The organism is Ferdinandcohnia sp. SAFN-114, assembly GCF_059415045.1.
The window spans coordinates 1-56,118 of the sequence record NZ_JBPFDQ010000015.1; the positions used below are offsets into that span (position 1 = coordinate 1).

At 37.6% G+C, this 56,118-nt stretch carries 64 protein-coding genes and 1 pseudogene (1 of these 65 only partly in view); 41 read left to right on the top strand and 24 right to left on the bottom strand.

Annotation, left to right across the window (positions count from 1 at the left end; translation table 11 throughout):
* The first annotated feature begins 411 nt into the window (after nt 1-411).
* Nucleotides 412-699, top strand: a complete 288-nt coding sequence (locus tag ACR65M_RS06760) for a YusW family protein (RefSeq protein ID WP_440272917.1) — start codon at nt 412-414, stop codon at nt 697-699.
* 58 nt (nt 700-757) lie between these two features.
* On the opposite strand, the gene trhA is transcribed toward ACR65M_RS06760, so the two are convergent.
* A complete protein-coding gene (gene trhA / locus ACR65M_RS06765; RefSeq protein WP_121448257.1) occupies nt 758-1,411 on the bottom strand; it encodes a PAQR family membrane homeostasis protein TrhA in 654 nt (217 codons plus the stop codon).
* 262 nt (nt 1,412-1,673) lie between these two features.
* Here trhA and ilvA point away from each other — a divergent pair, with 262 nt between their 5' ends.
* The 3 genes from ilvA to ACR65M_RS06780 all read left to right on the top strand — a co-directional run bounded on the left by ilvA (nt 1,674) and on the right by ACR65M_RS06780 (nt 4,263).
* The gene (gene ilvA, locus ACR65M_RS06770) at nt 1,674-2,945 is read left to right on the top strand and encodes a threonine ammonia-lyase IlvA (protein ID WP_341331117.1); all 1,272 of its coding nucleotides are present in this window, start codon (nt 1,674-1,676) and stop codon (nt 2,943-2,945) included.
* A gap of 85 nt (nt 2,946-3,030) precedes the next feature.
* Nucleotides 3,031-3,282, top strand: a complete 252-nt coding sequence (locus ACR65M_RS06775; protein WP_121448259.1) for a DUF2535 family protein — start codon at nt 3,031-3,033, stop codon at nt 3,280-3,282.
* Nucleotides 3,283-3,420: 138 nt separating this feature from the next.
* Nucleotides 3,421-4,263, top strand: coding sequence for a DegV family protein (locus ACR65M_RS06780; protein ID WP_341331118.1), 843 nt, complete (start codon nt 3,421-3,423; stop codon nt 4,261-4,263).
* Nucleotides 4,264-4,296: 33 nt separating this feature from the next.
* On the opposite strand, the gene ACR65M_RS06785 is transcribed toward ACR65M_RS06780, so the two are convergent.
* From ACR65M_RS06785 to ACR65M_RS06795, 3 genes are all read right to left on the bottom strand, one after another.
* Nucleotides 4,297-4,776, bottom strand: coding sequence for a PCYCGC motif-containing (lipo)protein (locus ACR65M_RS06785; RefSeq protein ID WP_341331119.1), 480 nt, complete (start codon nt 4,774-4,776; stop codon nt 4,297-4,299).
* Between the two features lie 293 nt (nt 4,777-5,069).
* Nucleotides 5,070-5,357, bottom strand: coding sequence for a hypothetical protein (locus ACR65M_RS06790; RefSeq protein WP_440272918.1), 288 nt, complete (start codon nt 5,355-5,357; stop codon nt 5,070-5,072).
* 23 nt (nt 5,358-5,380) lie between these two features.
* The gene (locus ACR65M_RS06795) at nt 5,381-6,679 is read right to left on the bottom strand and encodes an MFS transporter (RefSeq protein WP_341331121.1); all 1,299 of its coding nucleotides are present in this window, start codon (nt 6,677-6,679) and stop codon (nt 5,381-5,383) included.
* 265 nt (nt 6,680-6,944) lie between these two features.
* Here ACR65M_RS06795 and ACR65M_RS06800 point away from each other — a divergent pair, with 265 nt between their 5' ends.
* Genes ACR65M_RS06800 through cysC form a run of 5 tightly spaced genes read left to right on the top strand, consistent with a single transcriptional unit; the run spans nt 6,945 to nt 10,736 of the window.
* On the top strand, nt 6,945-7,712 hold the full coding sequence (locus ACR65M_RS06800) for a phosphosulfolactate synthase (protein WP_440272919.1): 768 nt from the start codon (nt 6,945-6,947) through the stop codon (nt 7,710-7,712).
* Complete coding sequence (locus tag ACR65M_RS06805; RefSeq protein WP_341331123.1) at nt 7,697-8,257, top strand: histidine phosphatase family protein; 561 nt, start codon at nt 7,697-7,699, stop codon at nt 8,255-8,257. The genes ACR65M_RS06800 and ACR65M_RS06805 overlap by 16 nt, the downstream gene beginning before the upstream one ends.
* A complete protein-coding gene (locus ACR65M_RS06810) occupies nt 8,238-8,945 on the top strand; it encodes a phosphoadenylyl-sulfate reductase (protein WP_341331124.1) in 708 nt (235 codons plus the stop codon). The genes ACR65M_RS06805 and ACR65M_RS06810 overlap by 20 nt, the downstream gene beginning before the upstream one ends.
* A gap of 26 nt (nt 8,946-8,971) precedes the next feature.
* Nucleotides 8,972-10,120: a sulfate adenylyltransferase gene (gene sat, locus ACR65M_RS06815; RefSeq protein ID WP_440272920.1), complete on the top strand. Its 1,149-nt coding sequence runs from the start codon at nt 8,972-8,974 to the stop codon at nt 10,118-10,120.
* A 10-nt stretch (nt 10,121-10,130) separates the two neighbouring features.
* Nucleotides 10,131-10,736, top strand: coding sequence for an adenylyl-sulfate kinase (gene cysC, locus ACR65M_RS06820; RefSeq protein WP_121448268.1), 606 nt, complete (start codon nt 10,131-10,133; stop codon nt 10,734-10,736).
* A 24-nt stretch (nt 10,737-10,760) separates the two neighbouring features.
* On the opposite strand, the gene ACR65M_RS06825 is transcribed toward cysC, so the two are convergent.
* Nucleotides 10,761-11,381, bottom strand: coding sequence for a YitT family protein (locus ACR65M_RS06825; protein WP_440272921.1), 621 nt, complete (start codon nt 11,379-11,381; stop codon nt 10,761-10,763).
* A gap of 176 nt (nt 11,382-11,557) precedes the next feature.
* Between ACR65M_RS06825 and ACR65M_RS06830 the strand changes: the two genes are divergently transcribed.
* On the top strand, nt 11,558-12,151 hold the full coding sequence (locus ACR65M_RS06830; protein ID WP_121448270.1) for an SCO family protein: 594 nt from the start codon (nt 11,558-11,560) through the stop codon (nt 12,149-12,151).
* 45 nt (nt 12,152-12,196) lie between these two features.
* On the opposite strand, the gene ACR65M_RS06835 is transcribed toward ACR65M_RS06830, so the two are convergent.
* Nucleotides 12,197-12,346: a hypothetical protein gene (locus ACR65M_RS06835; protein ID WP_440272922.1), complete on the bottom strand. Its 150-nt coding sequence runs from the start codon at nt 12,344-12,346 to the stop codon at nt 12,197-12,199.
* A gap of 143 nt (nt 12,347-12,489) precedes the next feature.
* Here ACR65M_RS06835 and ACR65M_RS06840 point away from each other — a divergent pair, with 143 nt between their 5' ends.
* The 8 genes from ACR65M_RS06840 to ACR65M_RS06875 all read left to right on the top strand — a co-directional run bounded on the left by ACR65M_RS06840 (nt 12,490) and on the right by ACR65M_RS06875 (nt 19,532).
* Nucleotides 12,490-13,059: a YkoP family protein gene (locus tag ACR65M_RS06840; protein WP_121448271.1), complete on the top strand. Its 570-nt coding sequence runs from the start codon at nt 12,490-12,492 to the stop codon at nt 13,057-13,059.
* A 264-nt stretch (nt 13,060-13,323) separates the two neighbouring features.
* Nucleotides 13,324-14,175 (top strand): metallophosphoesterase, encoded by an 852-nt coding sequence (locus tag ACR65M_RS06845; RefSeq protein ID WP_121448272.1) that lies wholly within the window; start codon nt 13,324-13,326, stop codon nt 14,173-14,175.
* 180 nt (nt 14,176-14,355) lie between these two features.
* The gene (locus ACR65M_RS06850; protein WP_440272923.1) at nt 14,356-15,150 is read left to right on the top strand and encodes a GDSL-type esterase/lipase family protein; all 795 of its coding nucleotides are present in this window, start codon (nt 14,356-14,358) and stop codon (nt 15,148-15,150) included.
* 24 nt (nt 15,151-15,174) lie between these two features.
* On the top strand, nt 15,175-15,756 hold the full coding sequence (locus ACR65M_RS06855; RefSeq protein WP_440272924.1) for a YpmS family protein: 582 nt from the start codon (nt 15,175-15,177) through the stop codon (nt 15,754-15,756).
* A 113-nt stretch (nt 15,757-15,869) separates the two neighbouring features.
* Entirely contained in the window at nt 15,870-16,658 is a 789-nt protein-coding gene (locus ACR65M_RS06860) for a DUF2935 domain-containing protein (protein ID WP_440272925.1), read from the top strand.
* A 122-nt stretch (nt 16,659-16,780) separates the two neighbouring features.
* Entirely contained in the window at nt 16,781-17,719 is a 939-nt protein-coding gene (locus ACR65M_RS06865; RefSeq protein ID WP_440272926.1) for a phosphotransferase, read from the top strand.
* Between the two features lie 68 nt (nt 17,720-17,787).
* Nucleotides 17,788-18,228, top strand: a complete 441-nt coding sequence (locus tag ACR65M_RS06870; RefSeq protein WP_440272927.1) for an SRPBCC family protein — start codon at nt 17,788-17,790, stop codon at nt 18,226-18,228.
* 59 nt (nt 18,229-18,287) lie between these two features.
* Nucleotides 18,288-19,532, top strand: a complete 1,245-nt coding sequence (locus ACR65M_RS06875) for an aminopeptidase (RefSeq protein WP_440272928.1) — start codon at nt 18,288-18,290, stop codon at nt 19,530-19,532.
* A 69-nt stretch (nt 19,533-19,601) separates the two neighbouring features.
* Here ACR65M_RS06875 and ACR65M_RS06880 read toward each other — a convergent pair whose 3' ends face one another.
* On the bottom strand, nt 19,602-20,123 hold the full coding sequence (locus ACR65M_RS06880; protein WP_341331133.1) for an HD domain-containing protein: 522 nt from the start codon (nt 20,121-20,123) through the stop codon (nt 19,602-19,604).
* 151 nt (nt 20,124-20,274) lie between these two features.
* On the opposite strand from ACR65M_RS06880, the gene ACR65M_RS06885 reads away from it, so the two are divergent.
* Nucleotides 20,275-21,018: an AAA family ATPase gene (locus ACR65M_RS06885; protein ID WP_440272951.1), complete on the top strand. Its 744-nt coding sequence runs from the start codon at nt 20,275-20,277 to the stop codon at nt 21,016-21,018.
* Between the two features lie 359 nt (nt 21,019-21,377).
* Here ACR65M_RS06885 and ACR65M_RS06890 read toward each other — a convergent pair whose 3' ends face one another.
* Together ACR65M_RS06890 and ACR65M_RS06895 are read right to left on the bottom strand one after the other, a co-directional pair.
* Entirely contained in the window at nt 21,378-22,544 is a 1,167-nt protein-coding gene (locus ACR65M_RS06890; protein ID WP_440272929.1) for a chromate transporter, read from the bottom strand.
* A 15-nt stretch (nt 22,545-22,559) separates the two neighbouring features.
* On the bottom strand, nt 22,560-22,868 hold the full coding sequence (locus ACR65M_RS06895; RefSeq protein WP_341331136.1) for a PadR family transcriptional regulator: 309 nt from the start codon (nt 22,866-22,868) through the stop codon (nt 22,560-22,562).
* A 175-nt stretch (nt 22,869-23,043) separates the two neighbouring features.
* Here ACR65M_RS06895 and ACR65M_RS06900 point away from each other — a divergent pair, with 175 nt between their 5' ends.
* The gene (locus ACR65M_RS06900) at nt 23,044-23,739 is read left to right on the top strand and encodes an AIM24 family protein (RefSeq protein WP_440272930.1); all 696 of its coding nucleotides are present in this window, start codon (nt 23,044-23,046) and stop codon (nt 23,737-23,739) included.
* A 60-nt stretch (nt 23,740-23,799) separates the two neighbouring features.
* Here ACR65M_RS06900 and ACR65M_RS06905 read toward each other — a convergent pair whose 3' ends face one another.
* The 3 genes from ACR65M_RS06905 to ACR65M_RS06915 all read right to left on the bottom strand — a co-directional run bounded on the left by ACR65M_RS06905 (nt 23,800) and on the right by ACR65M_RS06915 (nt 26,685).
* A complete protein-coding gene (locus ACR65M_RS06905; protein ID WP_440272931.1) occupies nt 23,800-24,801 on the bottom strand; it encodes a glycoside hydrolase domain-containing protein in 1,002 nt (333 codons plus the stop codon).
* A 76-nt stretch (nt 24,802-24,877) separates the two neighbouring features.
* Nucleotides 24,878-25,954, bottom strand: a complete 1,077-nt coding sequence (locus tag ACR65M_RS06910; protein WP_440272932.1) for a TDT family transporter — start codon at nt 25,952-25,954, stop codon at nt 24,878-24,880.
* Nucleotides 25,955-26,055: 101 nt separating this feature from the next.
* Complete coding sequence (locus tag ACR65M_RS06915) at nt 26,056-26,685, bottom strand: homoserine/threonine efflux transporter (protein WP_121448285.1); 630 nt, start codon at nt 26,683-26,685, stop codon at nt 26,056-26,058.
* 139 nt (nt 26,686-26,824) lie between these two features.
* Here ACR65M_RS06915 and ACR65M_RS06920 point away from each other — a divergent pair, with 139 nt between their 5' ends.
* On the top strand, nt 26,825-27,649 hold the full coding sequence (locus ACR65M_RS06920) for a TrmB family transcriptional regulator (RefSeq protein WP_440272933.1): 825 nt from the start codon (nt 26,825-26,827) through the stop codon (nt 27,647-27,649).
* Nucleotides 27,650-28,260: 611 nt separating this feature from the next.
* On the opposite strand, the gene ACR65M_RS06925 is transcribed toward ACR65M_RS06920, so the two are convergent.
* Nucleotides 28,261-28,545, bottom strand: a complete 285-nt coding sequence (locus ACR65M_RS06925; protein ID WP_440272934.1) for a phage holin family protein — start codon at nt 28,543-28,545, stop codon at nt 28,261-28,263.
* Nucleotides 28,546-28,797: 252 nt separating this feature from the next.
* On the opposite strand from ACR65M_RS06925, the gene ACR65M_RS06930 reads away from it, so the two are divergent.
* A complete protein-coding gene (locus ACR65M_RS06930; RefSeq protein ID WP_440272935.1) occupies nt 28,798-29,772 on the top strand; it encodes an NAD(P)H-dependent flavin oxidoreductase in 975 nt (324 codons plus the stop codon).
* Nucleotides 29,773-29,867: 95 nt separating this feature from the next.
* Nucleotides 29,868-30,644 (top strand): class I SAM-dependent methyltransferase, encoded by a 777-nt coding sequence (locus ACR65M_RS06935; RefSeq protein WP_440272936.1) that lies wholly within the window; start codon nt 29,868-29,870, stop codon nt 30,642-30,644.
* A gap of 40 nt (nt 30,645-30,684) precedes the next feature.
* Here the strand turns inward: ACR65M_RS06935 and ACR65M_RS06940 are convergent, their stop codons facing one another.
* From ACR65M_RS06940 to ACR65M_RS06950, 3 genes are all read right to left on the bottom strand, one after another.
* The gene (locus ACR65M_RS06940) at nt 30,685-31,893 is read right to left on the bottom strand and encodes an MFS transporter (RefSeq protein WP_341331143.1); all 1,209 of its coding nucleotides are present in this window, start codon (nt 31,891-31,893) and stop codon (nt 30,685-30,687) included.
* Between the two features lie 144 nt (nt 31,894-32,037).
* The gene (locus tag ACR65M_RS06945) at nt 32,038-32,328 is read right to left on the bottom strand and encodes a hypothetical protein (protein ID WP_341331144.1); all 291 of its coding nucleotides are present in this window, start codon (nt 32,326-32,328) and stop codon (nt 32,038-32,040) included.
* On the bottom strand, nt 32,303-32,560 hold the full coding sequence (locus ACR65M_RS06950; protein WP_440272937.1) for a CGCGG family putative rSAM-modified RiPP protein: 258 nt from the start codon (nt 32,558-32,560) through the stop codon (nt 32,303-32,305). The genes ACR65M_RS06945 and ACR65M_RS06950 overlap by 26 nt, the downstream gene beginning before the upstream one ends.
* Before the next feature lie 224 nt (nt 32,561-32,784).
* Here ACR65M_RS06950 and ACR65M_RS06955 point away from each other — a divergent pair, with 224 nt between their 5' ends.
* Nucleotides 32,785-33,798, top strand: coding sequence for an acyltransferase family protein (locus tag ACR65M_RS06955; RefSeq protein ID WP_440272938.1), 1,014 nt, complete (start codon nt 32,785-32,787; stop codon nt 33,796-33,798).
* 65 nt (nt 33,799-33,863) lie between these two features.
* On the opposite strand, the gene ACR65M_RS06960 is transcribed toward ACR65M_RS06955, so the two are convergent.
* On the bottom strand, nt 33,864-34,109 hold the full coding sequence (locus ACR65M_RS06960) for a DNA alkylation repair protein (protein ID WP_121448294.1): 246 nt from the start codon (nt 34,107-34,109) through the stop codon (nt 33,864-33,866).
* A gap of 118 nt (nt 34,110-34,227) precedes the next feature.
* On the opposite strand from ACR65M_RS06960, the gene msrA reads away from it, so the two are divergent.
* Both msrA and cspD read left to right on the top strand, forming a co-directional pair.
* Nucleotides 34,228-35,190, top strand: a complete 963-nt coding sequence (gene msrA, locus ACR65M_RS06965; protein ID WP_440272939.1) for a peptide-methionine (S)-S-oxide reductase MsrA — start codon at nt 34,228-34,230, stop codon at nt 35,188-35,190.
* A 270-nt stretch (nt 35,191-35,460) separates the two neighbouring features.
* The gene (gene cspD / locus ACR65M_RS06970; protein WP_010283803.1) at nt 35,461-35,661 is read left to right on the top strand and encodes a cold-shock protein CspD; all 201 of its coding nucleotides are present in this window, start codon (nt 35,461-35,463) and stop codon (nt 35,659-35,661) included.
* 316 nt (nt 35,662-35,977) lie between these two features.
* Here cspD and ACR65M_RS06975 read toward each other — a convergent pair whose 3' ends face one another.
* Entirely contained in the window at nt 35,978-36,844 is an 867-nt protein-coding gene (locus tag ACR65M_RS06975; RefSeq protein WP_341331148.1) for a LysR family transcriptional regulator, read from the bottom strand.
* Nucleotides 36,845-36,964: 120 nt separating this feature from the next.
* Between ACR65M_RS06975 and ACR65M_RS06980 the strand changes: the two genes are divergently transcribed.
* A complete protein-coding gene (locus ACR65M_RS06980) occupies nt 36,965-38,251 on the top strand; it encodes an NCS2 family permease (RefSeq protein WP_341331149.1) in 1,287 nt (428 codons plus the stop codon).
* A gap of 34 nt (nt 38,252-38,285) precedes the next feature.
* On the opposite strand, the gene ACR65M_RS06985 is transcribed toward ACR65M_RS06980, so the two are convergent.
* Entirely contained in the window at nt 38,286-38,684 is a 399-nt protein-coding gene (locus ACR65M_RS06985; RefSeq protein ID WP_341331150.1) for a nuclear transport factor 2 family protein, read from the bottom strand.
* Nucleotides 38,685-38,879: 195 nt separating this feature from the next.
* Here ACR65M_RS06985 and ACR65M_RS06990 point away from each other — a divergent pair, with 195 nt between their 5' ends.
* Nucleotides 38,880-39,002 carry a hypothetical protein gene (locus tag ACR65M_RS06990; RefSeq protein ID WP_440272940.1) on the top strand — a complete coding sequence of 41 codons (123 nt, stop codon included), beginning with the start codon at nt 38,880-38,882 and terminating at the stop codon, nt 39,000-39,002.
* A 125-nt stretch (nt 39,003-39,127) separates the two neighbouring features.
* A complete protein-coding gene (locus ACR65M_RS06995; protein ID WP_341331151.1) occupies nt 39,128-39,523 on the top strand; it encodes a VOC family protein in 396 nt (131 codons plus the stop codon).
* Between the two features lie 78 nt (nt 39,524-39,601).
* On the opposite strand, the gene ACR65M_RS07000 is transcribed toward ACR65M_RS06995, so the two are convergent.
* Nucleotides 39,602-39,973 (bottom strand): VOC family protein, encoded by a 372-nt coding sequence (locus tag ACR65M_RS07000; RefSeq protein WP_341331152.1) that lies wholly within the window; start codon nt 39,971-39,973, stop codon nt 39,602-39,604.
* Between the two features lie 162 nt (nt 39,974-40,135).
* Between ACR65M_RS07000 and ACR65M_RS07005 the strand changes: the two genes are divergently transcribed.
* The 4 genes from ACR65M_RS07005 to ACR65M_RS07020 all read left to right on the top strand — a co-directional run bounded on the left by ACR65M_RS07005 (nt 40,136) and on the right by ACR65M_RS07020 (nt 44,451).
* A complete protein-coding gene (locus ACR65M_RS07005) occupies nt 40,136-40,843 on the top strand; it encodes a DNA alkylation repair protein (RefSeq protein WP_341331153.1) in 708 nt (235 codons plus the stop codon).
* A 52-nt stretch (nt 40,844-40,895) separates the two neighbouring features.
* Nucleotides 40,896-41,261: a DUF1801 domain-containing protein gene (locus tag ACR65M_RS07010; protein ID WP_440272941.1), complete on the top strand. Its 366-nt coding sequence runs from the start codon at nt 40,896-40,898 to the stop codon at nt 41,259-41,261.
* Between the two features lie 63 nt (nt 41,262-41,324).
* A complete protein-coding gene (solA, locus tag ACR65M_RS07015) occupies nt 41,325-42,458 on the top strand; it encodes an N-methyl-L-tryptophan oxidase (protein WP_440272942.1) in 1,134 nt (377 codons plus the stop codon).
* Nucleotides 42,459-42,672: 214 nt separating this feature from the next.
* Nucleotides 42,673-44,451: an adenine deaminase C-terminal domain-containing protein gene (locus ACR65M_RS07020; RefSeq protein WP_440272943.1), complete on the top strand. Its 1,779-nt coding sequence runs from the start codon at nt 42,673-42,675 to the stop codon at nt 44,449-44,451.
* A gap of 56 nt (nt 44,452-44,507) precedes the next feature.
* Here the strand turns inward: ACR65M_RS07020 and ACR65M_RS07025 are convergent, their stop codons facing one another.
* A complete protein-coding gene (locus ACR65M_RS07025; protein WP_341331157.1) occupies nt 44,508-45,398 on the bottom strand; it encodes a LysR family transcriptional regulator in 891 nt (296 codons plus the stop codon).
* A 154-nt stretch (nt 45,399-45,552) separates the two neighbouring features.
* On the opposite strand from ACR65M_RS07025, the gene ACR65M_RS07030 reads away from it, so the two are divergent.
* Both ACR65M_RS07030 and ACR65M_RS07035 read left to right on the top strand, forming a co-directional pair.
* Nucleotides 45,553-46,242, top strand: coding sequence for a CoA transferase subunit A (locus tag ACR65M_RS07030; protein ID WP_341331158.1), 690 nt, complete (start codon nt 45,553-45,555; stop codon nt 46,240-46,242).
* Nucleotides 46,243-46,255: 13 nt separating this feature from the next.
* Nucleotides 46,256-46,915, top strand: a complete 660-nt coding sequence (locus tag ACR65M_RS07035; RefSeq protein ID WP_341331159.1) for a CoA transferase subunit B — start codon at nt 46,256-46,258, stop codon at nt 46,913-46,915.
* A 44-nt stretch (nt 46,916-46,959) separates the two neighbouring features.
* Here the strand turns inward: ACR65M_RS07035 and ACR65M_RS07040 are convergent, their stop codons facing one another.
* Together ACR65M_RS07040 and ACR65M_RS07045 are read right to left on the bottom strand one after the other, a co-directional pair.
* Nucleotides 46,960-48,171, bottom strand: coding sequence for a NupC/NupG family nucleoside CNT transporter (locus ACR65M_RS07040; RefSeq protein WP_341331160.1), 1,212 nt, complete (start codon nt 48,169-48,171; stop codon nt 46,960-46,962).
* Between the two features lie 94 nt (nt 48,172-48,265).
* Nucleotides 48,266-48,958, bottom strand: coding sequence for a thermonuclease family protein (locus ACR65M_RS07045; RefSeq protein ID WP_341331161.1), 693 nt, complete (start codon nt 48,956-48,958; stop codon nt 48,266-48,268).
* Nucleotides 48,959-49,311: 353 nt separating this feature from the next.
* Between ACR65M_RS07045 and ACR65M_RS07050 the strand changes: the two genes are divergently transcribed.
* The 6 genes and pseudogenes from ACR65M_RS07050 to ACR65M_RS07075 all read left to right on the top strand — a co-directional run bounded on the left by ACR65M_RS07050 (nt 49,312) and on the right by ACR65M_RS07075 (nt 55,597).
* The gene (locus ACR65M_RS07050) at nt 49,312-49,614 is read left to right on the top strand and encodes a metal-sensing transcriptional repressor (protein WP_341331162.1); all 303 of its coding nucleotides are present in this window, start codon (nt 49,312-49,314) and stop codon (nt 49,612-49,614) included.
* Between the two features lie 12 nt (nt 49,615-49,626).
* Entirely contained in the window at nt 49,627-52,023 is a 2,397-nt protein-coding gene (locus ACR65M_RS07055) for a heavy metal translocating P-type ATPase (RefSeq protein ID WP_341331163.1), read from the top strand.
* Nucleotides 52,024-52,118: 95 nt separating this feature from the next.
* Nucleotides 52,119-52,328 carry a copper chaperone CopZ gene (gene copZ / locus ACR65M_RS07060; RefSeq protein ID WP_341331164.1) on the top strand — a complete coding sequence of 70 codons (210 nt, stop codon included), beginning with the start codon at nt 52,119-52,121 and terminating at the stop codon, nt 52,326-52,328.
* A 93-nt stretch (nt 52,329-52,421) separates the two neighbouring features.
* The gene (locus ACR65M_RS07065) at nt 52,422-53,909 is read left to right on the top strand and encodes a YcdB/YcdC domain-containing protein (RefSeq protein ID WP_341331165.1); all 1,488 of its coding nucleotides are present in this window, start codon (nt 52,422-52,424) and stop codon (nt 53,907-53,909) included.
* Between the two features lie 160 nt (nt 53,910-54,069).
* The gene (locus tag ACR65M_RS07070; RefSeq protein WP_440272944.1) at nt 54,070-54,687 is read left to right on the top strand and encodes a nitrite reductase; all 618 of its coding nucleotides are present in this window, start codon (nt 54,070-54,072) and stop codon (nt 54,685-54,687) included.
* Between the two features lie 98 nt (nt 54,688-54,785).
* Nucleotides 54,786-55,597: pseudogene (locus ACR65M_RS07075) on the top strand (pentapeptide repeat-containing protein).
* 29 nt (nt 55,598-55,626) lie between these two features.
* On the opposite strand, the gene ACR65M_RS07080 reads toward ACR65M_RS07075, so the two are convergent.
* Nucleotides 55,627-56,118 carry the 3' portion of a TetR/AcrR family transcriptional regulator gene (locus tag ACR65M_RS07080; protein ID WP_341331167.1) on the bottom strand. It continues 114 nt past the right edge of the window, so the window shows 492 of its 606 coding nt (coding positions 115-606); the start codon falls outside the window, past its right edge — the gene reads right to left on this strand; the stop codon is at nt 55,627-55,629.

Genomic DNA, 56,118 nt, shown 5'->3' on the forward strand with positions numbered 1-56,118 from the left:
TAATGTCACAATACTTATCTCAAGTATTGCCATTTTGGAGGTGTTTTATATTGTCTCACTATTTTAGGTTAGTCCAATTTCTCATTGTAGAAACATAGCGTTTTTTATAATTTGTCTCGATTCTTTTGGAGTAAGTAAGAGAGAGGATTCCGTATATAATTAAACTTGTATAAGCAATACGTGAAATAGCTAGAATGGTAATTATTATCTACAAAAAGGAGCATATACTATGAAGAAACTAACATTAAGTATGGCTGTTATCTTTTTTTAATAACTATTACTGGCTGCAATGCCGACGATGAAAATGTAACCAAGGTTCCTGAAGAAGTACCCGTTGAGGAGGAAGGAACGAATAACCAAATCAACACAGATCAAACGAAGGAAAATCTATTTAACTTTACAAACTTCGATTTGGATGTAGAATACGCTGAAAATAAGGAATATGACGTGGATTATGAAAGTGAAAGCAATGGTTTGGAAGCGGAAATCAAGGATGATATATCAAATACACAGATAAAAGGTGACGAAGCATTTGAAGTGCTAAGATCAATTTTTGAACAATTAAAATTTGATAAGGATACACCAAATGAAGAAGTAGTCTCAGAAGTGACGAAAGCCTTTGATTTAGATGAAGACTTCCAAAAGTTTGAGCTAGAAGTTAAGTTTCTTGATGGGACTGAGAAGGAGTATAATAACTGAATTAATCATAAGGCTTAGAGATAATATTTCTCTAAGCCCTTTTAAATCCGAGCCTTTTTTATGAGATAAACGGTACGTCTACGACATAAAATAATATGCTAAAGAACATCGCGGCACTTCCCGCTAATACAAATAAATGCCAAATTGCATGGTTAAATGGCAGCTTTCTCCAAACATAAAAGACAGCTCCAACTGTGTAGAGGATTCCACCAGTTAATAGCAACATAAAGCCATTAAACCCGATGCTTTCGTATAAAGGCTTAATGCCAACTATGATTAACCACCCCATCAGAACATAAAAAACCGTTGAGAGAATCATAAACTTTTCAACGAAGAAGACTTTAAACACAACTCCAACAATCGCTAGTCCCCATACAATTCCGAAAAGAGTCCATCCTAACCAGCCTCCTATTGAAACGAGAACGAAGGGAGTATATGTTCCAGCAATTAATAAATAGATCGCTGAGTGATCTAGTATCGCGAACAGCTTTTTCACTTTCGGGTGTGTGATGCTGTGTAATAGCGTTGAAAATAAATACAGCAGTATCATGGATGCCCCGAAAATAGAGAAGCTAACAATATGCAAGACGTTTCCATATTTCACAGCAAATACGATTAACATCACGAGGGCAGGAATGCTTAATAAAACTCCTATACCATGTGTGATGGCATTTGCAATTTCCTCTTTTAATGATTCTTGTCGAAATGTCATATTTATCACCTCTTGTTACATCTTTCTCCAATCATACTGCTAATAAAATCAGAACACAAATGACATTCGTAATATATCCCTCCGCTAAATTAGAAAAAAATTTCATAAAAATGAATGGTAGCGATTTCATTTCAAAAAGTAATACAATATTTAGAAAATTTTACTCCAGATAGGCTAATTCATGTTATAATGAACAAATTAAATCTTCATTACTGTACAGTGTTGTTGTAGAAATAAGCGAAGCGAAAGGGGATATGGGCTCATGGCACAAGAGGTAAAACAAAAACTAGATGGGATCCATGTAGAGGATATCATAAAAGCGAATCAAACATTGAAGGATGTTATAATCCATACACCTTTACAAAGAAATGAATTACTATCTGAACGTTACGAATGTAACTTATTGATAAAAAGAGAAGATTTACAAATTGTCCGTTCTTTTAAAATAAGGGGAGCCTATAACCGGATTAAAAATCTTTCGGAGCAGGATTTAAAAAATGGCGTTGTTTGTGCGAGTGCTGGAAACCATGCACAAGGCGTGGCTTTTTCCTGCTTTGCTTTAAAAATTCAAGGTAAAATCTTTATGCCATCCACGACACCAAGACAGAAAGTTTCTCAAGTAGAGGCTTTTGGACGGGAATATGTAGAGATTATTTTAACAGGCGATACTTTCGACGACTCTTATGAAGAAGCTGTAGCATGTTGTGAAAGAGAAAATCGTACATTTATCCATCCATTTAATGATGCTGATGTTATGGCAGGTCAAGGAACAGTAGCGGTAGAAATTTTAAATGATTGTGCAGAACCAGTGGATTATGTATTTGCAGCGATTGGTGGGGGCGGACTTATTTCAGGAATTTCAACCTATATGAAGAGCATCTCTCCTGAAACAAAGATTATTGGTGTTGAGCCTGAAGGTGCAACAAGTATGAAGACTTCAATTGCCAACGGGGCGGTTACTACATTGCCTAAAATTGATAAATTTGTTGATGGGGCAGCCGTTAAAACGGTGGGTGAAAATACATTTGAAATCAGTAAAAAGCTTGTTGACGATATTATTCCTGTGCCTGAGGGAAAGGTATGTACAACTATTCTGGACCTATACAACGAAAATGCGATTGTCGCCGAACCAGCAGGGGCATTATCAATTGCTGCACTTGATATGTACAAGGATCAGATTAAGGGAAAAACAGTTGTCTGTGTACTAAGTGGTGGTAACAATGATATCAGCAGAATGCAGGAAATAAAAGAGCGTTCGATGCTCTATGAAGGCCTACAATGCTATTTCATTGTGAACTTTCCTCAAAGAGCAGGGGCATTACGGGAGTTCTTACTTGATGTACTTGGACCAACTGATGACATTACTCGTTTTGAATATACAAAGAAAAATAACAAAGATAATGGGCCAGCATTAGTAGGGATTGAATTAAAAGCGAAAGATGACTACCAAGCATTAGTAAACCGAATGGAGAAAAAAGGGTTCCCATTCCGCGAGTTAAATAAAGAAAATACATTATTTAATTTGTTGATTTAAATTCAATAATTCTACATTTTTAGACAAAGACGTAATGCTTGTTTTCATGTATAATATAAGAAACGGGTGAAAAAGGACTGATAGTTTGCTATTCAAAAGCCTAGAGTTCAAAAATAGTTATGGACATAAGGTAAAAGTAATTGAAATTCCAGTATTAGAGGAAGGCAACACATATCGCTTTATGCTCGATTTTCGTTTACAAGCATATTTGTCGAAAATCATGACGAAATCAAGTCCAGGTCAAATCTATTCGTTTCGAGAATATTTGAAGACAGTGCTAAAATGGACTGATTACGAACGGATTTTCAAACTAGATATTTTAAAACATAATGCATAGTTTTAGAATGAGAGCTGATTTTAAAACATTAAAATCAGCTCTTTTTTTCTGGTTAGGTATAAATTGTAAGCAATCCCCCCGTTAAAATTTGGATAAACTATTTTTATAATAGCTGTACCAGACGTAGGAAGTGAACGTATGACAAAGGTAAAAATCGTAACAGATTCTACAGCAGATTTATCAGAGGAACTAGTAAAAGAACTAGGAATCGAAGTTGTTCCCTTATCAATAACGATTGATGGAGAAACGTTTTTAGATAAGGTAGACATCACTCAACAAGAATTTTTAGCGAGAATGAAGCAATCTGTCGAATTGCCAAAGAGCTCTCAGCCAGCAGTTGGGCATTTCGTCGAGCTTTATGATCAGTTAGGAAGTGATGGCAGCGAAATTATCTCCATTCACATGACAGGTGGGATGAGTGGTACAGTTACATCTGCTGAGAATGCTGCTAATATAAGTGAATCAAGTGTAACCGTAATAGATTCCATGTATATTTCAAGGGCTTTAGCTTTTCAAGTAATTGAAGCTGCAATAATGGCAAAAGCGGGACAAACGAAAGATCAAATCGTGAAACGAATCAATGAAATTAGGGAAAACTCAACTTTGTTTGTAACCGTTGATACTTTAGAAAACCTTGTAAAAGGTGGGCGGATTGGAAAAGGCAAGGCATTTATTGGTTCTTTATTGAACATTAAACCAATTGCTTCTTTACAGGATGGCGTCTATACTCCAGTTTCAAAGGTAAGAAGCCATGCACAAATCGTGAAATACTTAAGTAAAAAATTCGCTGAAGATGTAAGTAATAAAACGATAAAAGGTGTAGCGATAGCTCAAGTTGATGCAATCGAACTTGCGGCAAATTTAAAAGAGGCAATCAAAAAACTAACCGGATACGAAAAGGTTGATATCGTTGAAACTACTCCAGTGATCAGCACCCATACTGGCCCAGGTGCAATTGGGTTTATGTATTACGCGGAATAGGACAAAAAGGACGTGTGAATTTCACACGTCATTTTAGATTTCAGGTTGTGGAGTTGGTGTTGGGTTCGCATAGCCTTCTTTATATGTTTCATCGATCATAGCTCGTATTTCACTTGGTGATTTCCCGTTTGAATATTCAAGTACGGCTGTAGCTGCGATTTCTAGGCAAACGTTACATTTTGTACCGTGATCATCCCATACAACTGCATCACCTTTATTCTCATGGACAAAGCAATCGTAATTATCGCGATGTCCAACAGAATCAGCACAACCACAATAGCACGGCATTGATTCGAGTAAATCTTTGTGCATTGCTGCAGCTTTATATATTGTTACTAGTTCCTCTGACTTATCATCTAGAAAGGAGGGCATCACATCAATTGAGGCTGTTTCCTCACGTATATCTCCGATTACATGGTCTTCACCTCGGGACTCATGACTTTCTCCATTTTGGGAGCAACCAACCATACCAAACACGAGGACCAGCATGAGAAGAACAGATAATTTTTTCATTTCAAACAACCTTTCCAATGTTTATGTAAGCCCATTTTAACATAATCCATGTCCCTAAAATATCTGTTCACTATTTTGTCAAAATACAAAATGCGCAAGGCACACAATTCCAACTAAGAGCAAGGCATGTCCTGTGCCTAACACTGCAAGCCTAACCATCCTTGCATGGGCGACAAGCACAAGAAAACTAATGACAGAAAGGCGCTTTTTGCCTTCAGAAGCGAATGACTTGTGACCTCGAGCCGAGAGCATGTGGAGCTTGGCAAAGAAAAAGGATATCGATATCGATATCCTTACTTATCTTCAGATTCTTCATCTGCTAAGTCTAATTTTTCTCCACCAATCGAGATATAAGAAAAAATATCTAAATCTGGCTTAGCTTTTGCCATACCTTGAATGTACGGAGTGATCGTGTCTTTAAAATCTTTACTTACGCCTAATTCCTCACAGTGTCCATAGACATACATTTTTTTATCGTCAAAGAAAAACGAGATATAGCCAAGTGCTTTTTTTTCTTGATTGACTATGTTAAGTATTTGACATTCTTCTTTGATAACCTCTGGAGAAACGAAAATTTGCAAAGGTCAACCTCTCCTTTATCATATTAGGTAAACTGAAGTTTTTTGAACAGGGAATCATTTGTTTCTTTTTTAGGATTTTTCTTTTTAACATGAATTAGGAGCATACATAAAAGCCCAACTATAAGGGTTAAAGATGCAGTTGTTAAAAACATTCCGGCTCTTGACCAACTCATTAACCATCCATATATAGGCGGACCAATGGCTACTCCTAAGAACCGAACGGAACCATAAAGTGAAGTAACAAATCCTCTCTTTTCGGATGAAACAGAGCCCGTTATAAAGCTGTTTATACAAGGTAATACAAGTCCAGTTCCGATACTGCTGATTGCCAAAACGGCAATAAACGGAATTAAGCTCTCAAAAAAGACTAATAAAGCAAACGATATAGTCATGAGGATAAGTCCAATGATGATAAGCTTCTTCATCAAAGGCATCTTTTTACCAATTTTACTACCTGTAATATACGATGTTGTTGTCATACATAATAATGGAATTGCTAATATTGCTCCTTTAAGTACACCATCTGTATCATACGTTTTTTCTAATACATCAGATAAGTAAAAGAGAATCCCAAAAAGGGTGAATAAACAAGTTGCTCCAGCTAAATATGCTGTGAATAACCATCTACCTTCATGTTTAAACACTGAAAACAATCCTCGCACATACTTTTTAAGTGGGGGTGGTTCTTTCTTTTGCTTTTTCTCTTTAACAAAGAATATCGTGAGAAGTACGGAAATTAAGCAAAAAATTGGGAATGCAAAAAAGGCAGCATACCAAAATAATAACGCTAGAAGGGAACCGATAATTGGTGATATTACCTTCCCAAAGCCATTTGATGCCTCCACGAGTCCTAAAACTCGGCTTTGTTTTCCCCCTTTAAATAAATCTCCAGTAAGCGCCATTGCGATAGGTGCTGTTCCTGCGGCACCGATACCCTGCATAAGCCTACCAGCCATGATCCAAAAATAAGGACTAGAAAACCATGCGGCTGCAGCACCAGCGAGCAATCCTCCTGTACCGTAAAGAATCAATGCTGGTATAATAACCGCTTTTCTTGAAAAACGATCCGAGAAATAACCAAGTAATGGAATAGAGATCGCCGCTGCAACTGAAAATGTTGTGATTACAAGACTCACCTGAAATTGGCTGATATCTAGCTCTTTTTGCATTTGTGGTAATACAGGAATGAGCATCGAATTACCAAGTACCAGGATTAGTGGAATAGAACTAATCGCAACAATTGTCATTGCTGAATTTTTTTGATTTGACAAGTTTTTGCATCTCCTTCTTTTACGGTATGTAAAAGGCTGGATGAACTTCATCCGTTTCCCTCTTGTCATTGTCGTTAAAATCAATTATTGCTTTACTAGTTTTTCAATATCTCACGAAACCTATTCTGTAAGTAGTTTCCAAATGAACAGTGCCCAGAAAAGCCCAATCTATACACCCTTTACCTATTTTTGAATAACATATCAACTGTAAGATGATGGGTATTTGTAATGGAAATAGAACAGAAGCCTATGAAAAATTGGGCAAATGTAGTGAGGATTTTTTATCCTTACGCTGAACTAAGGAGGAGTTATTCCTATGGATTTTTTAGATGTTCCTTTACGAACACAGGGAGAACGTAGTTATGGACTTACCTCAATCGCTGATTTTGGTACTCCGTTAGGTCAATTAGAGGCTTATTTACAGGATTATCATACCTATATCGATATCGCGAAAATTGGGATTGGCTCCGCCTATGTGACCCCGAACCTACAAGAAAAAATCAACCTCTATAAAAAATACAATGTCATTCCTTATTGTGGCGGTACTCTTTTTGAAAAATGCTTTGTACAAGAGAAACTTGACGAATATGTACTAAGTTTACAAAAGTTAGGGATTGAATGGATTGAGGTCTCAAATGGAACAATTGACATCCCACTTCATAAGAGAATTTCATTAATCAAAAAACTAAAGCAGCATTTTAATGTAATTGCAGAGGTTGGGTCTAAAGATCAAGATAAAGAAATGCCTTTATCTGAGTGGGAACATGAGATTAATTTATTGCTGGCAACAGGTTGTAAGTATGTTATTACTGAGGGGAGAGACTCAGGGACAGCAGGTATTTACAATCGTTCGGGCAATGTGAACATGGATCTAATTAATCAAATTTCCCAAAATATTGACGTAAATAAGGTGATATTTGAAGCCCCAACACCTAAACACCAAATGTTTTTTATTAATCAGTTTGGAACAAATGTCAACCTCGGCAATGTGAAAATTAACGATGTACTGGTTTTAGAGGCACAAAGACTCGGACTACGAAGCGAAACATTTTTCCTGGGTGAAAAGACATGGAACTTACCTTAATCAGGCATCTTCCTACTGAATGGAATGAAAAGGGGGTTCTCCAGGGTAGCAAGGATATTCCTATTTTAGAACTTGCTGACGCAAACAAGAAGGCGATCGAAACCAATAAAAAATTGTTAAAACCAACATACTCATTGATTTTAACAAGTGAATTAACCCGCACTCAACAAACAGCAAAGTCCTATGGATATAACAGTTTTAAAATAGAGCCACTGTTAAATGAGCTTCATTTTGGAGAATTTGAAGGGAAAGAAAAGAAGCTTCTCATCGAAACGTATAAAGATGAGTGGTTTACACGTCCAGGTGAAATCATGCTTGGGGAAAAGATTTCGAACTTGGAAAAAAGGGTGCACACATTTTTATACAAATACAAGGATTTTGAGTCAATTTTAGTATTTGGTCATGGTTCTTGGATACGGGCATGTGTATCCTGTCTTACATTCGGAGCTATCAATAATATGAACCAGCTAGAGATTAAAAATAATCAGTTGCTAACGATCAACGTGAGAGAGGAGGAACACAAGATTGAGCGTCATCACATATGAAAATTGGAGTGAGAAAAGGGTAAAGGACGTTGTCAACAGCAACAAAGATTATTATGACATTTTAAAATGGGCATATCGAACATATGCAGCAGAAGACATCGTCTACGCATGTAGCTTTGGAGCAGAGGGTATAGTGCTCATTGATTTGATTGCTAAGGTCAATAAGGCTGCCAGAATTGTCTTTCTAGATACAGGACTTCACTTCAAAGAAACGTATGAACTCATTGATAAGATCAAAGAAAAGTATCCTACTCTAAATATTGAACTAAAAAAACCTGCCTTAAACCTAGAAGAGCAGGCAAAAAAGCACGGGGATGAGCTATGGAAAACCAATCCTAATTTATGTTGTCAGATTCGAAAAATTGAACCTCTACATGAAGTTTTAACATCTACCAAGGCTTGGATTTCGGGACTACGGAGAGAACAGGGGCCAACCCGCAAAAATACGGAATACCTAAACAAAGATGAAAAATTTAAGAACATTAAAATCTGTCCCCTTATTCATTGGACTTGGGACGATGTTTGGACATATATTAAGCTGAACAATCTCCCCTACAATGAGTTGCATGACAAAGATTATCCAAGTATTGGTTGTGCACCATGCACAAATCGAGTATTGAATGGAGATTTGCGTTCAGGAAGATGGGCCAATTCTGATAAAACAGAATGCGGTTTACATGTGAAATAACGAAATAGGTAATGGAGGTTTTTAAAGTGTCATTAAGTACGCCGCATGGCGGTTCGCTGGTAAATCGTTTCAATCCAACTTTAAATGTTGAAGACATTGATAAACAAATTGAACTGAGCAACATGGAGTTAAGTGATTTGGAATTAATAGCAGTTGGGGCATATAGTCCGCTTGAGGGGTTTATAGGTAAAGAAGACTATGAATCGATTCTACACTCAATGAGACTTTCAAACGGTTTACCGTGGTCAATTCCTATCACTTTGGCGGTTGATAAGGCAACGGCAAAGAAGGTCTCAATTGGAGAAAAGGTTCAATTAGTACAAAATGGTAAGGCTTATGGGGTCATAGAAGTGTCTGAAAAGTATGTACCAAATAAAGAAGCAGAAGCCTTTAATGTGTATCGTACGACGGAAGATGCACATCCGGGGGTTAAACGATTGTATGAAAGACCAAGTGTGTATATTGCGGGTCCGATTCAAATGATAAAGCGTCCAAAAAAGGAAAGGTTTGAAACCTTTTACTTGGACCCCATCGAAACAAGAGCGGTGTTTGAGCATCTTGGTTGGAAGAAAGTAGTCGGATTTCAAACAAGAAATCCAGTCCACCGAGCACACGAGTATATTCAAAAATCTGCATTAGAAGTTGTAGATGGATTATTTTTAAATCCATTAGTCGGAGAAACGAAATCGGACGATATTCCAAGTGATATTAGAATGGAAAGCTATATGGTTCTCCTAGAAAAATATTACCCGAAAAACAGAGTGTTCTTATCGGTATTTCCGGCTGCAATGCGTTATGCTGGGCCAAGAGAAGCGATTTTTCATGCTCTAGTAAGGAAGAATTATGGTTGTACTCACTTTATAGTCGGTCGGGATCATGCAGGAGTGGGAAATTATTACGGAACATATGATTCACAAACAATTTTTAGTCATTTTACAGAAGATGAACTAGGAATTTTGCCATTGTTTTTTGAGCATAGTTTTTTCTGTAGAAAATGTGGGAATATGGCGTCCGCAAAAACATGTCCTCATAGTAAAGAAGACCATGTCATATTATCGGGCACAAAGGTACGTGAAATGCTAAAAGCGGGTAAAAAACCACCAAAGGAATTTAGTAGACCAGAAGTAGTTGAAGTCCTCATTAGAGGAATGGCAGAACAATACACAAAGATATAAGGTGGGAAATATGGGCGAAGAACAATATATTATATGGCATCAATCAACAATTACGAAGAATGAGCGACAACAACAAAATCAACATAAAAGCTGTGTGATTTGGTTTACTGGACTATCAGGTTCAGGTAAATCCTCATTAGCAAATGCCCTTGACAAAGAGCTTTTCTCATTAAATGTACAAAGCTATGTCCTTGATGGTGACAATATTCGTCATGGATTAAATGCTGGCCTAGGATTTAGCAAACAGGACAGGAAAGAAAATATACGTAGGATAGGTGAGGTATCAAAGCTATTTGTTGATAGTGGGCAAATCGTTTCAACAGCATTCATTTCACCGTTTCGAGAGGATCGAGATCAGGTGAGAGCCTTGTTTCCTGACGGCGAATTTATCGAAGTATATGTGAAATGTCCAATTACTATTTGTGAAAATCGTGATCCAAAGGGTTTATATAAAAAAGCAAGGAATGGAGAGATATCCGAATTTACAGGAATAAGCTCTCCATACGAAGAACCCTATCGTCCAGAGTTGATTTTAGAGACAGATAAATTAACCATTTCACAATCAGTTGGAACAATTATTAACTATTTAAAAGAGAGGGAAATTCTGTTGAAGTAAGAAAGTACATTTGGCTTTCTTACTTTATTTTTTTCTCCACCCCAGTGATGGTGTATTGATAAACGAAGGTGCTCTAAGATGATAGATTACATCAATGATATTAGTTGATACTGTTTGGCAAATAATCGCATAAAAAACGATAGGGATATCGATTACTGATGCTGTTAATAAGAAAATGAAAAAGTTTAACCATAGCATGACTTTACCAGGAGACCAATCATTGTATTGAGCAATCATTAATGTTGGAATAACCATTCCGCCACTGGATGAACCACTTCGGATTAAAAGTCCGACTCCAACACCAAAAATCACTGCCCCACTTAATAGATCCAGCCAGAAGAACGGGGTTAAGAAGGATCCAAGAGTAGATACATAACTCACTGTCACTGAAGTAATCGTCACGGCAATCATCGTTTTTACCGTCCATGAAAACCCAAAGTATTTTAAAGCAAGAATTAAAAAGGAAAAATTGACTATCCAAAGGGATATGCCTAGAGGCAATTGAACCCAGTGATTCATTAGTATCGCAAGCCCCGCAGCACCACCGGAAGGAATATTATGAGGAAATAAAAATAAGGACATACCGAGCCCCTGTAAAAATGCGCCGATTACAATACATATGTAGGTAATAATAATTTTAGGCATTTGAATAAAAACCTTTCCAACCAGTATAATAGAACCTCATAACCGATAACCTCCCAAAACTCACTCTCCTTGTCCATTTTATGATGACAAGCTGTTTGATATGTTCGAAAATTGTTCACAGCTATTTTGTTGTAAGTTTGTCACATATTCTTTAAAATGAGATATTGAATGGAAAAATGACGAATGTAGGTGAAAACGTGAAAAGAATAAAATTTTTTGTTATGATTGCCCTTATTTTTATTTTAGCTGCTTGTGGAAATAGTGGTATCGCAAATCCGCTGAACTATGAGGTTTCCGATTTCTCCTATGTAGATCAGAATGGCGAGGATTTTAGCCTTAAAGATTTAGAAGGAAAAGTATGGATAGCGGATATGATCTTTACACAGTGTGACACGGTGTGTCCACCGATGACCGCACATATGGCTAAGCTTCAAGGAATGGTAAAAGAAGAGGATCTAGATGTTGAATTTGTTTCCTTTTCAGTTGACCCAGAAGTTGATACGCCTGAAATGCTGAAGGAATATGCAGAAAGCTATTCGGATGATTTATCAAACTGGCATTTATTAACTGGATATACAATGAATGAAATCACAGTATTTGCAAAAGACAGCTTTGCAGCCTTAGTTGCAAAACCAGAGGGTGAAGACCAGGTGGTGCATATGACTAAGTTCTATTTGGTAGACCAAAATGGAACAGTGTTAAAGGATTATGATGGAGTTTCAGATACTCCATATGAAGAAATTATCGCAGACATAAAGAAAGTACAATAGTTGATTGTAATAGGACTCCTGGCCGGAGTCCTTTTTGCTTACCTCTCAATCCTCTGCAGAATCAACGCCGTCAACAACGATGGTTTCTAGTTCTTTCCAGAACAACTCGTGACTAGTAAATGTCATACAGCCACTTGAGATTTGTTCTGGGAATTCTTGTTTTGAATTCTGTTGTTTTTCATGATCTTTTTCCATATCAAATACATCCTTTCAAATTTTATTGAATGTACATAGTTTTTTTAAAAGTTTCTACTTTTATCTTGCCTTACTTTTCCAAAATAATTTTCAATTAAAATAGAGAAAATGAAACTGTAAATGATTGTTAAGGGGATGCATCCATGCTCGCAAAAATGAAGCTGTGCGTGATTACTATTTGGACAATTCTTGATCCGATTTATTATGGACTTACAAGACTTACATATGTAGAGAATAAAGAGATTTTGCGGGTTAAAGTAACAAAATATAAAGGACGTTCCTGCATTCTTGCTGATGGAACCGAAATAAAGAAAAACGATTTGTTAATAAAAATTCATTTGCATAATGTAGTTTTACTTAGAGAGTTGATTTGCATTCAAGGAGAAACTTCGAAGGCTAGAATGATATACAAGCAAGTGAAGCAGGCGTTACCTGGGGTAGCCGAGTATTTACTTAACCATCCAAAAAGGGATGAGATAAAGGGACTTATTGGTATTACTGCACTAAACAAAGGCAGCAAACGACTTGGTTTTGAAACTGTAGCGATATCAAACAAAATCTATCTCTGGTTTAAATTAATTGTATTTCTTCCCATGTATTGTATGGCAGTTTCAAATATGTCAGCGCAAAGTATCCGTAGACAGCCGATGTATTTATTTATGTCTAAAGATACATTGTATAAACTTTATTCAGAAAGGTCTCAAACTTCATAAGTGGGATGAATATAGAAAAGACACTAGCTGAATAAAATTAGAACCTCGACGAATGCCACAGATTTTAAAAGGGAAATTTCGATCAATAAGATCAAAGACTAGAAACGCCGTGGCAGCGACTTTATGACCCACTTCATTTAGGTCTAAATCTGGCGCCTATATGACTTAGTAATTTGATTTGTAATTCTTAGGTATCCATTCATTACCACTGCTTTTTTCGAATTCTATTATCTATAATGGAAGGAGAAAAGGTGGTGTTTTTTTGTGAAAATTTTTATCGCTCTTATCGCTATCATAGTAGTTTTCTACTTTCTTAGAAAAGCTAATAAAAATACGTATAAAGTGATTGTTAACAAAATTTCTGTAAACCCAGAACCACAATATGTGAACTCAACACAAGTCAATGTTCTCCACCTATCAGACTTGCATCTTGAAAATCTATCGATTACTCCGGATGAATTATACCGACAAGTGAAACATGAAAAAATCGATCTAATAGCCATAACTGGTGATTTCTTGGATCGCCAACGCAGTATTCCAAAACTGGTTCCATATCTAGATATACTAAATAAGATTGCACCGAAACATGGTATTTATGCTGTGTTTGGGAATCACGATTATTTTTTACGAAAGAAAAACTTTGAAAAACTTAAACGGATGTTGGAGGAACATGGGGTGAGAACATTTCAAAATGAAAATGAGTCACTCATGATTCATGGACATCGTCTGAATTTAATTGGAATTGATGATTACAGCTCGAAACGAAGTAATCTACTAGAGTCTTATTCAGCCTTAAAAGCGGGCTATAATCTTGTATTAACCCACGATCCAAACCTTGTTTTGCAGATGAAGGGGTATCATTTTGATTATCTTTTATCAGGTCATTTTCATGGTGGACAAATTTGTTACCCGAAGCCTTATCATTTGGTGAAAATGGGGAAACTTGTTAGAATGAAGATGATAAAAGGATTCCATACACATGATGGAAAACCATTTTACATTAACGAGGGATTGGGCCAAACAGGACTAAATATTCGCGTTCGAAGCAATCCTGAAATTACCATTCACACGCTAACGCTGGGAGCAAAAGAAGCAGCGGAAAAACACGCAATATAAGCGAAGACGTCCAAATAGACGTCTTTTTTCATCATCTATTGAATGAATTGGCCAAACTTTTATGAAGATTGAAATTATTACACTGAATAGAAGATATTTCAACGAAACATGAATCCTTACAGGTTTTTTTACGTATGCTATAATACTAAACTTGTAGACAACAGTCTGGAAAGAAATGTGGTGAGCAAGTTGAATAATTCGTTATTAGCCATTATTATCACTAGTTTATTATTAAGTGGTTGTTCAGGTGGAATAGCTGCAACAGCAACAGGTACAGCCACCGGTGATCATGATACAGGTCTAACTCCAAAGAGTGAAATCCCAGACGATTTTATCCCAAGAGAACTTCGTATTGCATCAATTGGCGATTCATTAACTAAGGGTGTCGGCGATGAAACGAATCAGGGGGGCTATACTTCGCTGTTGGAGGAAAAGCTTCTTAATGAAAAAGATGTAAAATCAGTTACTCTGGAGAATTTTGGTGTGAAAGGTCATAAAACAACTGACCTTTTAAATCGACTGCAAAATGAGGAAGTTCAAGAAGGAATTGCGGATGCTGACATCATTATCATTACAATAGGTGGAAATGATATAATGAAAATTGTGAAAGAGAACCTCTTTGATTTATCATTATATGTGTTTGAGAAAGAACAGGCTAAATATGAGGTTCGTTTACAAAAAGTCCTCGAAAATATTAGAAGCCATAATAGTGAAGCCGAAATCGTACTGGTTGGGCTGTACAATCCGTTTGGTTGGTTTATTGACCTTTCTACGGAAATTAATACAATTGTAGACAATTGGAACGAAGGTAGTGAAAGAGTTCTTTCAACATTTGACTATACTAAATTTGTAGTCGTAGACGATGTTTTCAGTCAAACGAGTGATAATCTCTTATCAGAAGATGAGTTTCATCCGAACGCAAAAGGGTATAAAATAATAAGTGAAAGGATTTTTGAAGCAATCATAAATGAGTGATTACCTTCGTAAAGGGGGTCTTTGATGAATGTAAAAAATAAATGGAAGTTTCTTTTTCTCACACTGTTAGCTCTTAATCTCGTGTGTGTGCTTATCTTCCTCGGGTTGCTTTTTGCACCGAATAAAGAAGTGTCCCCGAAGGAAAAGGTCATTTCCACGAATCATGTAAATCTGTCAGTCGAAACGAATAAAGAGGACTTAACGAGAGTAATCAATAATTTTTTGAAAAAAGAGGCAAAAGATAACCCCCTAAATTATAAGGTTTTGTTAACGGAACGGGTGATGCTCCTTGGAACGATTACTGTTTTCGGGAAAGAAATAGATATGGTTATGACATTTAAGCCTGAGGTAATTGAAAATGGAGATTTACTATTACAACAGGAGGCCTTTACAGTTGGTCAAGTGAGTTTACCTGTTTCATTTGTACTTAGGTATATTAACGACTATTATAATCTTCCAGAGTGGGTTCAAATTGATTCAAAAAAACAAGATATCTATGTCTATTTGTCCGAAATGAAAATGAAAAGCGATATGAAGGTGTCAGTTGAAACCTTTAATCTAAGCAAGGACGAGTTACGGTTCAAGTTGCAAGTTCCAATAGACTAGTAAGCAAACCAATGATTGGTTTGCTTTTTTTATTGAAATATTTTAACCATAGAATTAGTACAATCCCAACCATCATATCTATTTAAGGAAAGGTGAAGAAGGGAGGGTGGGGGATGGCCGATCCAATTGTTACAAGGTCATTAGATGAGATACGTTTTTGGTCTAGGATAATGAAGGAGCACGCTTTGTTTTTGAGTTTGGGTTTTACGTATGAACAACAACAATTAATTAATGAAGCAAAGAATTTTATTACGGTGTTTGAGAGAATTGAGGAAAAGCTAGCTCGGTTTTCGGTTCATTCGGAATTAAGTCAAGTACAAGCGTTTAATAATGAAGTGTATCAAGCTGCTGCTTCTATATGGGCTTATAAAAGAAAGGTATTAGGGTTAACTTTACGTTGTGAGATTAGAACAAACAATTACCCTTTGTTAGTTGATCATATTAGCAGGGAAGCAGCCTATTTTGCTAATCGGTTAAAAGAACTTAATCAAGGAATTCTTGCGCCAAAACCAGAAGCTATTATTCAGGAAAATGTGTTTTTCCTTCGAATTATGGCTGATCATGCAAAATTTATCGGACATTTGTTAGACCCTTCGGAACGAAAGCTTGTTGACCAAGCTAGGGAGTTCAGCCATGATTTCGATCAATTGTTATTTCAAGCAATTGACTTAGATTCAATGCGACCACAGTCGGAAACAAAACCAATTTTAACTCAGTTTTTAGATCAAAATAGAGTATCAGTTGCCTCATTAAGAGATTTTAAGAAAACTGCGAGGGAGCTAATTGAGGCCTGTCGCATAAAAAGTAATATTCATCCTCTGTTAGCTGATCACACCTTTAGAGAAGCTGAAAGATTTTTAGAAATAATTGATTTATTTGAGTCGAGTTTACTAAAGAAATAAATAACGTTGTAACAGTAAGAGCAAATCGATGTTGATTTGCTCTTATTTTTACTTAATTAAAGGAATGGAGCATTTTTTTGTGGAAGAAGTATGGATATAATAATCGTAAGAGAGGTATTTTTATGGAAATGCAGTCGGAAAAATGGTTCAAAACTGTAGTTGAAAGTGCTGGTTATAAAATCACTGGGCCAATTGTAAAGGTTAAAGAGTCTGATTTTTGTTTGATTGTACGAATCCCAACGAATAATGGAGATCTTTATTTGAAAGAAAATGGGTTCGCCACCAAACATGAAGCAGCATTGTCTAAGTATTTAGATGGGACATTAAAAGGTAAGACTGCTCGTATAGTAGCATCAAATGAATCAGAGGGTTGGTTCCTTATGAAGGATCTAAAAGGGCAACCCCTTCGGAAGCTAAAGGAAAAAGTTCTTTGGCAGCGAGCAATACAAGAATATGCAGAATTACAGATTATCCAAACGAATAATGTGGAAAGCCTTCTTGCACTGGGTGTACCCGACCGAAGGATTCCAATACTAAAACAAGAAATTGAGCAGTATTTACTAGACATGTGTCGAACAGGACTCTCAGAGGAAGAAACGAAAAAAGTCATGTCTCTCCAACCTGAATTTTTCGAGATGTGTGATTATTTGGGGGCGATAGTACCTGCTTCAATAGAGCATGGGGACCTTCATTCAAATAATATAAGACTAGTTAATGAGAACATCGCGTTTTTTGACTGGGGCGATACATCTGTTTCCCATCCATTTTTTAGTACTCGTATCTTCTGGCATGCGCTTGATGCTTTGATCAAGGTAGAATCCGATTGGCTTAAAGTTGTTGAAGAATTTCGTCCATTCTATTTAGAGCCTTGGACAAAATTTGCACCTATGAAGGAATTAGACAGAGCGTTACGGATATCTGATGAATTGGCATGTGTACAGCGTGCACTCAGTTGGCATTTATATTTGACACCTTATAGCAAGAATAAAGTTGAATTTGCAGCTAGGCCAGCACAATGGTTACGGCTATTGATGGAGCATCGTACATTGGTTGGGAAGTGAACCGTATTAAGTATATATTATGGAATTCTATCGTGTAATTAATATCCTCCAGAAAGGTGAGCTGTTATATGATCTCTGAAATAACATCAAAAATGCGAATTAATAGGTCGGCAAATGAGGTGTTTGAAGCATTAGTAGATCCAGAAAAAATCGGAAACTATTGGTTTTCATCTGGGTCAAGCCGATTAGAAGAAGGAAAGAAAATTACATGGATTTATCAGGAATATAATGCCGAATTAACCATTAAAGTAGTAGAGGTAGAACAAGATAAAAGGATTGTGTACAAATGGGGGGAAGGTGAGCAGCAAACGACAGTAACTTTTTACTTGCGAAAAGAGCAAAATGGAAGCGTTGTGCTAGAGGTAACAGAATCAGGTTTTAACACCAAAGACCCTGAAATTGTGAATATTTTGTTAGGTCAAAAAGAGGGATGGATGTATATGCTTTCTTGTTTAAAGGGATATTTGGAAAATGGTATCTCTACGCTGAGGGGTTCTTTAATTCATTAGGATTTTAAATGTGTGTTATGCTAGTATAATGGTATACATATTTTATTGGGGGTAATAAGATGGCTCTTCCACACTTTGAGGAGAACTTAAAAAAGTATGCGAAGCTTTTAGTAGCTAACGGACTTAATGTGCAAAAAGGTGATTGGGTTAAGATGACAATCACGGTAGATCAGGCTCCACTTGCTCGCCTTGTGACAAAAGAGGCATACGCATTAGGGGCCGAGAAGGTTATTGTAAAATGGTCTGACGATGAAATTACAAAAGAACATTATCTGCACCAGCCTGAAGAAGTGTTAACTGATATTCCTGAATATGAAATTCAAGAATCAGATGATCATGTTCTTAACCACAAGGTGTGTCGACTTTCAATCGTTTCAAGTGACCCTGGCTTTTTAAGTGGGGTTGATTCTGCTAAAATTTCTGCCTATCAAAACAAAGCTGCAAAGGCTTTCAAAGTACAACGGGTTGCGACCCAAAACAATGATTTAAAATGGACAGTTGCAGCTGCTGCTGGAGCAGGGTGGGCGGCTAAAGTATTCCCAGACCTCTCAACAACTGAGGAGCAGGTTGATGCACTATGGGATCAAATTTTCAAAACATGCCGAGTGTATGAGGAAGACCCTGTTGCTGCATGGGATGAACATACAAAAATCTTAAATGAAAAAGCAGCTAAATTAAATGAAATCCAATTTGATGCATTACACTATCGGGCACCAGGTACTGATTTAAAACTAGGTTTACCAAAGAATCATATTTGGGAAAGTGCTAGAAGTTATAATCCGAAAGAAGAAGAATTTATCGCAAATATGCCAACTGAAGAGGTGTATACGGCACCAGATACACGTCGTATGGATGGTGTAGTTCGAAGCACGAAACCATTAAGCTATGCAGGCACATTAATTGAAGGCATTGAGGTTCATTTTAAAGATGGTAAAATTGTTGACATCTCAGCGGAAACGGGAGATGAAATTATGAAGAAGCTCGTATTTGATAATGAGGGTGGAACAGGTCTAGGAGAGGTAGCATTAGTACCAGACCCATCACCAATTTCTCAGTCAGGTATTACATTCTTTAATACATTATTTGATGAAAATGCGTCAAATCACCTTGCAATCGGTGCAGCGTACCCTACAAATCTACAGGGTGGCACGAAAATGAATGAAGAAGAACTAAAAGAAAATGGCCTAAACGTGTCAACTGTGCATGTCGATTTTATGATTGGTTCAAGTGATATGGATATAGACGGCATTAAACAAGATGGTACAGTCGTTCCAATTTTCAGAAAAGGTGATTGGACTATATAAAAATGAAACGAGGTCCAGGAGAAAGCGAATAAAGCATTTTCTCTTGGGCTTATTTTATTTGGCGTGAATTTATTGGTGTTTGCCGATTTCTTCTTCAACTAAGGCATCTAATCGCTCAATCATTTTCTTCGCTTTATCCTCATCAATCTCACGATAGTGGTGAAGGCCACCCTCTTCTTCATCAAGTTCGTCCGCAAGCTTTGTGATGGCTTGGATTGGCGTACGCTTGATGAAACCTTCTTCGATATAGGAGTCCGTGTGGAATAGTATCGCATAAGCAATTTCCTTGGCATACTTCGGATTTTCACCTAATCGAATCAATAATTTATGAGCTCGTTCTGCCCCTTTAATGGCATGAATATCATTTTCCTTGTACATGCTATAATCCCATTTACCATTCTTATACCAAGTATAATGTCCCATATCATGCAGTAAAGCTGCCTTTGTAGCAAGATCGACAGAAACATTTTGCTGCTTGGCCATTTTGAATGCGTGGTAAGCACAAGCAATAGCGTGAGCCTTCCCAGAACGAGACAAGTATTTTTGCGCGATTCTGTGATTATAAATTTCCGTTAACGTAACATATCTCAATTTTAAGGCCTCCCAAAAAAGATAAATTTTTTGAATCTTATCATGGTTGAAAGATATTAGCAAGAGAGAAACATCGAATTTTAAAGGAAATGAGTGGAAGAACAAAGCGAACGTGTTAAAATGGTTGTATTACTTGAGCGTGGTGATTTGTTTGTTTTTAAGAAGTGTAAAATTATTAGCAGAAAAAATACAAAATAAGCGGGAATATCCTTTTTCGATACCCAGTCTTAGAGGTTTCGAACAACTTGATTTCTATGAACCTGTTACGTTTTTTGTAGGGGAAAATGGGTCAGGAAAGTCCACTTTGCTAGAAGCAATTGCCCACCAGTGCGGGTTTAATAGCGGTGGAGGGGGAAGAAACAATTCCTACAATTTTGAAGAGGCGTCCCCAGCATTAAGCGAGTATATTCGACTCTCATGGATGCCAAAAATCAATCAGGGCTTCTTTTTACGGGCAGAAAGTTTTTTCCACTTTGCCTCGTATTTGGATCAATTGGCCGAGGAGGATCCTACTTTTAACTATGAGGGATATGGGGGAAGGTCGTTGCATGAACAATCCCATGGGGAGTCGTTTTTGTCGTTATTTTTAAATCGGTTTGGTGATCAAAGTATTTATCTTTTGGATGAACCTGAGGCGGCATTATCTCCAGCGCGGCAGCTTGCCTTTTTACGTGTGATACATGACCTAGCTAAAGGTGGAAATGCACAATTCATCATTGCAACCCATTCACCTATATTACTTGGATATCCGGGGGCTCAGATTTATAATTTTGATGCTTCACCGATTGAGCAGATCGATTATGAAGAAACTGAGCATTATCAGATTACAATGGGGTTTTTGAATCGGAGAGAACGGTATTTGGATGAGTTGTTTAGAGACGATGAGGAGGAATAGGTGAATGCAGCCTTGCATTGGTTTGTTTGTTCTTAAATAGATAATGCAAATATGGGTATTCGTACCTCGGGTTACAAAGCTTTCGGGGTTTGGGGGTAAGATTAGGTGGTAATCGTCCCCTGGGTTAAAATGATTTCGGAGACTGAGGGTATGATTAGGCGGTAATCGTACCCTGGGTTACAATGTTTTCGGGGACTGAGGGTATGATTAGGCTGTAATCCTACCCGGTTTAAAAGGTTTCCGAGACTGAAGGTATGTTTAAGCATTAATCATACTTTCGTCATCTAGATTGGTAGATTGTTAAAACAATAGTCTCAGCCTATTCTTTTATGAATTAAAAAGACTACCAAACTGGTAGTCTAAAACAAACTAATAACTGCTCCGCCAATTGCACCTGTCACCACTACAATCCAAGGTGGCAGTTTCCAATAGACAAGCATGCTGAACAAAATGGCTGCGAATGCAAAATCGATTGGTGCAAAAACAGTACTGGTCCAAATCGGGTGATAGAAAGCAGAAGTCAATATTCCAACCACTGCTGCGTTAACACCCATTAATGCTCCTCTAATTTTAGGGTTGCGGCGTACTGAATCCCAGAACGGTAGTGTTCCTAAGATGAGTAGAAAAGCTGGTAGAAAAATAGCCACCGTTGCAAGTAGTCCTCCTTGCCATCCATTGATCACAGCACCTAGATAGGCAGCAAATGTAAAGAGTGGTCCAGGAACAGCTTGTGCAGCACCATACCCAGCTAGAAATGCTTCTTCACTTAACCAACCTGTTGGGACAAATTCACGTTCTAAGAGCGGTAATACAACATGTCCGCCACCGAAAACTAGGGAACCTGAGCGGTAAAAGCTATCAAACATTGCAATCCATTCCAAGGAAGTAACTTCTCTTAGAATCGGTAAAAGAAGGAGCAAACCGAAAAACAATGTCAAACAGAAAACTGCGAATTTCCGAGAGATGGGGAACTGTAAATTGGTAGTCTCGTTATCTGTTTGATTTTTAAATAAAATAAATCCGAAAATGGCTGCAATGAGAATAACGCCTACCTGTGTAAAGGCCGTTTGCCATAGTAAAGTTCCAACTAATGCAAAGAGTGCAAGTGATTTTCTTTTTAAATCTGGGGTAAGTTTTTGTGCCATTCCAAGAATTGCATGTGCCACAACAGCTACGGCCACTAATTTTAATCCATGTATCCAGCCAACAGTTCCGATATTGAAACCTTGTAGGATTACCGCAAAAAGTATGAGTGCAATGACAGACGGAAGAGTGAATCCCAGGAATGATACGATTCCACCAAGTACTCCTGCACGCATAACACCAATCCCAATACCGACTTGGCTACTAGCGGGACCAGGTAAAAACTGACACAAAGCAACTAGGTCTGCATAGGTTTTTTCATCCATCCATTTTCGGCGACGGATATATTCTTCGTGAAAATAACCTAAGTGTGCAACAGGTCCCCCAAAAGATGTCAAACCGAGTCTTGTAGATACAAAAAGAATTTCGAGTAAATTTTTCATGATTTCCCCCTTCACCTAGTCCTTAATTTCTCTGAAGAGCTCATAAGCTTTGTTCCGAGCTTCGATAAGAACGGAATTTCCTTTATCTGTTGTGGTATAATACTTTCTAATTTTTCCTTCTACATTTTTTTCTTCTTTTTCTAATAGACCATCTGACTCCATGCTGTGGAGGATTGGATAAAGTGTTCCAGAACTTATCACATATCCATGCTCTCTTAGTTCTTCGAGCATCCATGCTCCAAAAATAGGGTGTTCTTTTGCATGGTGTAAAATATGAATCTGGATAAACCCTAGAAAAAGCTTTCTCACTATTTTATCTTCCACTATAGTAACCACCAATCATATTAATATAGAAAACCAATATCGGAAAACGATATCGAAATTATAGCATGCAAACAAAGATACCTAAAGTCTATAATGAAAATTTACAAAAACTTAACAATCTGAAACCTTTTTACTAGCCTATACGTATAAAAATAAACGAAAGGATGTGGGGGATATGAGTAAATATTCAATTGCGGAATTTATAAAAAACACGGAACAAGAAGATAAAGGGGAAGGGTTGTTTGAGTTAGAAACTCCCAGAATGCTTGAAGTAAATTTGAATGGCATGATTTGGGCAAAAGCGGGGTCGATGGTTGCTTATAATGGAAAAATTAAGTATGAACGAGAAGGAATCCTTGAACATGGACTTGGAAGTATGTTTAAGAAAGCGTTAACAGGCGAAGGGGCTTCGTTAATGAAAGCCAATGGGCAAGGGAAACTTTACTTGGCTGACGGCGGGAAAAAAATTATTATCCTGCAGCTTCAGAACGAATCAATATATGTAAATGGGAATGATCTTCTTGCCTTTGAACCATCCTTGAAGCATGAAATAAAGCTTATGAAGCGGGTAGCGGGTATGATGGCTGGTGGATTGTTCAATGTTCGCTGTGAGGGGAGTGGAATGCTTGCGATTACGACTCATTATGAGCCACTCACATTGCGGGTAACGCCAGGAAAACCAGTGATTACAGATCCGAATGCAACAGTTGCATGGTCTGGAAATCTTCGCCCTGAGTTCCAAACGGATATTTCGTTTAAAACATTTGTAGGTCGTGGAAGTGGTGAATCGATTCAAATGAGATTTGAGGGAGATGGCTTTGTCATTGTACAGCCGTATGAAGAGGTTTATATGCAGCAAGCGAATAGCTGATATTGGAAAAGAAGCATAAGGGATTATACTTACGCTTCTTTTTTTGCATTCATATTTTTATTATGGTCTCCATAGGACATCAACGAGTTCACGTTTGAAAAGGTTTGTGTCGATGTTACAACTTTCAGAGTCTAAACCGTATTGCCAGCCCCATGCAAGTGAACCTTCTGGAGCATTCGGATTATATTTTGGTGCTTTGGTTTCTGCTGTTATTCCGACACTAGGTGCAGCTGTCCAAATATAGTTCTGTTCAAGGATGGCGCCGTTGCTTTTTCCGGCCTCTTGATAGGCTTTAAACAAAGCTTGTTCTGGGTCAAATACGCCATAGATTCCAGATTTATACGAAGAGCCATCGATTGTTTCAAACCATCCTTTAATAAACTCTGAATCAACTGGGTAGGTTGGTTCAATATCTGCAAAAATAGCAACTCCTTCTGGGATACTGATATCACCAGCTAGTTTAATTGCTTCCTTTGCATGCGCGACCCCATTGTCATAACCTGTTGCCTCATTAAAATGATTATAGATTGGTAAGATAAAATCGCCTTCAGCATGGATAATCTCCACCTGCTCAGCTGTCAGTCCTACTGAGATTCCTTCGCGCTCGCCAAGATAACGACCAAATACAACTGGATCACCAAAATTCTCTTTTACACATGCATAAAAATCCTTTGTCGTTTCACTTGCTGAATCAATTCCCCAAACAAATTCTGGGAGTTCATCGCTAGGCTTTGCTTTATCATTGTTGTTTTGTTTTTCATTGTTCTGTTTTTCTTCTTCTTTTTGTTTATCTTCTTCATTTTGCTTATCTTTTTCACTTTGTTTTTCTGAATCTGTTTGCTTAGCAGGTTCATTATTATTTTCTTGATTTTGTTGTTCCTGGTTATTGGCTGGTGGTTCTTTCTTACCTGTATTGGAAGGAGGGGGAGTTGTCGGTGCTTCGGACGTTGGATTTGATGTTGCGGGTTTTGTGTTGTCTTCGGTTATATAGAAAAACACCGCACAGCTTAATAGGAATCCGATAATTACGGATAGTAGGATATTAAAAATTTTCTCTGTCATGTTATCACCTCACCTTAGATACCCTTTATATATATGTAAGGTGACAGTGTGCGGTGTGGGCTTGGAATTCTGAAGTTTAAACCGAGATTTCCGATACGGAATTTTTATACGTAGCACGGTGAAGTTGCATCATATACCTCAGACATAGAAAAACTTCAACCACTATTAGCGTTAAAATGAGCCAAATACCAAAAGAAAGGACAAAATGCCGGATATGCAAAATAATGGCGATATCTGTTTGAAGACGGAATGTAAATGTATCAAACATGGCAAAGGTAAAAATCCGACTCCACTGGGTGACATCGTAAGTAAAAATTCCTTTTTTAATTCCAAAATCCTTAAGTCTTAAATAAAGTCGGATGATCTCAATTGTCTCAACAATTAAATAAAGAGCAAAGACGATAATCCAGACCGTGACGATGATAGTAGGATCAACATTTCCGGATATAATGCAGGCAATTCCAGATATGGACAAGGCCCCGTGGAGAATACAGTTTGTGTTATTCCAGTCATCCTTGATGGACCAGTATTTTCGAATGTATCTTTTACCGATAAAATATATCCCAACACAATAAAAAAGGAAACCAATCATTAGCAAGGTTGTGTTCAAGTAGGTTGGTACATCAGGATATATGGTGTTTATTAAAAGGATTAATGATTGTGTACTAACTGTGGTTAGTAGTAGAATACCGTGAACCTTATGATAGGAATTGGTTTTGTGGATTTCGAAAAAGGCTACTATCGAGATAATTATATAAAATAGCCAGAAACCAAAATTCACAAGTGAGACGAGCATCGCTGGAATAAACCAATCGTTATAAATGTAAAGTAAAATCCCGCAAATGGAGGAAGCGGCTACCCAGGTTCCAATCCCAAATCGATTGATGGGATTTTTGATATGGAGTTCAATAAATTTTCCATTCCATATGGTCAATCCTAAAGAAAAAAGAAATGACAGCCATAGTGTAATGTTGATCATCACAATAATTTCACTATAAACATTAAAGCCTGTCGTGAAATAGTTGGATAAAACCCCTCGAGTCATAATTCCAATCGCCATTACAACGGCTAATGTTGAAGTTTTAACGAAAATATTTGTGTACTTAATATAGATAATTCCAATTAAAATGAGCAGTACCCATAACAAAAACAATATGATCACCTTTTAAATCTAATTAATTACTAATCTATTTTATCATGTTATGCCTGAATGTGAAAAATCCGTTCAACGGATGAACGGATTTATGTATGTTATTAGATTCCAGTTTTAATGCCAAAGCCGACAAGGATTAAACCGGTTGATTTTTGGAATGCTTTGTTGAATTTCGGATTGTTGAACCACTTTTTTGCGTAATCAAGAATTGATACGAGGAGTAAAAACCAGACAATGGCAAGGATGGACATAATAAGGCCCATTATAATTAATTGTTGATTTATGTTCTCCTTCAAATCAATAAACTGGGGCATGATTGTGATATATACGAGAACGGTCTTTGGATTAAGTATGTTACTAAGTAACCCTTGCAAAAATGATTCTTTATGATGCTTTTTTGTAGGTGTAACCTGATTCTTTGCTTGTTCTTGAAGTTCATTCAATGACAAGGAGCTTTTTGTGAAGAAGCTTTTGATTCCTAAATAGATTAAGAAGGCAGCACCTGCATATTTAATAAAACTAAACAGAAACACGGACTTTGCAATTACAACGGATAACCCAAGAACGGCAATAAGTGTCCAAAAAGCGAGTCCCATCGACGTTCCAAGTAAAGTGTAGCGACCAGCTTTCGGACCGTATGTAAGTGTGTTTTTGATGATTAACATCGTGTCCACTCCAGGAATTATAACCATCATAGCTGCAATTGGTAAATAGGCAATTAGGTTATCCATTTTCTGTAGACCTCCATATTTGTTTTAGTGACTACTACAGTAACTACTTAAAGTTATTGTAGCAGAAATGATTGGAATGCATCAATACTTTTTGTTAGTATATTAGTTACAAAGGTAGCGACTAATTTGGAGGAAGTAAATGGATAATATTTTTGATACCTTAAAAAATTTACATTTTACGGAGTATGAGGCGAAGGCATATTTAAGCTTATTGGAAGAATCTCCATTAACAGGCTATGCGGTTGCAAAAAATTCTGGTGTACCTCGTTCGAAAATTTATGAGGTATTGGACAATTTGGTCATGCGTGGCGATATATTGGTCAGTCCAGGTAATACACCACAATATACGCCGGTTCCTGCCAAAGAACTGATCCGTAACCGTCGTACGAAGGCAGAGGAAAATTTTGATAAGGCAGAGAAGTTTTTTGAGAACTTTGAGCGTTCGGTTCATGATCGTGAAAATATTTGGAATATCACAGGAGATACAGAAATTCTTGATAAAGTACGGACATGTATTGAAGCAGCTAACAAACGAATTTTGTTAGAAGTATGGAAAGAGGAGTATGAGGTATTAGCAGATGATTTAAGAGCGGCTGCTAAAAAAGGTGTCAATGTTACGATTATAGCGTACGGAGAGGTTGAATCAGACTTTGCCAATGTGTATTTACATGATATGAGCCTGGATATTACGGAAGAATATGGCGGTAGATGGCTCGTATACAGTGGTGATGATTCAGAGGTCGTAGCTGGAATCGTGTCTTTAGGTAAAGATAGTCGCGCAGCTTGGACGATGCATGTTGGACTAGTCATGCCAATAACAGAGGTTATCATTCATGATTTATATTTGATGGAACTGTTAAACAAGCACCGTGATATCTTAGAAGAAAGCTTCGGCAAAAACCTAATTAGCCTCCGTCACAAATTTTCAATCCACCCGGATTTCAAAAAACATTATGTGAAGTAAAATGGGTATGGAGCGTTGGTCTTGAATCAGCGCTTTTTTTGTGTAAAAAGAATGTGTTTATCGTATGGCAGGTATTATGGACAAAACGGGAAAATGTTAAAGCGAAAATGCCTGATAAGGTAGGGTTTGGATGCAACTGGAAGAGTCCGTGGTATAAAGATGAAATATGGTATGGGTTTTGTATTAAAATGGAAGATGTCATAGCATAAGGTTTAGATATGGAGTGGGTTTTGTATAAACTTGGAAAAAGCAATAGCTTAAGAATGAAATATGGTGTGGTTTTTGTATAAATTTGGAAGAGCTCATTTCATAAGGTTTAGATATGGTATGGGTTTTGTATGAAAATGGAAGATGCCATAGCATAAGGATGAAATATGGTATGGCTTTTGTATAAAACTGGAAAAGGTCATGCATAAGAATGAAATATGATATGGGTTATGTATGAATCTGGAAAAAGTCACTGCATAGAGAAGAAATATGATGTGACTTTTGTATATATTTAGAAGATGTCATAGCATAAGGACCAAATAGGGATTTGTTTTGGATAAAATAGGAAGAGATCAAGGGGGATCTTCCTTTGGGGACCAAAATCAGCCCCCGCGGTTAGCTAATTACTCATCTTTTTTATCCCTTACTGAGGAGATTCCGTGAATGGTGTTTTTGATGAGGTCTTCAGAGATCATGGTTGCACCTGTGACAAGGATAGCCTGCACAACGGATTGAATAATGAAGCCATAGTAAAGAAGGCAGGCGATGGTGGCGAATCCTAATTGAATCCATCTGTGTGTCCACCGTAGTATGAAAGGAGTATCTTTAAGGATGAGCCCAATGAAATACAGTACAGGTATTAAAATAAACGCATCTTGCCGAATATAAAATTTAAAATTTAGATCCATTTTTTCACCTTCAACATATCAAATCCTTTTAGGATAAATTATTCCAAATAGAAGGTATTGGTTAGTGTGAAAAGGATATTTAAAAATTATAGAGAATTATTTGACTATAACCCTATCAATATAGTATTACTAAATAGAAGGATGATCGAAAGCGATTACTAAATTATAATTACAGACATCCTGTCCTTCTCATATTCAGAATGATTTATTTTCAATGCAAGTAAATATGTTTTGAAATTGGAGGAAGTAAATATGTCGAATATTCCATCTATCCTAAACTCCTTAAGGTTACCTGTTATCGGTTCACCAATGTTTATCATTAGTAATCCAAAGCTTGTGATTGAACAGTGTAAGGCAGGGATTGTAGGGTCGATGCCTGCACTTAACGCTAGACCCGCCTCACAACTCGATGAATGGTTGGCTGAGATAACAGAGACGCTGGCTGATTACAATGCGAAAAACCCTGACCGCCCAGCAGCTCCATTTGCTATTAATCAAATCGTACATAGGTCAAACGATCGGCTTGAACATGACATGGAGCTATGTGTGAAATACAGGGTACCTATTATTATCACCTCACTAGGGGCTCGTGAAGAGGTGAATGTAGCAGCTCATAGCTATGGAGGAATCGTTTTACATGACATCATTAATAATAAATTTGCACATAAGGCAATTGATAAAGGGGCGGATGGCCTAATTGCCGTGGCTTCAGGTGCAGGAGGTCATGCAGGAAGCAAGAGTCCATTTGCGTTAGTTCAGGAAATCCGTGAGTGGTTTGATGGTCCCTTAGCTTTAGCAGGGTCCATTGCATCCGGGAAGTCGATATTAGCAGCTCAAGCTATGGGAGCAGATTTTGCCTATATTGGTTCACCATTTATTGCAACACATGAGGCACGAGCAGCAGAAGACTATAAGCAAGCTATCGTTGATTGCAATTCGGATGACGTTGTGTATAGTAATTTATTTACGGGAGTTCATGGAAACTATCTTGCGCCATCCATTCGTGCAGCAGGCTTAGATCCTGAAAATCTTCCTGAAAGCGACCCATCAACTATGAATTTTGGTGGTGATGGGAAATCAAAAGCTTGGAAAGATATTTGGGGAAGTGGTCAAGGCATTGGAGTGATTAATGAAGTAACAAGTGCAGGAAACTATATTGAAAAACTCCATCAGGAATATATTGAGGCAAGGGAAAACTTATTGAAGACAAGTCAAATCTTTGCCTAGTGAGATAAATGAATTCGTGTGCTTATTCCTAAGTTGATTTTTTTATCGGAGTAAGCACTTTTTTTCATGTTTGTTGGAGGGGAGGAGGAATTACAGTGGACATAGCTCAGCATAACAGAAATGCTTGGGATAAGAAGGTAGAAGAGGGGGCTAGATATACTCGATCGGTGAGTAGTGATGTAATCGAAAAGAGTAAAACTGGTGAGTGGGAAATCATTGTTACAACTGAAAGATCTGTCCCAAGGCACTGGTTTCCGAAATCATTAGATGGATTGAAAATACTCTGCTTAGCGTCTGGTGGGGGACAACAAGGGCCAATCTTAGCTGCGGCTGGGGCAGACGTGACTGTTTTTGATCTATCAAAAAAACAATTAGAGCAAGATGCAAAGGTAGCAGAACGTGAAGGATTAACGTTAAAAACAGTACAAGGTGACATGTCTGACCTTAGTGAATTTGAAGATGAGTACTTTGATCTGATTGTTCATCCTGTTTCTAATTTATTTGTTAAAGATGTGCGTCCCGTCTGGAATGAAGCATCTAGAGTATTAAAAACCAATGGTATTTTGATTGCTGGGTTTACAAATCCCTTACTCTGGATTTTTGATGAAAATCAAGAAAATAATGGGATTCTAGATGTAAAACATCCTATACCATCTTCGACCCTGGATTATTTACCAGAGGATGAAGTGCAAGATTATATCAATTCACATCAAACAATCGAATTCGCCCATACGCTGGAAGATCAAATCCAGGGACAAATTGATGCAGGGTTTGTAATATCAGGTTTTTTTGAAGATGATTTTGGAGGAAAAAGAATAGTAGATAAATATATTAAAACATTTGTTGCTACCCGAGCTATAAAGATGAAATAAACGCTCAGGGACTTCTGAGCGTTTGTTTATACGAACTATTTTATTTCTTAGCTAGTACCCCTCGTTTCACTACATGTTTTCGTTGGTCCCCATTCAAATAGGCAGTGGCGAGTGCAACTAAGAGCAATATTCCTGTTACCGTGAAAAGCATTTGTGTAGGAAATAGTCCACCTAATACTCCTCCGATAAGTGGGCCAATCATACCTCCAATTTGATTTGCAGTTTGACTTAGGCTGAAAGCTCTTCCGCGGAAATCTTCTGGCGTAATCTTGACGATGAGCCCATTTAAAGCAGGGAAGATTGCGCAGAAGAATACTCCATAGGTAAAACGAATAATTGAGAAGCCCCAGATTTGGGTAAAGACAATCTGCGCTAATGTACCGATTCCAGCCCCCAACAGCCCAATGAATAAAATCCTATGGAAACCCACTTTATCCGCCCATTTTCCCCATACAGGTGCAAACAATGCACTCGCAAGACCTGGTAATGCTATTACAAAACCTGTCAGTAATGTTGTATAGCTTGTGTGGCTTGCAATATCAGCGATGTATAGTGGTAGAATTGGGTCAATAATCATGGTAGAGCAACTGACCATTAAAGTCAGAATTAAAACAAGGAAGAATGGGCGATTGTCGATTGCGATTTTAAAATCTTTTATAACCGAACCTTTTTCCTTGTTCGCTTTGAAGTTTTCTTCTTTTACGAAAAAGATAATTAAAATCGTCGCCAATAAGACAACAACTCCTGCGCTTGCAAAGGCCCAGCGATTACCCCATAGTTCAGCTAACCCCCCACCTAACAGTGGTCCAATAATCATCCCGGTTGCAGCTGCAGATGAAATCATGGAGAGCGCATACCCAACATTTTTCGTTGGTGTATTTGTACCGACAAGGGCAATTGAGCCTGGAATAAACCCACTTAGTAAACCTTGCATGATACGTAAACCTAAGATTTGATAAGGATTTGTAACAAATGCCATTAATGTATAAACAAGAAAAAGGGCAAAGCCAGCCCTTACAATCATTGGTTTACGTCCGTACTTGTCTGCAACTCTTCCCCAAAACGGTGTCGCAAATGCACCCGCAAAAAATGCGGCCCCATAGATTAGCCCTGACCATAATTCTGTGTGGTCGTGTACCCCGATTTCTAACAAAAAGATTGGTAAAAACGGGATAACCATCGAAAATCCTGAAGCGGTAAAAAAGACACCAATCCAAAGAACCCATAAATTTCGTTGCCAATTCGGCATGATTTTTTCCATCTCCTAAAAAAGATACTTGTTTTTTTAATAGATTTATAGTACCACAATTGTAGATTATTTTCATTAACGAAACTTTCGGTTTATGAAATATTTTCGAAGCTAAAAAAAATACTCAAAGTCCCTGAGTATTTTTTAGTGAGGAAAATAAATTTGTAGGATGTGTGTTCCGTTTGTTAATTGAAAAAAATCACGAAAATCCGGGAGAATCTCAATTGTTTGATAGTTTATTAATGAAATCGTTTGTTTCACTTCGTTTTCTTTTATGAAAAGCAGTGTATTACCCTCGACACATAAGCTTGAAAAAAAGAATCCATTACGTTCGATTAATTGTCCATCCTCATACCAATTTATAACGACCTGCTGATTGGCGTATTCCATAAGCATATTTAGAACTTCTTTATTTTTTCCAGACGCGAAAAACATAGCCACCACACCCACATTGGTCAATAAATTGATAGGACACACTTGATTCGTACTTGAGATTTATAGCTTCTGCAAGATAGTGAGAGGGGTTACCGAAATTTGCAGGTGTGACAAGATTGACATAGCAGCCACGTTCAGTCTCCTCAATCGCATTTAACCCTTCTTCAATTACTAAAGAAATATTGTGCTCGTAGTCCCCATGCTCTAAATCAATCGACCAATCCTTCGTCATTTTCATCACCTCAACCATATTATAATGCTTGAGAATAAACCTGAAGATGATATGAATCACAGCTCAAAACGTCTAATAAGGTTTGTTTCATTTTTATTAAGATTTTTCAGTATAATTACAAACTGGCCATTAATATTAAAAAGACATTTACAAATCAAAGACAATTGCATAAACACCCTCCTTGCGATGCTATAATACGATAACAATAGTTTGGAGGTTTTATGATGGCACATAAGCGAGAGTATTATTTTGATAACGCAAAGTTCATCTTAATATTCCTTGTTGTCTTTGGGCATTTTATTCAGCCTTTTATTGATGATCATAAAATCATCATGACAATTTACCACTTCGTATATTCGTTTCATATGCCTGCTTTTATATTAGTTTCAGGGTATTTTGCAAAGGGATTTAGGAAGGAAGGATATATTAAAAAGACGGCAAAAAAACTGTTGATTCCCTATTTAATTTTTCAGCTTATCTACACGATTTATTATTACTACCTATATAATGGTGAATCACTTTTATTTGAGCCATTTAATCCACAGTGGTCACTCTGGTTTTTAATTAGTTTATTTTGCTGGAATGTGATGCTGTATGCGTACACGAAACTTCCGATGAAATGGTCGTTGACTATCGCAGTTTTAGTGGGGATAGGTGTAGGATATATTCCCTTTGTGGAAAATTACCTAAGTTTATCTCGGACATTTGTCTTTTTTCCATTATTTTTGTTAGGTTTTTATTGTAAAAGAGAACATTTTTCAGCCTTGAAACGCCCGGCAGTGCAGGTGGGATCAGGAATTTTGCTTTTAGCTATTTTTATCGGCTATTATTTCGTTCCAGAGTTCAACACCGGTTGGTTGCTTGGCTCTAAGTCGTACGAAACGTTATCTCATGTGAATCTTGGCGGACTCATTCGATTAGCAGTCTACTTGGTATCAGTTGTTATGACGTTTGCCTTTTTCTCACTTTTACCGAAAAAACAGTTTTTCTTCACAAGCTGGGGCACACATACATTATATGTTTATTTACTGCACGGTTTTGTCATTAAATATTTCAGAAGTAGCGAATGGCTTGACGTCATTAACGATACCGGAAATATTATCATATTAGTAATTGCTTCACTTGTCTTAACGTTGTTATTATCAACGAAAACAATTAGAGCGATTACTCAACCGTTAATTGAACTTCGAATCTCCATCATCAAGAGGTTCTTTAATTTCAAACAAGAAGGCTACTAATAAAAGGGACGTTTCTCTTGGTCCGGTCAGTACCGTAAAACCAGGAGAAACGTCCCTTTGTGTTTTTACCCTTTGTAATTTTGAGCTCTTTTAATGAAGGATTGTTCATCTTCAATCAGGCCACATACACCGCACTGTACTTTGATTTCTGGTCCACGGTATGGAACATGGAAGGGATCAAGGTTTTCAGTGTATTCCTCCATAACTTCACCACTTTGCGGATCCATTTTTACGGATTTAGGCACTTGTTCAATAATATTAAATCTAGAGCGGTTGGTTTTACAATTAGGACATAAATAAGGACTACTCATTCTTACACCTCCTATTTTTTACTTTTTCCAATTAAGGAAATACTATGAGCGTATTTTTTTGAACAGACAGCAGAAATGATATAATGAAATAAAGTAAAAGGAGAAAGGAAGAGGGTATATGGAAAATACACATGAGAAAGTAGAAAAAGCAACCTTCGCTGGTGGCTGCTTCTGGTGTATGGTTAAGCCGTTTGATACACAGCCAGGAATTATTGAAGTTGTGTCTGGTTATACAGGTGGAACGAAAGAAAACCCTACGTATGAAGAGGTTTGTTCGGATACAACAGGACATTATGAGGCCGTTCAAATTACATTTAATCCAGATATTTTTCCTTATGAGAAAATAATTGAACTCTTTTGGCAACAAATTGATCCAACAGATGCAGGTGGCCAATTTTTCGATCGTGGTGATTCCTACCGCACAGCAATTTTTTACCATACGGACGAACAGAAAAAGATTGCTGAAGAATCAAAACAAAAACTAGCTGAAAGTGGAATCTTCACAAAACCAATCGTAACACCAATCCTTCCTGCAAAGGAATTCTATAGAGCAGAAGAATATCATCAGGATTATTATAAAAAGAAGCCTGAACACTATAATCGATATCGCAAGGGTTCAGGCAGAGACAAATTTATTAGAAAACATTGGTACGCGAAGGAATACGAAGAGGCTAAGAAAAGTCTGACAGAGATGCAGTTCCATGTCACACAAGAACAAGGGACAGAACCTCCGTTCCGAAATGAATACTGGGATAACACAAAAGAAGGCATTTATGTTGATATTGTTTCAGGTAAGCCATTGTTCAGTTCGTTGGATCAATATGATGCTGGCTGCGGCTGGCCAAGCTTTACAAAGGCGATTGATGCGAAAGAAATTGTTGAGGAGCTAGATACTTCTCATGGAATGATCCGTACTGAGGTAAGAAGCAATACAGCTGATTCCCATCTTGGCCATTTATTCTATGACGGACCAGGACCAACTCGTATGCGTTATTGTATAAATTCCGCAGCACTTCGTTTCATTCCAAAGGAAGATCTTGTAAAAGAAGGCTATGGGGAGTACGTGAAACTCTTTAACTAAATCGAGAGAATGCATGTCTATACAGCATGTATGAGAAAATGACTATTTTTATATTTGTTGGTTGACTCTGGTAATCTGCGATGATATGATGAAATAGACCATTTTGTTGCGTTATATAAGTTTAAAGAAAGAAAGAACGATAATTTCATTTTAGAATCAGGCTATTCTTCTGAAGTTATATGTGAATTTGTTTTAGATTTATGTAAGTGTACAATGGTTAATTTTTCAATGCACAAATGGTTTGTGTGTTCATTTTAGGAGGCATATTTCATGCAAAATGGTAAAGTAAAATGGTTTAACAGCGAAAAAGGATTCGGATTCATCGAAGTACAAGGTGGAGACGATGTTTTCGTACACTTCTCAGCAATCCAAGGCGAAGGTTTCAAAACTTTAGAAGAAGGTCAAGAAGTTTCTTTCGAAATCGTTGAAGGTAACCGTGGACCTCAAGCGTCTAACGTAGTTAAATTATAATTTAACCCATAAATAAAAACAGTCCTACTGAAGTAGGGCTGTTTTTTTGTGGTGATTTTCGAAGTAGTGGGTCAGAGGGACAGGTCCGTTGTCCCAGATGGGTTTGTGGTTTGATTAAGGACTTAGAGAGTGCCACAAAATGGGTTTAGCGATACAAGCTAGTGTGCTAGAAAAGTATTTAGTAAATATGATAGTGTCTTCCGTACCGTCCCAAAAGGTGAAGCAGACTTCTGATGGCAAATTACTTGTTACAAAATAGTAAGCAATCGCCTGAAGGTACGAATAACGGCTAATCTTACGAACCCTAGTGTACTAATTAAGATAATTCTTGTTTAACCAACTTGATAAAGTTCTTAGCAGGGGTTGAGACATAGTGATGCTCAAGCCAAATCACACCTAGTGAGGAATGCATTGTTGTATCTTTAATCGGAGCAGAGTATAGATCTCCATCCCCATATACATCAAACACCGATTTTGGCACAATCGTTGCTCCCATGCCTCCTTTAACCATTTCCATCAATACATGCATATCTGAGCACTCCGCAATACTTGTAAATTGAAGCTTTTGTTTAGAAAATGCTTCGTGAATGATATTATAGCTTCCCAAACCTTCAGTACTTGGAATAATGAGTGGCAATTGTGAGATTGATTGCAGCGAAACTATGTCCGTTTTCTGCTTACTCACAAAAACAAAGGGCTCACTAAGAAGGTGTTCATATATGAAACCACGATGTTCAAGCGGTAGTCTTACAAATGCCATTTCAATCGCGCGTGATTTGACCATTTCTGCCAGATAAAAAGAATCATTTTGAACAACTTTAATCGAAACGAGTGGGTATTTTTGGTGGAAGGCACGAAGCATGTCCGAAAATCCAGAGACAGATAACGTGTTTAAACCCACCGCGAGTACACCTTTTGTACCTTCTTCTGTTTCTTGAATTTCATTTTTTATTTCCTCAATACTGTTCACGAGATGCAATGCACGTTGATAGAGAACCTCACCTTTATCCGTTAATTCCATACTTTTGCCAATACGTTCAAATAATTTGACTCCAAGCTCTTCTTCCATCTGCTTTAGTAGCATGCTAAGAGGCGGTTGAGACATATGAAGTCGATTGGCGGCTGCTGTAATATTTTTTTCTTCAGCGATTGCAATAAAATAACGTAACTGCTTAATATCCATCAAATTTCTCCTTCTATATAAAAAATATATAGTTTCTATATATATTATATATTTTCCGAATAGTAGAAGTCTATGTTATGATGAATATCGTTTTTAGTGGACGTGAGAAAGGTGATAAACATGGAACGTTTTTTTAAATTGCAACAACATGGTACGACAATTGGAAAGGAATTTTCTGCAGGATTTATTTCATATATAACCGTTGTCTACATTATTATTGTCAATGCAACAATCCTCGCTGTAGCGGGAATTCCTATGGAAGCGGGTATCATTGCTACTATTTTAACTAGTTTCATAGGATGTGTAGTGATTGGGTTATGGGGGAATACACCGATTCTCCTCATTCCTGGAATGGGATTAAATGCGATGTTTACCTATACAATTGTACAATCCGGAGGATTTACATGGCAGGAAGCATTAGCTATGGTTTTTGTAGCGGGACTCATTTTCGTTGTTATTGCTTTTACACCATTAGCGAAAGTGATTACTTCCTCAATTCCAGCCTCTTTAAAAGAAGCGATTACGATTGGGATTGGAATTCTGTTGATATTAATTGGGTTTGACAACGCAGGGATAATTACTAGTTCAGAACACACTCTGCTTGCTATCGGTGATTTAAGTAGCCCGACAGTGATAATTACTTTTATTGGTTTAATTATTACGGTTTTATTATTTATTAAAAATGTACCCGGTAATCTATTGTTAAGTATTTTGATTACATCGGTATTAGCGATAATGTTTGGGGGATCAAACGTAGAGGGAATCTCCTTATCTACACCAGATTTCAGTGAATACTTTGGTGTGTTTGGTCAATTATCTTGGGCACAAGCAGGGAATATTATTTTTTGGCTAACTTCAATTTCACTTGCAATGGTGCTAGTATTTGAAAATATTGGTTTAATACATGGACATACGAACATGTTAAAACGTCCTGAGAGTAGTAAAAAATCCCTTCAGGCTACAGCCGTTTCTGTTTTATCTTCTGGAGTTTTTGGAACGAGCCCAACTGTTGCTTCAGTGGAGTCAGCTGCTGGAATTACGGCTGGAGGAAGAACTGGACTAACAAGTATTGTAACAGGGGTTATGTTTTTAGTTTCTATTTTATTTATACCAGTGATAAAAGTGGTTCCCGCAAGCGCGGTTTCACCAATTCTAATCTTAATTGGGGTTCTGATGTTGCAAAACATTGTGAACATTTCAATGGATGATTTCACTGAGAGTTTCCCGGCGCTTTTAATTATCGTGTTAATTCCATTAACGTATAGTATTGCGGACGGCATGGCAATCGGCTTTATTATGTACCCTGTCATGAAACTTTTGATGGGCAAAGGAAAAGAAATCCATCCGGCACTATATATGATTGCGATATTGTTTATTAGTAATTTTGTCATTCAATATGTGTACTAAAAAATAGCAGTCCTTTATGGGCTGCTATTTTTGTTTAGAACATTCCATTTTCATTAGGAAAGTTTTCAGGTAGGGATTGTCCAATATCCCACAATTCAACAACCTTATTATTTTCGAAACGAAAGATATGTACAACTGCTGCACCACGATCGTCAGGATTTTGTCTGATGTGGGAGTATACAACAACCTTGTCACCTTCTTCTATGGCAAGTTTCACATCGAAAATCTTATGGGGATTCTTGACAGCATTTTCTTCCATAGCGAGCATAAGACTTTTTGCATCTCCACGAAAATGAGGATTATGGTGACAAAAATCAGTGTCGATGTATCGTTCGTATGCTTCTCTTACATTCCCTGACACAACGAGATTTAGAAAAGATAATGCTTTATCTTTAAGTGAGGAAGGGGGTGTGCTTCTTAGATCCGGATTCATTTTAATCATCCTTTTTAAAAAATTATATCTATTAAAATAAATGGGTGTCAATTATGGGAATTATTATTCACAGGTTGTATGATAAACTTTAAAAAGTTACAGAAGAAGAGGTCTTATGAGCATGCGATATGAAGAAAAGGAAAATTTATATTTTCATATAGACTTGAGTCATCTGAAAATCAAACTGTTATTACATTGCATGGCGAAATCAAGGGGTTAATAGGTTTTGGCAAAGTTTTTGGTAAGGTAATGGCAGGTGAATTTATAAAAGCCAGTGCTAAAGATTTAGATGCATTAAAAAGCTATTTAGAGAGATAAGTATATGGTGTTATAAAATAAGTTGAATAACATTTTTTACTTTTTCCGATAATGAAGAAGGTGTAACAGCAACATAGGTAGAATTACATAATATAGAAAAATTTATGAAATTGTAGGTGGATATGATGGGAAGAATCGTTCATTTTGAAGTACATGTGGATGACATGGAGCGAGCAAAGAAGTTTTATGGGGAAGTGTTTGGTTGGAAATTTGAAGATTGGACGGACTATGCGGGGATGCCTTATTTTGGAGCTGTGACAGGGGATGCAAATGAACTTGGTATTAATGGTGCTTTAATGCAAAGACAAGGTCCTCCTCCTGGAGCAAACCAACCTCTGAATGGTTTTGCCTGTACTATGGGTGTGGCGGATTATGATTCAACTGAACAGAAAATCTTGGCTAATGGTGGGAAGGTTGCGTTGCCGAAATATGCACTTCCAGGTATGGCGTGGCAGGGATATTATATTGACACTGAAGGAAATATCTTTGGAATTCATCAACCAGATGAGAATGCGAAATAAGTCTTAATCGTTCCTTCAAATAATAAAGCCTTTTGCCCAATTATGGGTGAAAGGCTTATTAGTTTGATATGTATTTGTTTAGCGATGCTGGTCGAATAAAATTTGATTCCCGTCTGGATCTTCTATGACAAAATGAGCAGGTCCTTCACTTGATTCATCTGCTTCAGTCAGCATAGTCATTCCTTTTTCTTTTAGCTGCTTTTGAATTTCGCGAACGTCTGTAAACGACTCGAGATTTTGTGCGCTTTGATCCCACCCAGGATTAAAAGTGAGAATGTTCTTATCAAACATTCCTTGGAATAAACCGATTACAGTATCACCATTTTTTAAGATGAGCCAATTTTGATTGATATCCCCACCTAGTGTCTGAAATCCTAGGTTTTCATAAAATTCCTTTGATTTGTGAATGTCTTTTACATTTAAACTGACAGAAAATGCTCCAAGTTTCATTTTTTACCTCCTCATTATGGTTTAATTTAACTATAAAGGAGTACTTGGAAATTCACAAGGATATCAGGGTATGATCCATTCAAATTATGGGATAAAATACCAATTGTAATACACGAGGATCATGCTAGAACTTAAATAGATTTATTGAGAGGATGAACAAATGTGACGTATGAAGAAATTATGGAAAAACTTGAGGAAATAGGTTCCGAGCAAATAAAGCAAATTTATAAGAATCATGGTGTAAGAGAGCCGCATTTTGGAGTTAAAATTGGGGATTTAAAAAAGCTTGTTAAGTTTGTAAAGAAAGATTATGAATTAGCGTTAAAATTATATGATTCTGGTAATCATGATGCCATGTATTTAGCGGGTCTCTCGGTAAATCCCAAGCTAATTTCAAAGGAGACGTTACAAGATTGGGCAACTAAAGCATATTGGTATATGGCTGCAGAATATACTGTTGCACAAGTGGCGGCTGAAAGTAAGTTTGCACTCGAATTGGCAAGGGAATGGATGAGATCTGAGGAAGAAATGATTGCAGTTTGTGGATGGAGTACATACTCAAATTATTTATCAATTACACCAGATGAAGAACTAAATATTCCAGAAATAAGAGACCTGTTGAATCAAGTGAAAAGTACGATCCATGAAGAGCGAAATCGGGTTCGCTATGTGATGAATAGCTTTGTTTTGTCTGTGGGTAGTTATGTAGCGGAGCTAAATGATGAAGCAAAGCAAGTCGCAGCACATATTGGAAAGGTGCATGTAGATGTAGGGAATACAGCATGTAAAGTTCCTCTTGCAACTGATTACATAAAGAAGGTAGAAGCGAAAAATCGAGTAGGTATGAAAAGAAAGACTTGTATTTGTTAACTCCAATACGTAATGGATTCACATATTTTTATAAAACTAGAAGGTGAAAAAGATGGAAAAAACAAGAACGATTGAAGCGGTAGACCAATATATTTCGGAACTACCTGAAGATATTCAGAGCATTACACTTGCTTTAAGAAAAATCATACTAGATGCATCTCCAAACTTAATTGAGGAATATAAGTGGTCGATGCCGAATTACACCTACAATGGATTGGTGTGTTATCTTCAGGCCTCTAAAAAACATGTGAATCTTGGTTTCCATAGGGGTGTTGAACTTCAAGAAAAGGATACAAATCAATTATTACAAGGGTCAGGCAAAGGGATGAGGCATATTAGGATTAAAAAAATGGAAGAGATTCAGCCTGATGTTTTTAACGAATTAATTAAGGCTGCGATGGATTTGAATGAGAAATAAGCTCAGTGTATCTGATTTCAGCAAATAGAATTCAGGCAGATAACGAGTGGGGGTATCTAACATATGGATTTTGAAGTTATTATCGTTGGTGCTGGATCGATGGGAATGGCAGCTGGCTACTACTTAGCGAAGAAAGGGAAGCGTGTATTATTGATAGATTCCCATAATCCTCCACATACAGAAGGATCACATCATGGAGAAACAAGAATTATTCGCCATGCCTATGGAGAAGGCGAGAGTTATGTTGAGATGGCACTAAGGGCACAGGCCTTGTGGAATAAGCTTCAAGAGCTGTCAGAAGAACAAATTTTTGTAAATACAGGGGTTATTAATGTTGGTCTTCCTGATTCTCCATTTATTCAAAATGTAATGAGTAGTGCCGAGAAATTTTCTTTAAATGTGGAACAGTTATCCGCTGCGGAAATTAATGAAAAATGGAATGGTTTTAGTGTACCAGAGGGTTATATAGGCTGTTATGAGTTGGATTCAGGTGTATTAATGAGTGAGAAGTGCATAAGTGCTTATAAGACAGAGGCTTTAAAAAATGGAGCAGTTCTTAAGCCTAATTCACCTGTGACATCCATAAGCATATTTGAGAATCATGTAGAGGTACAAACAGAAAATGATAGCTTTACAGCTGAGTCACTCGTCTTTACTCCGGGTGCGGGTGCTAGAAAAGTTCTTCCACTTATTGGACTAGAATTGCCGTTACAGGAAGTAAGAAAAACCTTTTCGTGGTTTGATACTGATGAGGGTATCTATCATTCTGATACGTTTCCAGCCTTCACATTTGAATTGCCTACAGAAACATTCTATGGTTTTCCTAGTATTAATGAAGCAGGTGTTAAAATTGGGCGTCACGATGAGGGACAACCTAGAAATATGGAGAAACCTATTGAAGAATTTGGAACTCATGAAAATGATATACAGGATGTAACTCGTTTTGCAGAGAACTTTTTAGATAAGGTTGGACTTCACAAGTTGGGGAAGGTATGTACATATACGAACACACCAGATGAAGATTTTATTATTGATAAACACCCAAGTTATGATCATGTCGTGATTGCTTGTGGATTCTCAGGCCATGGCTTTAAGTTTAGTAGTGTAGTAGGGGAAATTTTAAGTGAATTAGTAACTGGGGATCGTAATACAAAGTTTGATATTCGTCCTTTCTCAATCAAGCGATTTGATAACTAAGCGATGTTGGTGAACGTTAAAAAGCAGTCCTAAGGGGCTGCTTTTTGTATTAGTTTTGGGACAAGGGACCTGTCCCCGTGTACCAAAATCTAAATTTTTTATAAATTCAAGCAATAGGATTGACAGTTCTACACTAGTCTTATTAATATTATGTTATACAGACGAAAGTGAATAAAACGTAATGTTACTGATTTAGTGTAGAGGAGTGGGGAGTTTGAAGCTAAGAGCAAAGAGAAGTGAGCTAGTGGAAGTAGCAAAGGGGAATATACCTGCTGATTTGTACATAAAAGGTGGGACAGTCATTAATGTGTATTCTGGTGAATTTTTAAAGCTAAATGTGGCTGTATATAAGGATAGTATCGCGTATGTTGGTGAAAGTGAAGCGATGGTTGGAGAGCATACGGAGGTTATTCATGCTGAAGGAAAGTACGTGTCTCCTGGGTTCATTGAGGCACATTCTCATCCATGGGTTGTCTATAACCCTATCAGCATTACAAGCAAGGTGTTGCCACTGGGTACAACCACATCGGTCAATGATAATTTATTTTTCTATTTACATATGGGAGCGAAAGGTTTCAAGGACATGGTTTATGACTTAAAGTCCCTTCCAGGAAATTTCCTTTGGCTTGTAAGACTTGTTTCACAGGCGGACTATCCAGGTGAACGTGAGTGGTATAATCATCAAGATATTCAGGAATTATTAGCATTGGACGAAGTGGTTGGTTCAGCTGAAGTAACACGCTGGCCGCTCCTTTATAATGGAGATCCGTTTCTTCTAGAAACAATGGATTATGTAAAAGAAATCGGAAAGGTTTCCGACGGCCATACTTCAGGCTGTTCGTATGAAAAATTAAATGCGATTGTCGCTTCAGGCGTGACTGCGTGCCATGAGGCGATTACGGCCAAAGAAGCATTAGACCGCCTTCGATTGGGGATGTGGACGACATTACGAAACAGTTCGCTTCGACCAGATTTAGAAGAAGTGATTAAAATGATTACAGAAGGTAAGGTCAGCACAAGTAGAATTGTGATGACAACAGATGGGCCACATCCTGGCTTTATTGAAAGAGAAGGATTTGTTGATGGACTTGTTCGTCAAGCAGTTGAACTTGGTGTTCCAGTGATGGACGCCATTCAAATGGTAACAATCAATGCAGCTACATACCTTCGCCTTGAGGATTATATTGGGGGCATTGCCCCGGGAAGAAAGGCAGACATCCTCCTGCTTCCAGACCTAGTTGACTTCCGCCCGGACTTAGTTGTTGCAAGTGGCGAAATAGTTGCGGAAAATGGACAATTATTCGCATCGATGCCGGAAATAGACTGGACAAAATATGTGGTGAGAGAAGCATTTGAATTCCCGAAATCTGTGTTAGAAAACCCAGAACTCTATCAATATCCACATCCAGATGAGAATGAACCATTACCAGTTTCATATTTTAAGAGTAATGTCATTACCGCTAGGAAGGATACCATCATCCCATCTGTGAATGGTGTTGCGGATCTTTCAGGTCATGAAGGTCTAATGTATTCAGCATTGATTGATCGAAGAGGAAATTGGGTCAGTAGAGCTGTCCTGGAAAGATTTGCTGTTACCCTTGATGGGATGGCTTCGACGTACAATACGACGACAGAGTTACTTGTTGTTGGAAGAAACCATCAAGCGATGGCAAAAGCAGCAGCACGGGCTTATGAAATGGGTGGAGGTATTGTCATTGTGGATGGAAATGACATCATCCTTGAAATCCCGTTACCACTTACAGGTATGATGACTACGAACCCTTCATTTGATAAAGCCGTGCAATATCATGATGAATTGCTTCAAACACTGCAGGAAAGGGGATTCCCATTCCATGATATACTCTATACTTTATTGTTTTTAACCTGCGACTTCCTTCCGGGTTTACGCTTGGTGCCGTATGGTCTATATGAAGTTAAAAAGGATGACATTTTGCTAAAGGCAGAAGCGTTTGGGTCAGAGGTAACGAAGTAATATAAATAAGCAACCAACAAACACGGAAAGATAAATGTTTGTTGGTTGCTTTTTGTTTAGGTTAATAATTCTCCAAACTCCTCAGCAATAAATTTCAACAAAGCCCTTACTGCGAAAGATTGATACCTGTCTTTTTTGGTAATGACAACAAGCTCCCACATTGGAGGTGATTCGAGTGGAATCATGTTTATTTGAGTTTTATCCATTTTTGAATACGTTGATTTAGGTAAAAGAGTAACCCCCAATTGTGCAATCACAAGTTCCGTTATCAAGTCCCATTGTGAACTCACATAAGCAATTGTAGGAGTGAATCCAGCATTTTGACATTGTTGAATAATCAAATTATGTAAAGCAAATTCTTGATTAAAGAGAATAAAAGGTTCTGTTTCAAGTTGTTCAAGTTTTACGCAATCCTCATTAGATAATCGGTGTCTGGGATGAGTGAATAGCATAAATTCTTCTTTAATAAAGGGGGCGACCCAAAATTTATGGTGGTCGGTCGGATTTACTACAACACCAACGTCTACTTGCCCCTCATCTACCAAATGTTCAATACGCTTGGCACCAAGTTCAATTAATTCTAACGACACTTGCGAATGTTGCTTTCCAAATTCTTGCGCAATAGTTGGAAAGAAGAGTGTTCCAATTAAAGGGGGTATCCCAATTTTGATTTTTCCTGTCGGCAGATTGATAAGATCGTCTAATAAGGTATGTAGTTCGTATGTGGCACCTAGTATTTTAGTTGCTTGCTTATATACGAGTTTACCTGCATCTGTCAAAACTAATTTTCGAGTTGAGCGTTCGAATAATTCAACGTTAAGGTCAGTTTCTAATTTTTTAATGGATTTACTTAAGGTTGGTTGTGATATGTAGGTGTTAACTGCTGCTTTTGTAAAACTACCGTAATCTACAACTTCCATAAAGTAGCGTAAATCTTTTAACTCCATACATGCCTCCTTTTATTCCATTTTGTAATAAAGTTTATTCTTAATATTCATTTTACGGATAAATTGGGTTGTTGTAAAATCTCATTAAGAAGATATTGAAAATTAAGAAAAATTATTGGGGGAGTTCAAATATCCTTAGTTCGGGAGGAAAAATATGAAAACAATATTTATAAGTTTTGAAGAGGCTGTAAGCGCTATTAAAAGTGGAATGACCTTAATGGTAGGTGGGTTTGGCCTTGTTGGAATTCCAGAAAATTTAATTCTTGGCCTAGGGCAGGCGAATGTAAAGGATTTAACAGTGATCTCAAATAACTGTGGTGTAGATGATTGGGGACTCGGGATCCTTTTGCAAAATAAACAAATCAAAAAGATGATTTCCTCTTATGTGGGAGAAAACAAGGAGTTCGAAAGACAAGTGCTAAGTGGCGAATTGGAGGTTCAACTAGTTCCACAAGGGTCATTAGCAGAGAAAATCAGAGCTGGTGGAGCAGGTATCCCAGCATTTTATACCCCGGCAGGAGTGGGAACTCAAATCGCGGAGGGACGTGAAACAAGAGAGTTTAATGGAAAAGAATATTTACTAGAAGAAGGTTTAACAGCCGATTATAGTCTAGTGAAAGCATGGAAAGCAGATAAATTAGGGAATTTAGTTTATCGACAAACAGCTCAAAACTTTAATCCAATCATGGCAGCAGCTGGGAAATATACGATTGCAGAGGTAGAGGAGATTGTAGAAGTTGGCGAACTCGAACCTAACGAAATTCACACACCCAGCATTTATGTTCAGGGACTTGTTATAGGTAAGCATGAAAAACGAATTGAGAGATTAACAATAAGAGATTAGGGGAGGGAAAACAATGTCGAATAACGTGAGAGTGAAGATTGCAAAAAGGGCGGAGCAGGAAATTAAGGATGGTAATTATGTGAATCTGGGGATTGGCATGCCAACAATGGTGGCAAATTATATTGCGGACAATAAACATGTGGTTTTACAATCGGAAAACGGATTATTAGGAATTGGGCCTTACCCTTCGAAGGAAGAGGTAGACCCTGACCTTATCAACGCAGGAAAAGAAACAGTCACGGCGATGAAGGGAGCTAGCTTTTTTAGCAGTGCCGAGTCTTTTGCTATGATTCGCGGGGGACATATAGATATTGCAATCCTAGGTGGTATGGAAGTGGCTGAGAATGGCGATTTAGCCAACTGGATGATTCCTGGCAAGATGATTAAAGGCATGGGTGGAGCCATGGACTTAGTTCACGGTGCCAAAAAGACGATTGTCATTATGGAGCATGTGAATAAACAAGGTCAGCCTAAACTATTGAAGAAATGTAGTCTACCACTTACAGGTCAAAACGTTGTGGATCGCATTATAACAGATCGAGCCGTTATTGATGTTACAGAGAATGGCTTAAAATTAGTTGAGGTAGCAAAGGGGTATAGTGTAAAAGATATAGTAGAAAATACTGAGGCTGAATTAATCATAGATAATGAAGTTAGTCTTGAAGCATATTAGATACGAAAAAGGATAAGGCAACACCTTATCCTTTTTCTGATATTTTAAATAAACATCCCTGCAATAGCAGCACTTAATAAAGAAGCAAGCATCCCTGCAGCAACTGATCGTAATCCCAATTTTGCGATATCTGCGCGTCGTGATGGTGCTAGTCCACCTAAACCACCAAGCAGAATGGCCATCGAACTTAAGTTTGCAAAACCACATAATGCAAAACTGACAACGATGACTGTTTTTTCAGTTAGTTCAGGAATTTGAGGGGCAAAATAAGAATATGCCACGAATTCATTTAGGACAAGCTTCTGACCTATAAAGCTTCCAGCCGTGATTGCTTCTGACCATGGTACACCCACGGCAAATGCAATTGGTGAAAAGATGATTCCTAAGATGCTTTCAAGACTCAAAGCGTTATAACCAAATATACCACCTAGTCCACTTAATATTCCGTTTATTAACGCAATAAGTGCAATAAAGGCGAGTAACATGGCACCAACATTTAAAGCAAGTTGTAAACCATCACTTGCACCCCGGGCTGCAGCATCAATTACGTTAGTCGAATCAGTATCTTTTTGCATTTCATAATCTTTAATGTTTGAATGCTCGGTCTCAGGCATAATAATCTTTGCTAAAATAAGTCCAGCTGGTGCAGCCATGAAACTTGCAGCCAGAAGGTATTCTAAGGGAACACCTAGGAGCGCATACCCTACTAGGACAGAACCCGCAACCGAAGCTAGTCCACCTGTCATTACTGCAAATAGTTCCGAGTTGGTCATTTTAGCTAAGTAAGGACGAATGACCAAAGGTGCTTCTGTCTGGCCAACAAAGATATTTGCAGCTGCAGACATGGATTCAGTCATGGAGGTTCCGAGTAACTTAGATAATGCTCCTCCGATGATCTTGATGAACCATTGCATAATCCCAAGATAATAGAGGATTGAGATTAATGAAGAAAAGAAGATAATAATCGTTAACACGTGTATTGCAAAAATAACACCAAATTCCTCAGTATTCGAAAGCGACCCAAATAGAAAAGAAATTCCTTCATTAGCGTAGTTAACAATATCCTGAACCCTCATTGAAACCCATTTAAGTGCCGCTCTTCCTGTCTCCCATTTTAAAACAATAAAAGCAAAACTCAATTGGATAAGTAATCCAATCAGGATTGTTCTGGGATTAATACTACGCCTGTTACCCGATATTAATAAGCCTATCCCAAGTACAACCAAGATTCCGAATATCCCCCAAAGTATGTTCATTAAATCACCTCTAATGGTAGATTTATCATCATTGATAAAGAATATACGAAATAAAGCTTGTATTAGGATAGACTTTTTGCTGTATTATCTTTAATTAATGTGAAACAGCCTCTATATTATAAGGCCGATCATACCCTGCATATCCAGGAATCGACCATACGCCGATTTTCGCTTTTTTCGCTTGCTCCATGGCTGCAATATAATCATCTAGATACTTTTTGTCTTCATAGATATATCTTACGATTAGAAGTCCTTCTTTTAACATTGTTTCTTGAATGTTTTCACCCGTTAGTAAGAAGCCGTAGACAAGTAGGCGATCGTATTTATCACGACTATTACCTTTACCTAACTCAAGAACAATTTCTTTTCCTTCCACTAAATTATTTAAATAATCACGTGCTTCCTCTGCAAATGGCATAGGGCCACCTTTAATTTCACTTGAATCTACTAGTAAAAAACGAAGGGACTCCTTTTTACCATTTACAATCGCTTTACAAGTGTCACCGTCATAACAAGTTTCTATATGAGCCGTTACAACTTTATCTTCATTAACTCCATCTGGCAGTTTCGTAAGGACTTCAGTTAAATTTTCAATTTCTCCAGCAAATTCTGCAGCATTACCTACCGCATCGCTGAACTCTTCTAATTCGTTTGAACCGACAATTTCGCTAGCTTGCTCAACTTTGTCTGCTAGTTCTTGAATTCCTTGTACATCAACGGTATCCGAACAAGCGGATAGGATTGTAGTACTTAAGAATACGATTAATGTCTTTATTAGTTTCTTCATTGTTTCTCCCTTTTTCTAACTTATCTATGTTACTAATTAATAATATGAAATATCTCGAAAAATTCAAGGGTTGAATGTACCGAACCATATAGAAGGGTATCTTCTTTTATAAGTCACAAAATTTTCATTTGCATACAATAGGGGGGTATCGTACACTTTAATTATGAAGATAAAATGATATTGATAAATTCAAGATATATTGATAATGGGCTTAATTACCCTTTTTTTTTTCGAAAAAATTTATACCTACTATAGCTATTCGCGTAAAAAAGTTAATCTTAATCACTCTTTTTCGTTGACTTGAATACTATAGGGGGGTATAGTAAGATTATAAAGTAAAGGAAGTGATTGATTTGGATAAATTTTTACATGAGCACCCGAGTCAACCAAGATCAAAAGATGAAAAGCAAGCTATTGTTAACCGTTTAAAACGTATTGAAGGTCAAGTTCGTGGCATACAGAAAATGGTTGAAGAAGATCGTTATTGTGTAGATATTTTAGTACAAATAAGTGCCATCCAATCTGCATTAAAGCAAACTGGGTATACGATCACGGAACGACATATGAAACATTGTGTCAGTGATTCTATTAAGAATGGGGAAGGGCAAGAAGCGATTGACGAGTTAATGACTGTTTTAAAACAGTTCTCGAAATAGGGGGTATAGACGATGAGTGAGGCACAGCGTGCAATGCAGCATACAACACTTGGTGTAACGGGAATGACGTGTGCTGCGTGTTCCAACCGTATTGAAAAACAGTTAAATAAAATGGACGGGGTGGAAGCGCAGGTTAATTTAACAACGGAAAAAGCAACCGTTAATTATGACCCGGAAAAGATATCGATTGAGGAAATTACAAAGAAAATTGAAAATATCGGATATGGCGTAATAATGGAAAAAACAGAACTCGATGTTTTTGGGATGACATGTGCGGCCTGTTCAAATCGGATTGAAAAGGTATTGAATAAACAAAAGGGTGTTAAGGTGGCAACGGTCAACTTAACGACTGAAAGTGCCGCCATTGAATATAACCCAGGAATGGTCGATGTCAAAGACTTGATTGAGAGGATACAGAAGCTAGGGTATGACGCGAAACTAAAGGTGGAAGCTGAGGAAAAGCAAACCTACAAAGAAAGAGAGCTTCAATCCAAAAAAATAAAATTAATTATTTCGGCACTGCTGTCAGCACCGTTGTTAATTACGATGCTTGTTCATTTATTTGGAATGACCATACCGGCTATTTTTATGAATCCATGGTTTCAATTTGCATTAGCAACGCCAGTTCAATTTATTATCGGCTGGCAATTTTATGAAGGTGCCTATAAGAACCTTCGAAATGGTGGGGCTAATATGGATGTGCTAGTCGCCTTAGGTACAAGTGCCGCGTATTTTTACAGTTTATATGAAGCACTGAAAACCATCGGGAACGCACATTATATGCCACATTTATATTTTGAAACAAGTGCCGTTTTAATCACATTGATTTTATTCGGTAAGTTTTTAGAAGCAAGAGCAAAGAGTCATACAACAAATGCGATTTCCGAATTGTTGAATCTGCAAGCGAAAGAAGCACGAGTGATTCGTGATGGAAAAGAAATCATGATACCTGTTGAAGACGTTCTTGTTGGAGATCGTGTTCTTGTAAAACCTGGTGAAAAAATACCTGTAGATGGTATCATTGTGAAAGGAAGAACGTCTGTTGATGAATCAATGCTTACTGGTGAATCGATACCGATTGAAAAAGATCCAGGTTCAAAATTAATTGGATCCACGATTAATAAAAACGGCGCTATAGAAATGGAAGCAACAAAAGTTGGGAAAGATACAGCCCTTGCATCCATTATTAAAGTAGTAGAAGAAGCGCAAGGCTCAAAGGCGCCAATTCAACGTCTAGCTGATGTGATCTCAGGTTATTTCGTTCCAATTGTAATTGGCATTGCAATCTTAACCTTTGTTATTTGGATTGCTTTTGTGGAGCCAGGTCAGTTTGAACCTGCATTAGTCGCATCAATCGCTGTACTCGTGATTGCATGTCCGTGTGCTTTAGGTCTTGCCACTCCGACATCCATTATGGTTGGAACAGGTAGAGCAGCTGAGAGCGGAATCTTATTCAAAGGTGGAGAACACTTAGAACGTACACATCAAATTGAAGCGATTGTTTTAGACAAAACCGGAACTATCACAAAAGGTAAACCAGAAGTTACTGACTTTACGGGTGACGATGAAGCGTTGCAGCTATTAGCTAGTGCGGAAAAAGGTTCAGAACATCCACTTGCAGAGGCAATTGTTGCCCATGCAACAGAAAATGATATCGAATTTTTAGAGGTCGAAGATTTTAGAGCTATACCCGGCCATGGTATCGAAGCAAGAATTTCTGGCAAACACGTTCTTGTGGGAAATCGAAAACTGATGATGGATCATCTTATTATTACAACCGGTTCTGAAAAGCAATTAGTCGAATATGAAACACAAGGAAAAACAGCGATGTTGATTGCAATTGATGGAGAATATCGCGGTATGATTGCCGTGGCTGACACAATTAAGGAAACTGCGCCAGAAGCGATTAAGCAATTAAAAGAGATGGGTATTGAAGTCATCATGTTAACAGGTGATAACGAAAGAACTGCGCAAGCGATTGCGAAACAAGTTGGAATCGACCAGGTAATTGCACAAGTGTTACCTGAAGAAAAAGCAGACAAAGTGAAAGAGTTACAAGATAAAGGTAAAAAGGTTGCCATGGTTGGAGATGGCGTAAATGACGCACCTGCTCTTGTCACAGCAGATATCGGGATTGCTATTGGCACAGGAACAGAAGTTGCAATCGAAGCCGCTGACTTAACCATTCTTGGTGGGGAGTTATTGCTAATTCCAAAAGCCATTAAAATCAGTCATCAAACGATTAAAAATATTCGTCAAAATCTATTCTGGGCTTTCGGATACAATGTAGCAGGTATTCCGGTTGCAGCGATTGGATTACTTGCACCATGGATCGCCGGGGCTGCAATGGCATTAAGCTCAGTAAGTGTAGTTTCGAACTCACTTCGTTTAAAACGAGTGAAATTATAAACTAAGTGCTTGGGGCTCACATTATGGTTAATGATTATTGAGCTGAATGCGCAAAGTGCTAGATATTCTTGCACGTTAAAGGAGGTGAAAACATCATGGAAAAGAAAACATTAGACGTACAAGGTATGTCATGCGGTCACTGTAAAGCAGCAGTCGAGGGCGCATTGAAAAACTTAAATGGCGTATCAGCTGCTGAAGTTCACTTGGAAACAGGTAAAGTAGATGTTACTTATGATGAAACTAAAGTAGATGTCAATGCTATGAAAGAAGCAATTGAAGAAGAAGGCTATGATGTTGTAGCATAAAATTACATTACACAGTAAGGGAGTTCGTGGTTGAGACATGAACTCCCTTTTTTGGGACAATGGACCGTCCATCTATACGAGAGGAGGAATATGATGAACAAAATAATAGAGAAGTTGCAGGCTTTTTTGCCTGTAGGAGTGTATGTTCAAGTATCGGAGGATGAAGACGGAATTTTTGATATCCTAGAATCAGCTACAGATGAAATAATCGGGAGCTATTCTTTGAATGAAAAGGGAGAGTTAATAAGCTATTCGTTAGTGGATGATGCCCCAGAGGGAGAACTTAGAAAGGAAGAATTAACAGCGATTGCGAAAAAATTTGTTGACAACTTTTTTCCAGGACAGCAAGAATACGAGTTTTCGGGAATCCTAGATTTAGATAATCCGTACATGGTGACGTATGAAAAGAGAGATGAGAAATATGGTTTGTTTATACATAGCACCGGTTTCACGATAACTATTTCAACATCAGGTCAAATCATGAGTTTTTACAGTACAGATGAAGAATATGAGATTCGTTATTCTGATTTCGTTGTATCTGAAGAGGAAGCTTTGGAAAAATACATTGAAGGACTAGACTTCGAGTTGAATATACAAAAATTTGATCATGAAGTTTATAAGAATGGAGATAACAATTACCACCTTTCGTATAGTGTAATTGAACAGATCATGGAAATCCCTGTTGACGGGTCAGAGTTTCCAAGTATAAAAGAAGAATATCCAACGGATTTGACTATAGAAAAACGAGAGTGCTCAGTTAAGGATGTATACGAATTAGTCGGTCTAACAACTGACTATACACTTTTGCATAAGCAAGTATTGGATGGGAAACGGGTTGAAGTTTGGTCCAAGCAAGTATCTCTAGATTCGTATTCTTTTGATATGGAAGAAGAGTCCAATCATGTGATAAAGCTATGTTTTGGTGAGAAGGATGGGTTCCTTTTACAAGTTAAAAATGGGGAAGAACATGATAATAGTGGGGAAGATATTGGCTTAGAGAATGCCCAAGAGCGTGCAATGGGTCTGTTGTTTAAACTGTATCCTGATGCACATGAACGATTTAGACTTGAGATCTTTGAAACGGAAAATGATGAGTTCGATGATGTATTTGCGGATGAGGAAGAAGCAATCGAGCTTGAAGAAGATTTAAATGAAGCTGAAATGTTTGAAGAGGAGTTTGATGATTGGGATGAGGAATACATTGAAGTTGAGGAAACTTACACCTTCTATGTTCATTTATTCCATCAAGGGCTGCGAGTTGTTAATCATGTGACAGTAATCGAGGTTGGGAGATATACAGGTAAGATAACTCATTTCAACTTGGACGTACCATCCCTTGAATTATATAGTAATCTACCGACCAAGCCTATCATTTCAGTTGATGATGCTAAAGAAATATATAAAAGGCATTTGAAAATGGAACGAATGTTTATCCGTGAGTATGATGAAGACGGGATGTCTGTTTATAGTCTAGCTTATGTAGCAGACTTTCCAAATACAGTTGGTCACGTCCGTGCGATTGACGCAACCAGTGGGGAAGCGATGTATGTGGATGTTGGTGACGCTACTTTTATAAAGTGATTTTAGTAAAGCAGTCTATAGGGCTGCTTTTTTGGTTTGTTCAGGTGTCAAAATTAGTTTACATACATTAGGGGGGTATAGTAAACTATTGATACAAATAGTCTATTAATATTACGTGATATATACCTACCGGGTGTATTAATATAGGGGTGTGTTTAGGATGGATGAAGATGTGAAAAAAATAAAGATTGCCATTAATGGTGGCATTGGATTTGGTGCAAAGTTGAATGCAAAGCAACTTGTAGCAATTTCTAAATATATGAATGAAGATGAAGAGCTTGAACTGACGACATTCCAGCAGCTATACATTGAAATTCCTGAATTTCAAAAGGATGAAATCATTGAAGAATTCGAGCGGGTAGGATTAACTTGTTATCCAGTTGGAAACTTCGTTAAGAGTTTAAGAACGTGCAATTTTTGCAAAGGGGAAGAGGAAGAAGGCATGCCAGTTGCAAAGGAAGTTAATCGCCGTATTGCTGGGAAGCCTGTACCATTTACACTTAGGGTGGCATATACGGGTTGTCCGGTAGGCTGCGGTGAGCCGCTTGTTAATGACATCGGGATCATGAAAATCAGAGATCACTATCATTTATATGTTGGTGGGAAAGCAAAAGGAAAGGATGCTGAGGTTGGTACTTTATTGAAAGAGAACCTAACACCAGAAGAACTCTATGGTTCTATCGAAAATATCATTTCTACATATGCAGAGCAGGGTAAAAAGCGGGAGCAATTTTATAAATTCGTTAAGCGAATAGGGATAGACCAACTCACCAGCTAACAACGGGACAGTAGAGGTTGTTGTCCCAAATAATTGTATAAATTGATTATATCTTCATTTATACTTGGGATATATCAAGGTAATATGGAAGTGTTAGTATGAATGATTATTTTAAATCTGATTGTACTCATTGTTTTGGATTATGTTGTGTAGCCTTACCTTATGGGAAATCATCAGATTTTCCCTTTAATAAAGATGGTGGAGAGCCATGTCGCAATTTATGTTCAGATAGCCGTTGTAAAATTCATGAGGGATTAAGGGAAAAAGGGTTTCGTGGATGTGTTTCTTATGAGTGCTTTGGAGCCGGTCAACATGTCTCACAAACAATCTATAAAGGTAATGATTGGAGAGACAATTCAGAGCGAGCCAGTGAAATGTTCGAGGTATTTCCACTTGTACAACAACTACATGAAATGCTTTGGTATCTCAATCAAGCATTAAACTTGAGGGAAACTCAGTCATTTCATCTTAGTATGCAAAGTCTATACAACGAAACGTTACAATTAACGAAGAAAGCCCCTAAAGAAATTATACGGCTAGACATCGTCTCCCATAGAAGAGGGTTAATGAATACTTACAAGAAACTAGTGAAGTATACCGAAAAGATTTAACCGGAAAAAGGAAAGAGAAACAGAAACGGAAGGGTCTTGATTTCGTAGGTGCCAATCTAAAAGGGGCTGATTTGCAGGGTGCTAACTTCCGAGGAACTCTACTAATAGCAGCTAATCTGAGCCATGCTGATTTAAGAAAAGCTGACTTTATTGGTGCTGATCTTCGTGATGCAGACTTAAGTCATGCAAACCTAGATGATGCTCTTTTTCTAACACAGTCTCAAATCAATTCAGCTAGAGGAAATGTACATACAAAAATACCGAATTTTTTAGTTAGACCAGATCATTGGATAAAATAAAAATGCTAGGGACAGTTAACTGTCCCATATTATTTTTTCACTGGTTTCACAACAGAATCAGCCCGATTGTATTTGACTATTTCGAGGAGTTGTTCTGCCATGAATTGTGGACTGTATTTAAACCCGCCATTAATCCATTCTACGACCATCCCTAATATTGCATATGCTTGGTAATTGGCGTGAATCTCCCTATCAATTTTTTGATTGGTGAGTACGTCATGCAAGTCAGTTAAGACGAGATCCTTTAAGACGGTACAAAACTTATTTTGAAAGCCTGTTAAAGTGTGTGTTCTGACGATATGTGTATAAAAATTTGCGTATTTAAAGACATGGTCAAATATTTTTACCGCGGACGTAGATAGTTTTTTAATTTCCAATACTTCAACACCTTTATAGGGTTCCCGATAAGATTCAATCAAGTCAGTGATGACTTCATCCATAATCTCATGTAGAATATCTTCTTTATATTGAAAATGCTTATAAAATGTACCACGATTTAGGTCCGCAACCCGTACAATATC

Excerpts from the sequence above, each read along its gene's own strand:
- trhA (WP_121448257.1), bottom strand. The coding sequence starts at position 1,411 with ATGACATTTCGACAAGAATCATTAAAAGAGGAAATTGCAAATGCCATC.
- ilvA (WP_341331117.1), top strand. The coding sequence starts at position 1,674 with ATGGCACAAGAGGTAAAACAAAAACTAGATGGGATCCATGTAGAGGAT.
- ACR65M_RS06780 (WP_341331118.1), top strand. The coding sequence starts at position 3,421 with ATGACAAAGGTAAAAATCGTAACAGATTCTACAGCAGATTTATCAGAG.
- ACR65M_RS06785 (WP_341331119.1), bottom strand. The coding sequence starts at position 4,776 with ATGAAAAAATTATCTGTTCTTCTCATGCTGGTCCTCGTGTTTGGTATG.
- ACR65M_RS06795 (WP_341331121.1), bottom strand. The coding sequence starts at position 6,679 with ATGAAGTTCATCCAGCCTTTTACATACCGTAAAAGAAGGAGATGCAAA.
- ACR65M_RS06800 (WP_440272919.1), top strand. The coding sequence starts at position 6,945 with ATGGATTTTTTAGATGTTCCTTTACGAACACAGGGAGAACGTAGTTAT.
- ACR65M_RS06805 (WP_341331123.1), top strand. The coding sequence starts at position 7,697 with ATGGAACTTACCTTAATCAGGCATCTTCCTACTGAATGGAATGAAAAG.
- cysC (WP_121448268.1), top strand. The coding sequence starts at position 10,131 with ATGGGCGAAGAACAATATATTATATGGCATCAATCAACAATTACGAAG.
- ACR65M_RS06825 (WP_440272921.1), bottom strand. The coding sequence starts at position 11,381 with ATGCCTAAAATTATTATTACCTACATATGTATTGTAATCGGCGCATTT.
- ACR65M_RS06830 (WP_121448270.1), top strand. The coding sequence starts at position 11,558 with ATGACGAATGTAGGTGAAAACGTGAAAAGAATAAAATTTTTTGTTATG.
- ACR65M_RS06835 (WP_440272922.1), bottom strand. The coding sequence starts at position 12,346 with ATGGAAAAAGATCATGAAAAACAACAGAATTCAAAACAAGAATTCCCA.
- ACR65M_RS06840 (WP_121448271.1), top strand. The coding sequence starts at position 12,490 with ATGCTCGCAAAAATGAAGCTGTGCGTGATTACTATTTGGACAATTCTT.
- ACR65M_RS06855 (WP_440272924.1), top strand. The coding sequence starts at position 15,175 with ATGAATGTAAAAAATAAATGGAAGTTTCTTTTTCTCACACTGTTAGCT.
- ACR65M_RS06860 (WP_440272925.1), top strand. The coding sequence starts at position 15,870 with ATGGCCGATCCAATTGTTACAAGGTCATTAGATGAGATACGTTTTTGG.
- ACR65M_RS06865 (WP_440272926.1), top strand. The coding sequence starts at position 16,781 with ATGGAAATGCAGTCGGAAAAATGGTTCAAAACTGTAGTTGAAAGTGCT.
- ACR65M_RS06870 (WP_440272927.1), top strand. The coding sequence starts at position 17,788 with ATGATCTCTGAAATAACATCAAAAATGCGAATTAATAGGTCGGCAAAT.
- ACR65M_RS06875 (WP_440272928.1), top strand. The coding sequence starts at position 18,288 with ATGGCTCTTCCACACTTTGAGGAGAACTTAAAAAAGTATGCGAAGCTT.
- ACR65M_RS06890 (WP_440272929.1), bottom strand. The coding sequence starts at position 22,544 with ATGAAAAATTTACTCGAAATTCTTTTTGTATCTACAAGACTCGGTTTG.
- ACR65M_RS06900 (WP_440272930.1), top strand. The coding sequence starts at position 23,044 with ATGAGTAAATATTCAATTGCGGAATTTATAAAAAACACGGAACAAGAA.
- ACR65M_RS06905 (WP_440272931.1), bottom strand. The coding sequence starts at position 24,801 with ATGACAGAGAAAATTTTTAATATCCTACTATCCGTAATTATCGGATTC.
- ACR65M_RS06915 (WP_121448285.1), bottom strand. The coding sequence starts at position 26,685 with ATGGATAACCTAATTGCCTATTTACCAATTGCAGCTATGATGGTTATA.
- ACR65M_RS06920 (WP_440272933.1), top strand. The coding sequence starts at position 26,825 with ATGGATAATATTTTTGATACCTTAAAAAATTTACATTTTACGGAGTAT.
- ACR65M_RS06925 (WP_440272934.1), bottom strand. The coding sequence starts at position 28,545 with ATGGATCTAAATTTTAAATTTTATATTCGGCAAGATGCGTTTATTTTA.
- ACR65M_RS06930 (WP_440272935.1), top strand. The coding sequence starts at position 28,798 with ATGTCGAATATTCCATCTATCCTAAACTCCTTAAGGTTACCTGTTATC.
- ACR65M_RS06940 (WP_341331143.1), bottom strand. The coding sequence starts at position 31,893 with ATGCCGAATTGGCAACGAAATTTATGGGTTCTTTGGATTGGTGTCTTT.
- ACR65M_RS06945 (WP_341331144.1), bottom strand. The coding sequence starts at position 32,328 with ATGTTTTTCGCGTCTGGAAAAAATAAAGAAGTTCTAAATATGCTTATG.
- ACR65M_RS06950 (WP_440272937.1), bottom strand. The coding sequence starts at position 32,560 with ATGACGAAGGATTGGTCGATTGATTTAGAGCATGGGGACTACGAGCAC.
- ACR65M_RS06955 (WP_440272938.1), top strand. The coding sequence starts at position 32,785 with ATGGCACATAAGCGAGAGTATTATTTTGATAACGCAAAGTTCATCTTA.
- ACR65M_RS06960 (WP_121448294.1), bottom strand. The coding sequence starts at position 34,109 with ATGAGTAGTCCTTATTTATGTCCTAATTGTAAAACCAACCGCTCTAGA.
- msrA (WP_440272939.1), top strand. The coding sequence starts at position 34,228 with ATGGAAAATACACATGAGAAAGTAGAAAAAGCAACCTTCGCTGGTGGC.
- cspD (WP_010283803.1), top strand. The coding sequence starts at position 35,461 with ATGCAAAATGGTAAAGTAAAATGGTTTAACAGCGAAAAAGGATTCGGA.
- ACR65M_RS06975 (WP_341331148.1), bottom strand. The coding sequence starts at position 36,844 with ATGGATATTAAGCAGTTACGTTATTTTATTGCAATCGCTGAAGAAAAA.
- ACR65M_RS06980 (WP_341331149.1), top strand. The coding sequence starts at position 36,965 with ATGGAACGTTTTTTTAAATTGCAACAACATGGTACGACAATTGGAAAG.
- ACR65M_RS06985 (WP_341331150.1), bottom strand. The coding sequence starts at position 38,684 with ATGAATCCGGATCTAAGAAGCACACCCCCTTCCTCACTTAAAGATAAA.
- ACR65M_RS06995 (WP_341331151.1), top strand. The coding sequence starts at position 39,128 with ATGGGAAGAATCGTTCATTTTGAAGTACATGTGGATGACATGGAGCGA.
- ACR65M_RS07000 (WP_341331152.1), bottom strand. The coding sequence starts at position 39,973 with ATGAAACTTGGAGCATTTTCTGTCAGTTTAAATGTAAAAGACATTCAC.
- ACR65M_RS07010 (WP_440272941.1), top strand. The coding sequence starts at position 40,896 with ATGGAAAAAACAAGAACGATTGAAGCGGTAGACCAATATATTTCGGAA.
- solA (WP_440272942.1), top strand. The coding sequence starts at position 41,325 with ATGGATTTTGAAGTTATTATCGTTGGTGCTGGATCGATGGGAATGGCA.
- ACR65M_RS07025 (WP_341331157.1), bottom strand. The coding sequence starts at position 45,398 with ATGGAGTTAAAAGATTTACGCTACTTTATGGAAGTTGTAGATTACGGT.
- ACR65M_RS07030 (WP_341331158.1), top strand. The coding sequence starts at position 45,553 with ATGAAAACAATATTTATAAGTTTTGAAGAGGCTGTAAGCGCTATTAAA.
- ACR65M_RS07035 (WP_341331159.1), top strand. The coding sequence starts at position 46,256 with ATGTCGAATAACGTGAGAGTGAAGATTGCAAAAAGGGCGGAGCAGGAA.
- ACR65M_RS07040 (WP_341331160.1), bottom strand. The coding sequence starts at position 48,171 with ATGAACATACTTTGGGGGATATTCGGAATCTTGGTTGTACTTGGGATA.
- ACR65M_RS07045 (WP_341331161.1), bottom strand. The coding sequence starts at position 48,958 with ATGAAGAAACTAATAAAGACATTAATCGTATTCTTAAGTACTACAATC.
- ACR65M_RS07055 (WP_341331163.1), top strand. The coding sequence starts at position 49,627 with ATGAGTGAGGCACAGCGTGCAATGCAGCATACAACACTTGGTGTAACG.
- copZ (WP_341331164.1), top strand. The coding sequence starts at position 52,119 with ATGGAAAAGAAAACATTAGACGTACAAGGTATGTCATGCGGTCACTGT.
- ACR65M_RS07065 (WP_341331165.1), top strand. The coding sequence starts at position 52,422 with ATGAACAAAATAATAGAGAAGTTGCAGGCTTTTTTGCCTGTAGGAGTG.
- ACR65M_RS07070 (WP_440272944.1), top strand. The coding sequence starts at position 54,070 with ATGGATGAAGATGTGAAAAAAATAAAGATTGCCATTAATGGTGGCATT.